Annotated in this window: 44 protein-coding genes and 20 pseudogenes (2 of these 64 only partly in view); 27 read left to right on the plus strand and 37 right to left on the minus strand. The window is 39.9% G+C overall.

Annotation, left to right across the window (positions count from 1 at the left end; all coding sequences use genetic code 11):
- Together KA717_27250 and KA717_27255 are read left to right on the plus strand one after the other, a co-directional pair.
- On the plus strand, positions 1-454 hold the 3' portion of the coding sequence (locus KA717_27250; protein UXE59476.1) for an IS4 family transposase. The gene continues 722 nt to the left of window position 1, outside the view; only the last 454 of its 1,176 coding nucleotides appear in the window; the start codon falls outside the window, past its left edge; the stop codon is at positions 452-454.
- 4 nt (positions 455-458) lie between these two features.
- A pseudogene (locus tag KA717_27255) lies at positions 459-1,427 on the plus strand (ISAs1 family transposase).
- Between the two features lie 118 nt (positions 1,428-1,545).
- Here KA717_27255 and KA717_27260 read toward each other — a convergent pair.
- On the minus strand, positions 1,546-2,391 hold the full coding sequence (locus tag KA717_27260; protein UXE59477.1) for a hypothetical protein: 846 nt from the start codon (positions 2,389-2,391) through the stop codon (positions 1,546-1,548).
- Between the two features lie 154 nt (positions 2,392-2,545).
- On the opposite strand from KA717_27260, the pseudogene KA717_27265 reads away from it, so the two are divergent.
- Positions 2,546-3,827: pseudogene (locus KA717_27265) on the plus strand (ISKra4 family transposase).
- A gap of 136 nt (positions 3,828-3,963) precedes the next feature.
- On the opposite strand, the pseudogene KA717_27270 reads toward KA717_27265, so the two are convergent.
- From KA717_27270 to KA717_27280, 3 pseudogenes are all read right to left on the minus strand, one after another.
- A pseudogene (locus tag KA717_27270) lies at positions 3,964-5,245 on the minus strand (ISKra4 family transposase).
- A 59-nt stretch (positions 5,246-5,304) separates the two neighbouring features.
- A pseudogene (locus KA717_27275) lies at positions 5,305-5,694 on the minus strand (transposase).
- 135 nt (positions 5,695-5,829) lie between these two features.
- Positions 5,830-6,898 (minus strand): annotated as a pseudogene (locus KA717_27280) (IS4 family transposase).
- A gap of 28 nt (positions 6,899-6,926) precedes the next feature.
- On the opposite strand from KA717_27280, the pseudogene KA717_27285 reads away from it, so the two are divergent.
- Positions 6,927-7,687 (plus strand): annotated as a pseudogene (locus KA717_27285) (transposase).
- 31 nt (positions 7,688-7,718) lie between these two features.
- On the opposite strand, the gene KA717_27290 reads toward KA717_27285, so the two are convergent.
- Positions 7,719-8,873 (minus strand): ISL3 family transposase, encoded by a 1,155-nt coding sequence (locus KA717_27290; GenBank protein UXE59478.1) that lies wholly within the window; start codon positions 8,871-8,873, stop codon positions 7,719-7,721.
- 64 nt (positions 8,874-8,937) lie between these two features.
- Here KA717_27290 and KA717_27295 point away from each other — a divergent pair.
- Positions 8,938-9,582 (plus strand): annotated as a pseudogene (locus KA717_27295) (transposase).
- 335 nt (positions 9,583-9,917) lie between these two features.
- Positions 9,918-11,255 (plus strand): annotated as a pseudogene (locus tag KA717_27300) (IS5 family transposase).
- Between the two features lie 216 nt (positions 11,256-11,471).
- On the opposite strand, the gene KA717_27305 reads toward KA717_27300, so the two are convergent.
- The 3 genes from KA717_27305 to KA717_27315 all read right to left on the minus strand — a co-directional run bounded on the left by KA717_27305 (position 11,472) and on the right by KA717_27315 (position 13,693).
- Entirely contained in the window at positions 11,472-11,774 is a 303-nt protein-coding gene (locus KA717_27305; protein UXE59479.1) for an ISAs1 family transposase, read from the minus strand.
- Positions 11,775-11,835: 61 nt separating this feature from the next.
- Entirely contained in the window at positions 11,836-12,879 is a 1,044-nt protein-coding gene (locus KA717_27310; protein ID UXE59480.1) for an IS630 family transposase, read from the minus strand.
- A complete protein-coding gene (locus KA717_27315) occupies positions 12,872-13,693 on the minus strand; it encodes an ISAs1 family transposase (GenBank protein ID UXE59481.1) in 822 nt (273 codons plus the stop codon). Before KA717_27315 ends, KA717_27310 begins: the two co-directional genes overlap by 8 nt.
- A 706-nt stretch (positions 13,694-14,399) precedes the next feature.
- On the opposite strand from KA717_27315, the gene KA717_27320 reads away from it, so the two are divergent.
- Complete coding sequence (locus tag KA717_27320; GenBank protein UXE59482.1) at positions 14,400-14,600, plus strand: hypothetical protein; 201 nt, start codon at positions 14,400-14,402, stop codon at positions 14,598-14,600.
- Between the two features lie 3 nt (positions 14,601-14,603).
- On the opposite strand, the gene KA717_27325 is transcribed toward KA717_27320, so the two are convergent.
- Together KA717_27325 and KA717_27330 are read right to left on the minus strand one after the other, a co-directional pair.
- The gene (locus KA717_27325; GenBank protein UXE59483.1) at positions 14,604-15,746 is read right to left on the minus strand and encodes a transposase; all 1,143 of its coding nucleotides are present in this window, start codon (positions 15,744-15,746) and stop codon (positions 14,604-14,606) included.
- A 129-nt stretch (positions 15,747-15,875) separates the two neighbouring features.
- A complete protein-coding gene (locus KA717_27330) occupies positions 15,876-16,031 on the minus strand; it encodes a hypothetical protein (GenBank protein ID UXE59484.1) in 156 nt (51 codons plus the stop codon).
- A 75-nt stretch (positions 16,032-16,106) separates the two neighbouring features.
- Here KA717_27330 and KA717_27335 point away from each other — a divergent pair, with 75 nt between their 5' ends.
- Together KA717_27335 and KA717_27340 are read left to right on the plus strand one after the other, a co-directional pair.
- Complete coding sequence (locus tag KA717_27335; GenBank protein UXE59485.1) at positions 16,107-16,283, plus strand: hypothetical protein; 177 nt, start codon at positions 16,107-16,109, stop codon at positions 16,281-16,283.
- 98 nt (positions 16,284-16,381) lie between these two features.
- Positions 16,382-17,707, plus strand: a pseudogene (locus tag KA717_27340) (IS4 family transposase).
- Here KA717_27340 and KA717_27345 read toward each other — a convergent pair.
- From KA717_27345 to KA717_27360, 4 genes and pseudogenes are all read right to left on the minus strand, one after another.
- A complete protein-coding gene (locus KA717_27345) occupies positions 17,674-18,174 on the minus strand; it encodes a helix-turn-helix domain-containing protein (GenBank protein ID UXE59486.1) in 501 nt (166 codons plus the stop codon). The pseudogene KA717_27340 and the gene KA717_27345 overlap by 34 nt on opposite strands.
- 44 nt (positions 18,175-18,218) lie before the next feature.
- A complete protein-coding gene (locus KA717_27350; GenBank protein UXE59487.1) occupies positions 18,219-18,752 on the minus strand; it encodes a hypothetical protein in 534 nt (177 codons plus the stop codon).
- An 83-nt stretch (positions 18,753-18,835) separates the two neighbouring features.
- Positions 18,836-18,985: a hypothetical protein gene (locus KA717_27355; protein ID UXE59488.1), complete on the minus strand. Its 150-nt coding sequence runs from the start codon at positions 18,983-18,985 to the stop codon at positions 18,836-18,838.
- A 230-nt stretch (positions 18,986-19,215) separates the two neighbouring features.
- Positions 19,216-19,689 (minus strand): annotated as a pseudogene (locus KA717_27360) (ISAs1 family transposase).
- A 458-nt stretch (positions 19,690-20,147) separates the two neighbouring features.
- On the opposite strand from KA717_27360, the pseudogene KA717_27365 reads away from it, so the two are divergent.
- A pseudogene (locus KA717_27365) lies at positions 20,148-20,594 on the plus strand (IS701 family transposase).
- A 327-nt stretch (positions 20,595-20,921) separates the two neighbouring features.
- On the opposite strand, the pseudogene KA717_27370 reads toward KA717_27365, so the two are convergent.
- Both KA717_27370 and KA717_27375 read right to left on the minus strand, forming a co-directional pair.
- Positions 20,922-21,116, minus strand: a pseudogene (locus KA717_27370) (IS1 family transposase).
- 41 nt (positions 21,117-21,157) lie between these two features.
- Positions 21,158-21,985 carry a hypothetical protein gene (locus tag KA717_27375; protein ID UXE59489.1) on the minus strand — a complete coding sequence of 276 codons (828 nt, stop codon included), beginning with the start codon at positions 21,983-21,985 and terminating at the stop codon, positions 21,158-21,160.
- 348 nt (positions 21,986-22,333) lie between these two features.
- Between KA717_27375 and KA717_27380 the strand changes: the two genes are divergently transcribed.
- The 6 genes and pseudogenes from KA717_27380 to KA717_27405 all read left to right on the plus strand — a co-directional run bounded on the left by KA717_27380 (position 22,334) and on the right by KA717_27405 (position 27,537).
- On the plus strand, positions 22,334-22,531 hold the full coding sequence (locus KA717_27380) for a hypothetical protein (GenBank protein ID UXE59490.1): 198 nt from the start codon (positions 22,334-22,336) through the stop codon (positions 22,529-22,531).
- A 39-nt stretch (positions 22,532-22,570) separates the two neighbouring features.
- Positions 22,571-22,813, plus strand: coding sequence for a hypothetical protein (locus KA717_27385; protein UXE59491.1), 243 nt, complete (start codon positions 22,571-22,573; stop codon positions 22,811-22,813).
- Positions 22,801-23,679, plus strand: coding sequence for an ISKra4 family transposase (locus KA717_27390; GenBank protein ID UXE64795.1), 879 nt, complete (start codon positions 22,801-22,803; stop codon positions 23,677-23,679). The genes KA717_27385 and KA717_27390 overlap by 13 nt, the downstream gene beginning before the upstream one ends.
- A gap of 46 nt (positions 23,680-23,725) precedes the next feature.
- Positions 23,726-24,876 (plus strand): annotated as a pseudogene (locus tag KA717_27395) (IS5 family transposase).
- 160 nt (positions 24,877-25,036) lie between these two features.
- Positions 25,037-26,097, plus strand: a protein-coding gene (locus tag KA717_27400) for an ISKra4 family transposase (GenBank protein ID UXE64796.1) whose coding sequence is annotated in 2 segments (ribosomal slippage) — positions 25,037-25,193 and positions 25,193-26,097 — 1,062 coding nt in all. Because the reading frame shifts where the segments join, the coding sequence is not laid out codon by codon here.
- A 102-nt stretch (positions 26,098-26,199) separates the two neighbouring features.
- Positions 26,200-27,537, plus strand: a pseudogene (locus KA717_27405) (IS5 family transposase).
- 333 nt (positions 27,538-27,870) lie between these two features.
- Here the strand turns inward: KA717_27405 and KA717_27410 are convergent.
- Positions 27,871-28,356 carry a hypothetical protein gene (locus KA717_27410; GenBank protein ID UXE59492.1) on the minus strand — a complete coding sequence of 162 codons (486 nt, stop codon included), beginning with the start codon at positions 28,354-28,356 and terminating at the stop codon, positions 27,871-27,873.
- 624 nt (positions 28,357-28,980) lie between these two features.
- Complete coding sequence (locus KA717_27415; protein ID UXE59493.1) at positions 28,981-30,594, minus strand: IS1634 family transposase; 1,614 nt, start codon at positions 30,592-30,594, stop codon at positions 28,981-28,983.
- A 99-nt stretch (positions 30,595-30,693) separates the two neighbouring features.
- On the opposite strand from KA717_27415, the gene KA717_27420 reads away from it, so the two are divergent.
- On the plus strand, positions 30,694-30,981 hold the full coding sequence (locus tag KA717_27420) for an SH3 domain-containing protein (protein UXE59494.1): 288 nt from the start codon (positions 30,694-30,696) through the stop codon (positions 30,979-30,981).
- A gap of 220 nt (positions 30,982-31,201) precedes the next feature.
- Here the strand turns inward: KA717_27420 and KA717_27425 are convergent, their stop codons facing one another.
- From KA717_27425 to KA717_27465, 9 genes and pseudogenes are all read right to left on the minus strand, one after another.
- A complete protein-coding gene (locus KA717_27425) occupies positions 31,202-32,812 on the minus strand; it encodes an IS1634 family transposase (GenBank protein ID UXE59495.1) in 1,611 nt (536 codons plus the stop codon).
- Between the two features lie 266 nt (positions 32,813-33,078).
- A complete protein-coding gene (gene hpsO, locus KA717_27430) occupies positions 33,079-34,266 on the minus strand; it encodes a hormogonium polysaccharide biosynthesis glycosyltransferase HpsO (GenBank protein UXE59496.1) in 1,188 nt (395 codons plus the stop codon).
- The gene (gene hpsN / locus KA717_27435; GenBank protein ID UXE59497.1) at positions 34,263-35,285 is read right to left on the minus strand and encodes a hormogonium polysaccharide biosynthesis glycosyltransferase HpsN; all 1,023 of its coding nucleotides are present in this window, start codon (positions 35,283-35,285) and stop codon (positions 34,263-34,265) included. Before hpsN ends, hpsO begins: the two co-directional genes overlap by 4 nt.
- 28 nt (positions 35,286-35,313) lie before the next feature.
- Complete coding sequence (gene hpsL, locus KA717_27440) at positions 35,314-37,056, minus strand: hormogonium polysaccharide biosynthesis protein HpsL (protein UXE59498.1); 1,743 nt, start codon at positions 37,054-37,056, stop codon at positions 35,314-35,316.
- Between the two features lie 12 nt (positions 37,057-37,068).
- Positions 37,069-38,526: a phosphoglucosamine mutase gene (glmM, locus tag KA717_27445; GenBank protein ID UXE59499.1), complete on the minus strand. Its 1,458-nt coding sequence runs from the start codon at positions 38,524-38,526 to the stop codon at positions 37,069-37,071.
- Positions 38,527-38,646: 120 nt separating this feature from the next.
- The gene (locus KA717_27450; GenBank protein ID UXE59500.1) at positions 38,647-38,841 is read right to left on the minus strand and encodes a hypothetical protein; all 195 of its coding nucleotides are present in this window, start codon (positions 38,839-38,841) and stop codon (positions 38,647-38,649) included.
- 107 nt (positions 38,842-38,948) lie between these two features.
- Positions 38,949-39,542, minus strand: coding sequence for a DUF3177 family protein (locus tag KA717_27455; protein ID UXE59501.1), 594 nt, complete (start codon positions 39,540-39,542; stop codon positions 38,949-38,951).
- A gap of 164 nt (positions 39,543-39,706) precedes the next feature.
- Positions 39,707-39,931 carry a Calvin cycle protein CP12 gene (locus tag KA717_27460; protein UXE59502.1) on the minus strand — a complete coding sequence of 75 codons (225 nt, stop codon included), beginning with the start codon at positions 39,929-39,931 and terminating at the stop codon, positions 39,707-39,709.
- Between the two features lie 229 nt (positions 39,932-40,160).
- A pseudogene (locus KA717_27465) lies at positions 40,161-40,352 on the minus strand (ISKra4 family transposase).
- Between the two features lie 141 nt (positions 40,353-40,493).
- Here KA717_27465 and KA717_27470 point away from each other — a divergent pair.
- Positions 40,494-41,831 (plus strand): annotated as a pseudogene (locus KA717_27470) (IS5 family transposase).
- Between the two features lie 155 nt (positions 41,832-41,986).
- On the opposite strand, the gene KA717_27475 reads toward KA717_27470, so the two are convergent.
- Both KA717_27475 and KA717_27480 read right to left on the minus strand, forming a co-directional pair.
- The gene (locus KA717_27475) at positions 41,987-42,769 is read right to left on the minus strand and encodes a hypothetical protein (GenBank protein ID UXE59503.1); all 783 of its coding nucleotides are present in this window, start codon (positions 42,767-42,769) and stop codon (positions 41,987-41,989) included.
- Positions 42,735-43,163: a hypothetical protein gene (locus KA717_27480; protein ID UXE59504.1), complete on the minus strand. Its 429-nt coding sequence runs from the start codon at positions 43,161-43,163 to the stop codon at positions 42,735-42,737. The genes KA717_27475 and KA717_27480 overlap by 35 nt, the downstream gene beginning before the upstream one ends.
- 175 nt (positions 43,164-43,338) lie before the next feature.
- Between KA717_27480 and KA717_27485 the strand changes: the two genes are divergently transcribed.
- Positions 43,339-43,824: a hypothetical protein gene (locus tag KA717_27485; protein ID UXE59505.1), complete on the plus strand. Its 486-nt coding sequence runs from the start codon at positions 43,339-43,341 to the stop codon at positions 43,822-43,824.
- Positions 43,825-43,848: 24 nt separating this feature from the next.
- Entirely contained in the window at positions 43,849-44,007 is a 159-nt protein-coding gene (locus KA717_27490; GenBank protein ID UXE59506.1) for a hypothetical protein, read from the plus strand.
- 9 nt (positions 44,008-44,016) lie between these two features.
- Here KA717_27490 and KA717_27495 read toward each other — a convergent pair whose 3' ends face one another.
- The 3 genes and pseudogenes from KA717_27495 to KA717_27505 all read right to left on the minus strand — a co-directional run bounded on the left by KA717_27495 (position 44,017) and on the right by KA717_27505 (position 47,566).
- Positions 44,017-45,630, minus strand: coding sequence for an IS1634 family transposase (locus KA717_27495; GenBank protein ID UXE59507.1), 1,614 nt, complete (start codon positions 45,628-45,630; stop codon positions 44,017-44,019).
- Positions 45,631-45,932: 302 nt separating this feature from the next.
- Complete coding sequence (locus KA717_27500) at positions 45,933-47,123, minus strand: ISAs1 family transposase (GenBank protein ID UXE59508.1); 1,191 nt, start codon at positions 47,121-47,123, stop codon at positions 45,933-45,935.
- Between the two features lie 8 nt (positions 47,124-47,131).
- Positions 47,132-47,566: pseudogene (locus KA717_27505) on the minus strand (ISAs1 family transposase).
- Between the two features lie 61 nt (positions 47,567-47,627).
- Here KA717_27505 and KA717_27510 point away from each other — a divergent pair.
- Positions 47,628-48,782 carry an ISL3 family transposase gene (locus tag KA717_27510; protein ID UXE59509.1) on the plus strand — a complete coding sequence of 385 codons (1,155 nt, stop codon included), beginning with the start codon at positions 47,628-47,630 and terminating at the stop codon, positions 48,780-48,782.
- A 42-nt stretch (positions 48,783-48,824) separates the two neighbouring features.
- On the opposite strand, the pseudogene KA717_27515 reads toward KA717_27510, so the two are convergent.
- Positions 48,825-49,061 (minus strand): annotated as a pseudogene (locus KA717_27515) (ISAs1 family transposase).
- Positions 49,062-49,111: 50 nt separating this feature from the next.
- Positions 49,112-49,705, minus strand: a complete 594-nt coding sequence (locus tag KA717_27520) for a hypothetical protein (GenBank protein UXE59510.1) — start codon at positions 49,703-49,705, stop codon at positions 49,112-49,114.
- 211 nt (positions 49,706-49,916) lie between these two features.
- Here KA717_27520 and KA717_27525 point away from each other — a divergent pair.
- Positions 49,917-51,254: pseudogene (locus tag KA717_27525) on the plus strand (IS5 family transposase).
- Positions 51,255-51,409: 155 nt separating this feature from the next.
- Here KA717_27525 and KA717_27530 read toward each other — a convergent pair.
- Entirely contained in the window at positions 51,410-51,886 is a 477-nt protein-coding gene (locus KA717_27530) for a hypothetical protein (protein UXE59511.1), read from the minus strand.
- Positions 51,887-52,144: 258 nt separating this feature from the next.
- Here KA717_27530 and KA717_27535 point away from each other — a divergent pair, with 258 nt between their 5' ends.
- From KA717_27535 to lpxB, 3 genes are all read left to right on the plus strand, one after another.
- Positions 52,145-52,864, plus strand: coding sequence for an IS1634 family transposase (locus tag KA717_27535; protein UXE59512.1), 720 nt, complete (start codon positions 52,145-52,147; stop codon positions 52,862-52,864).
- A gap of 366 nt (positions 52,865-53,230) precedes the next feature.
- Entirely contained in the window at positions 53,231-53,632 is a 402-nt protein-coding gene (locus tag KA717_27540; GenBank protein ID UXE59513.1) for a hypothetical protein, read from the plus strand.
- Positions 53,633-53,934: 302 nt separating this feature from the next.
- Positions 53,935-55,116: a lipid-A-disaccharide synthase gene (lpxB, locus tag KA717_27545; protein ID UXE59514.1), complete on the plus strand. Its 1,182-nt coding sequence runs from the start codon at positions 53,935-53,937 to the stop codon at positions 55,114-55,116.
- Between the two features lie 36 nt (positions 55,117-55,152).
- Here lpxB and KA717_27550 read toward each other — a convergent pair whose 3' ends face one another.
- Positions 55,153-55,452: a 2Fe-2S iron-sulfur cluster-binding protein gene (locus KA717_27550; protein ID UXE59515.1), complete on the minus strand. Its 300-nt coding sequence runs from the start codon at positions 55,450-55,452 to the stop codon at positions 55,153-55,155.
- A 619-nt stretch (positions 55,453-56,071) separates the two neighbouring features.
- Here KA717_27550 and KA717_27555 point away from each other — a divergent pair.
- Both KA717_27555 and KA717_27560 read left to right on the plus strand, forming a co-directional pair.
- Positions 56,072-57,100 (plus strand): Gfo/Idh/MocA family oxidoreductase, encoded by a 1,029-nt coding sequence (locus KA717_27555; GenBank protein ID UXE59516.1) that lies wholly within the window; start codon positions 56,072-56,074, stop codon positions 57,098-57,100.
- 95 nt (positions 57,101-57,195) lie between these two features.
- The gene (locus KA717_27560) at positions 57,196-57,396 is read left to right on the plus strand and encodes a hypothetical protein (protein UXE59517.1); all 201 of its coding nucleotides are present in this window, start codon (positions 57,196-57,198) and stop codon (positions 57,394-57,396) included.
- 191 nt (positions 57,397-57,587) lie between these two features.
- Here the strand turns inward: KA717_27560 and KA717_27565 are convergent.
- Positions 57,588-57,671 (minus strand): annotated as a pseudogene (locus KA717_27565) (transposase); it runs 225 nt beyond the window's last position.

The following is a 57,671-nucleotide window of genomic DNA, read 5'->3' on the forward strand; positions in this document are numbered from 1 at the left end:
TCTGACTACAGAAGTTGTTGAGACTATTGAGATGGCTGTCACTATTCTTCGTTGGTACACCTACCGATGGCGGGTTGAAGAATTTCATAAAGTCCTTAAGTCTGGTTGTCAGAGTGAGCGTTATCGACTTGCCTCTGATGGAATGAAAACTCTTTTGGGTTTTTTAAGTGTCATTGCTGTTGAACTTTTACACGTTACTTATCTTCATCGTACCCAGCCCGATGCTCTCGCGATTGAAATTCTTAATCCTCTTCAACTTCAGGTGTTAAAAGCAGCCGCCTCTCAAAAACTTCCCCCTATTTTGACTGTTGCTTGGGCTGTCGAGTCTGTTGCTTTTCTTGGTGGTTATCTTGAACATCGTCGTAAAACTCCTCTCGGTATCCAAGTCCTTTGGCGCGGTTGGTTGAAGTTGCATGACCTTTGCCAAGGCTGGCAGCTTGCAATCCGCACTTAACGGGAAAAGTCAGAAACATCAATGGCTAAAAAAAATTTTGGAATTGCCGAATGGCATCCCCTCCGACGATACGTTTGCGCGTGTATTTGCTAGTCTGAATCCAGAGCAATTTCAAGACTGTTTTCTGCATTGGGTCAAAAGTATAGCGGAGGTAAGTGAAGGAGAAGTGATAGCGATTGACGGCAAAACCCTTCGCCACTCCTATGACAATGCCAACGGAAAGGGCGCAATTCAGATGGTAAGTGCATGGGCAACAGCAAATCGTCTAGTACTAGGACAGTGCAAGGTGGAAAGCAAATCGAATGAAATCACGGCGATTCCTAAACTCCTGAAAATGCTAGAGGTCAAAGGTTGTATCGTAACGATTGATGCCATGGGAACTCAGACAAAGATTGCCCAACAGATAGTAGGGCGAGGGGGAGATTATGTTTTGGCATTGAAAGGCAATCAAGGTAATTTATGTGAGGATGTTGAACAATTATTTGCTCATGCTCAATCGGTTAATTTTGTGGGAATTAAGCATGATTTTCATCAAACAATAGACAAGGGACATGGACGGATTGAAATTCGCCGTTGCTGGACGATGGAACAAACAGAATTTTTGCTGGGTGGGGAGAAATGGGCAAAGTTGACGAGCATCTGTATGATTAAAGCGGAGAGACGATTGAAAGACAAAACAGAGTATGAGACTCGCTACTATATCAGTAGCCTGCCGAGTAATGCTCAAAAATTATCCCAATCTGTTCGTAGTCATTGGTTGATAGAAAACTCTTTACATTGGGTTCTAGACTTGGCCTTCAACGAGGATGCTTGTCGCATTCGTAAGGATTTTGCTCCTGAGAATTTAGCCGTCTTACGCCATATCGCTCTTAACTTGCTCACAAAGGAAAATACTCTGAAACTTGGTATCAAGAATAAACGGCTACGCGCTGGTTGGGACGAGGACTATCTCCTTAAGGTTTTACTCGGATAAGATGCGTTTGCCCTGGACCTCAGAACAGCAATTCCAAATTCAGAATGTAGTCAAAGATACAAAAGGCTCGATGTATTTACTGGCAAGGGTTTTGCTATGAAAATTGCCAATTAATCAACTAGGAAGAATTCGAGACAGCGAGAGAAACTGAGTCATCAAGCATAAAATCTAAAAGATGATGCCAGCTTTCAAAGAACAGATATTTGGTCAAAGAGAGAATATCTTGAAAGAATCCCTTACGAGTGCCGCGTTGGACGCGAATTCTCTGGTAACGTTCATCAACCAAACCTAAAACCGTGTGCAAGAGAAAAGCCAGCAAATTCAGGGTAAGCAAAACAGAGGCGAGGTGTTGTTTACCATGCCCAAAATTATGCTCTAAGTGATAGCCTCGATTTTTGAGAATATTGTGATTCTCGTTCTCAGTACGCCAACGAGTCCGTCCAGCACGACAGACATCAAGAACGATGTAAGGGGTGAGAAAATGATTGGTAATCCAACTATTGTGATAAAGAAGTTGAGCATCGGATTCGCGGTGGATTTTTAGCTCACACCAGTTAACCAACAAAGCAGGCTGTTGGTCTCGCAGGGGAATCTGATTGAGATAACGGCAGTGCCAAATCTCGAAATACTTCCCATTCCAACGTCGGTGTTGAGTGGTTTTGACTTCTCCATTAGCTTCTAAATAGTTTAACCATTCATAGAGTGTGGGATGAGAAGTCGGTAAACAGACGAAGATAAAGTTGAAATCGTGGTCGAGACAGTGCTGACAAGTGGGCTGACGACTGTACAAGTCATCCCCTAGCAGAGTTATCTTCTGTCCCGCAAACAAACTAGCATGGTTACTTATCCAACGTTTCGCCGCATTTTGCTCACAATCTTGCTTTTCAGACCCGTCTTGAGGGGTGATAAATTCAGGGGGTAAGGAAAAAACTGATTCATGGTCTGGGGAAACAATCACGGGCAATAATGCCTGATGGAAGTAGGTGACTTTTCCCTGTTTTGACGTTTTGGTTGAACAGCATGGACAATTTACTTTTTCCGAACGGGTGTGACCTTTAGTTGATGAAGGAAAAGAAAAGTGTTAACATGGGATGAAAAGTGACAAAGAGGAAACAATGATGACAGCAAAACTAATTAATGTAGAGGGTTCAAAGATAAAAATAGAACTAACATTAGAACTCAGTCGTTCAATGTTGGATACAGAAATAAATATTCAAAAAGGCTTAAACGAAGTAGGTTGCATCGCCAGCAAAGAAGCCTTGAAATATTTAGATACAGATGGTTCACCCTTAAAAATCGGTGAAGAAATCTGGAAGAGTAAGGGAGAGCAACCGAAAGAATATCAAACACCTTATGGTGAGGTTATAGTGAATCGTCATGTATATCAGCGTTCACCTTTGAGGAAAAACGTATTGCCCCTTAGAAAGAGAAGCAAGGATAATCATAACATCAACGCCATTATTGGCAAAACAGGTATCCTCAAAAATGTCAGGGATGGCAGGCAAAGAGGTGAAAAATGATTTATTAGAAAATCATGGTAGAAAAGTAGCGCTATCCTATATCCAAAGATTGAGTGAAGCAGTAGGAAGTGTGGTACAGGCAAAAGAAGAAGCGTGGAGTTATGCCCCGCCCAAGGAGGATAGCCAAATTGCAACAGTGGGAATAGGATTAGATGGAACCTGTATGCTGATGTGTGAGGATGGCTACCGTGAAGCAATGGTGGGAACCGTTTCCCTATACGATAGTGAAGGCGAACGTCAACCTACAATCTATCTAGGTGCGGCACCAGAGTATGGAAAAAAGAGTTTTCTAGAAAGATTAGAAAGAGAAATTGAGCGAGCGAAAAACCGTTATCCAGAGGCAACATTGGTCGGGATAGCAGACGGGGCAGAATCAAATTGGAAGTTTTTAGAAAAGCAAACGGAAGAACAGATATTAGATTTCTATCATGCCTCTGGTTACTTAGGTGCCTTGGCAGAAGCGTTGCATCCGAATACCGTGTCAAAACAAAAAGAATGGTTGACTGAAAATTGTCGAGAACTCAAGCATGAAAAAGGAAAAGCAGGAGAACTGCTAAATCTGATGAAAGAAGTCAAAGAAGAAAAAAGTCATTCTAAGAATCTTACCGAGAAACTACAAGCGGCGATTACTTATTACGAGAATCATCAGCATCAAATGGATTATGCTGAATACATAGAGAAAAAGTATCCGATTGGTTCAGGTGTTATGGAAGCAGCTTGTAAGACGTTGGTCAAACAACGATTATGTTGTTCAGGGATGCGATGGAAGGAAAAAGGAGCAGGAATTATTTTGAGCCTACGAGCTTTGGTATTGACCAAGGAACGATGGAGTCAATTTTGGGCAAAACTTGATCAATATGGGTTCCCTGTAGAACCCTGATTACAACAGCTTTTATCAACTAAAGGTCGCACCCTTCCGAACTGTAGTAATTTGTCCCATCCATTGCTATACTTCAAACGTTCATAATCTGAGATTTATCAAGGGTGCGACCTTTAGTTGATAAAAGCTGTTGTAATCAGGGTTCTACAGGGAACCCATATTGATCAAGTTTTGCCCAAAATTGACTCCATCGTTCCTTGGTCAATACCAAAGCTCGTAGGCTCAAAATAATTCCTGCTCCTTTTTCCTTCCATCGCATCCCTGAACAACATAATCGTTGTTTGACCAACGTCTTACAAGCTGCTTCCGTAACACCTGAACCAATCGGATACTTTTTCTCTATGTATTCAGCATAATCCATTTGATGCTGATGATTCTCGTAATAAGTAATCGCCGCTTGTAGTTTCTCGGTAAGATTCTTAGAATGACTTTTTTCTTCTTTGACTTCTTTCATCAGATTTAGCAGTTCTCCTGCTTTTCCTTTTTCATGCTTGAGTTCTCGACAATTTTCAGTCAACCATTCTTTTTGTTTTGACACGGTATTCGGATGCAACGCTTCTGCCAAGGCACCTAAGTAACCAGAGGCATGATAGAAATCTAATATCTGTTCTTCCGTTTGCTTTTCTAAAAACTTCCAATTTGATTCTGCCCCGTCTGCTATCCCGACCAATGTTGCCTCTGGATAACGGTTTTTCGCTCGCTCAATTTCTCTTTCCAATCTTTCTAGAAAACTCTTTTTTCCATACTCTGGTGCCGCACCTAGATAGATTGTATGTTGACGTTCGCCTTCACTATCGTATAGGGAAACGGTTCCCACCATTGCTTCACGGTAGCCATCCTCACACATCAGCATACAGGTTCCATCTAATCCTATTCCCACTGTTGCAATTTGGCTATCCTCCTTGGGCGGGGCATAACTCCACGCTTCTTCTTTTGCTTGTACCACACTTCCTACTGCTTCACTCAATCTTTGGATATAGGATAGCGCTACTTTTCTACCATGATTTTCTAATAAATCATTTTTCACCTCTTTGCCTGCCATCCCTGACATTTTTGAGGATACCTGTTTTGCCAATAATGGCGTTGATGTTATGATTATCCTTGCTTCTCTTTCTAAGGGGCAATACGTTTTTCCTCAAAGGTGAACGCTGATATACATGACGATTCACTATAACCTCACCATAAGGTGTTTGATATTCTTTCGGTTGCTCTCCCTTACTCTTCCAGATTTCTTCACCGATTTTTAAGGGTGAACCATCTGTATCTAAATATTTCAAGGCTTCTTTGCTGGCGATGCAACCTACTTCGTTTAAGCCTTTTTGAATATTTATTTCTGTATCCAACATTGAACGACTGAGTTCTAATGTTAGTTCTATTTTTATCTTTGAACCCTCTACATTAATTAGTTTTGCTGTCATCATTGTTTCCTCTTTGTCACTTTTCATCTCATGTTAACACTTTTCTTTTCCTTCATCAACTAAAGGTCACACCCTTTATCAAAGCGTTGAAATCGTAAGGTGAGCAAAGAATCAAGCTCCTCCTTATATTTTACGTTAGCATCTTCAAGACATCCTGAAATTGCTGCAGAAAACTGCGTAAAATCTTCATAATATTTTGCGTATAAACACTTCTTCTTCACAAACTTCCACAGTCTTTCAATTAAATTCAAGTTAGGAGAATAAGGAGGTAAGTACAGTAACTCTATTCCTAATGATTCTGCCAACTCCTGCACAATTCGGCATTTTTGATAACGAGCATTGTCTAATACCAACGTAATCGGTATTAATAGTCCTAATTCTGCTATCTTTTCTAGGAGTTCACAAACCTGAGTTCCCGTAATATAAGAACTGTTCGTTACCATAATTAGGGCTTGCTGAAAAAAGCTGAAACCTTTACGGAGAAAAATAGTAGGCGAATTAAGAACCGCTAGAATGCACGAAAATAGGGTAGAATGCCTCAAAACCATTGCATTAAGAAGAGAGAAAGCAGATGTACCGAAAGCCTAAGTACAGGACAAAAAATGTAGGGAGTCGAGAAAAAGAGAAAAATTGGGTAGAGAAGGATTAAGAACAAGATGACGAAGATGGTCAAAACCAAGACGAAAAAGACTCTGCGCTAGGCGACCATGTTTCTTGAGGGGAATGGGATGAAGATGATGAATTGCTAGACCAGTTTTGAGAGACCAAGCCAAAGCTAAAGTCAGTAAAGCCAAAAGCTTACGAAGACGCTTGGGGTCAGTAAAGTGAGTAGATTCCAAGCAAAAGCCACGAGTCTTAAAGATGCCAAAAAGGGTTTCAATGCCCCAACGCAGGGCATAATCGTGAATAAGACCTTGGGAATCGGGATGTCCAATGACGATGAGTAGAGAATTATCAGGCAAGCGAAGAGCCTCTACAGAAACAGGATATCCCCAAACCCGACAACTCCCTTGAAGACGTTGAGATTCACTCTTTTGCAAGATGGGCAAAAATGACTTTGGCGGCCAAAAGCTTGCCATTGTGCTCAATCTTGTCCGTAGCCCGAATTCTCAGACAGAAAGCCAGTAGCGGTTCGAGCAGAAGATAGCGAAGCCAAGCCTGACCAATAAACTCACGGTCGCCACATAAACAACGAATCAGGGCGGTGGGAAAAATCTTGAGCATCTCCTCGATAAAACGCATTCGTTCATCACTGTTAGAATTGCCCTTTTTCTTGCTAAGCATCCACCACAAGATGGGAATGGCTACTCCTTCATGGACAATGCCGACAGTGAGGATATTATAACCATGACTGCCAAACTCCCAGGTTGTGCGGTCAATACTTAATACCCAAGGTTGAGGGATATCCAGCCAACTGACTACAATACGGGCAATGTGATGGTAATCCAGCTCAAATCCTGAGAAAAAGCGTTGTAAGCGTTTGTAATGAGAATCCACCAATGCCCGACCTTCAAAACCCAGAGCCAATTCTTTAAGGTTAACCGTTTTCACTTTGAGGAGGGCGAGTAAGAACAAGGCTAGGAAGGAGAGTCTGGCACCATGCCATCCCAAATGGGGTTTTAGGGCTTGTTTCAATGCGTTATATTGGTTCATGGGTTTTCTTACATTACGTTCATCTTCCATGAAACCCCTTTCTCGTATACTTTTCAAGCCTTTTGTCCTGTACTTAGACCGAAAGCAACAGTACTCAATTGAAACACCAGAAAACTTGAAAAATCTGTTCGGCGGGCAGTTAGACGAAGAAAATCGTTGGATAGAAATGTCAAAAATGATTCCCTGGGAAGAATATGAGGAAGAATATGCAAAAAACTTCACAGAAAAAAAAGGAGCCCCAGCCAAATCATTTAGAATGGCATTAGGAGCATTAATTATCAAAGAAATTTCAGGAAAAAGTGACAGAGAAACAGTAGAACAAATAAAAGAGAACCCTTATTTACAGTACTTTATAGGAATGGAAAGCTATAGTAGCAAAGAAGCATTTAATGCGTCAATGATGGTTCATTTTCGTAAAAAAATAGGAATGGAATTAATAAATAAAATTAATAAAGAAATAGAAAAAAAGCGACGGGTGTAGCGTCAGAAAAAAAAGAAAATGAAGGAAAGTTATTGTTAGATGCGACTTGTACACCAGCAGATATAAAATATCCAACGGATATAGGAATATTGAATGATGCCAGAGAAAAAACAGAAAAAATAATAGATAAGCTGTATGAAGAAATAAAAGAGAAAAGGAAAGAAAAGCCGAGGACTTATAGGGAAGTGGCAAGAAAAGAGTACTTAGCCATAGCAAAAAAACGTCGTGTGTCAAAAAAAGAAAGAAGAAAAGGAACAAAAAAACAACTAGGATATATAAAAAGAAACTTGTCTCATATAGAGAAAATGGGCTCTCCCCTTGTCTGTGTGTAATGTTATGTTACGAGTTAAAGCAAGCTAACAATTTAAGCCGTAGATGCTCAAAATTAGCAAATCCATAACTTTTCCTTTTTATTAATTTAATTTTTGTATTCATCCCTTCCGTTAATCCATTAGTTGTATGGTTTTCAAAATAATTGCATATACCTGTCAAATGAGTTTTCAGCATACCCACACTTTTTTTATAGAATAGGCACGCTGTTCTCATCCATTTTTCAAATTTTCTCCTTGCACCATTTGTCGTTCTTGAATGCTCATAAATATCTCTAATCTCTTCCTTCATTTCATACGCTATTCCTAAACAAGGATACATTTTCAATATCTCTTCTAACTCTTCTCTTTTTTCTTTTTTTAACTCTTCTTTATTTTTCCATAATAGGTATGTTAAACCCTTTTTATGGATATTCATTTTCTTTCTCAATTTATTCAATTCTTCATTTATATTTTTCATTACATGAAATCTATCATAGACGATTTTAGCATTTACAAATAACTCCTTTATTGCTGACGTAAATCCCTCCCACATATCCACACTTACTTCCTTTACATTCTCTCTAACCCTTGCTGGCTGCACCTTTAGGGCTTCTATTATCTCTTCTTTTTTGTGTCCTTTTATTACTTCTAACAATTCCTTTTTATTTATATCTATCACTGTTGTAATAAAGTCTTTTTTTCCTTTTCTATTACTAAATTCGTCTAAACTTATCTTTTCTGGTAATTCCCATTCCTTCTTTTCTGCCTGCTTTGCATACTCTTCAAATATTGATTCCAATGTTCCCCAACTTATTTCTTCTTCTTGCCTTACCTCTTCTACATTTTTCTTTTTTACTTGCTCATAAATCTTTTCTTCATAACGAATTGTATAATGTTTTCTTAGCCGCATAAAGTCCAGTCTTTCTGTTATGTATTTCTGACATTTTTCACAATGGAACTGGCGGCGGGGCACTTCCAGATATACTTTCTTTCCCAATAGGGATAAATCCCGAACCAAATTATATTCTATTTGATTTATATCTTCCAATTCTTTATGACAATTTGGACATTCTATTACTTCGTTTTTCATTTTTAATTTTAAGAACAAAGCACCATCTATTTCTCGATAGTTTACGACTGTTACCTTTGGCAATCCTAGTAGCTCATCCAAGTTTATCCACATACTCCACCTCCTACTGTGGTATTACTATTATACACTTTCCACACAGTTGGGGGAAGAGCCAAAAATGATAGAAGAGGGAGCAAAGTTAGAAAAACTAACGAAAAAAGAGCAAGAAGAGCTTGTAACGATAGGAAAAGTGTATGAGCAACAGTTAGAAATGTATGAAAAAAAGACAAATAAAGTAGAAAACAGAATTGTGAGTGTAAGCCAACCTCACGTGCGTCCAATAGTGCGTGGAAAAGCGGGAAAAGCAGTAGAGTTTGGAGCTAAAATATCGGCAAGTAATGTGAATGGCTTTGTCTTCTTAGACAAATTAAGTTGGGATAATTACAACGAATCGGGAGATTTACAAGCGCGAATAGAAGAATATAAAAGGGAAACAGGATGTTATCCGGAATCGGTTCATGTGGATAAAATCTATCGAACAAAAGCGAATCGAGCTTATTGTAAAGAAAGGGATATAAGAATGAGTGGTCCCCGATTGGGAAGACCGCCGAAAGAGGTGAGCAAAGAAAAAAAGAAAGAGGCACGCTCAGATGAAAGAGTGCGTAATGCCATTGAGGGTAAATTCGGACAGGGAAAGAGGAAATTTAGTCTTGGTCGAGTGATGGCCAAACTACCTGAGACCTCGGAAACGGTAATTGCGATGAACTTTTTGGTAATGAATCTTTCTACTCTACTTCAGAAGACAAAAAGTAAAAAGTTGTAGAGTCGTTTCTCTTGTGAAAAATGGTGTTAATTTTCCTCTCTTTTGTGAGGAGTGATTTGTGTTGACCTTTTTAGACAGAAAGGAACAATAGATTAAACAAAATCTGTATTTTGATTTGTTTCCATAAGGATAAGTTATCTATGCTTTTTCAGTCCATACTTCCCTAACCCACATTTCTTTCGTTTTTTGACTTTTTCAGCAAGCCCTAATTAGGGCTTGCTGAAAAAAGCTGAAACCTTTACGGAGAAAAATAGTAGGCGAATTAAGAACCGCTAGAATGCACGAAAATAGGGTAGAATGCCTCAAAACCATTGCATTAAGAAGAGAGAAAGCAGATGTACCGAAAGCAACAGTACTCAATTGAAACACCAGAAAACTTGAAAAATCTGTTCGGCGGGCAGTTAGACGAAGAAAATCGTTGGATAGAAATGTCAAAAATGATTCTTTGGGAAGAATATGAGGAAGAATATGCAAAAAACTTCACAGAAAAAAAAGGAGCCCCAGCCAAATCATTTAGAATGGCATTAGGAGCATTAATTATCAAAGAAATTTCAGGAAAAAGTGACAGAGAAACAGTAGAACAAATAAAAGAGAACCCTTATTTACAGTACTTTATAGGAATGGAAAGCTATAGTAGCAAAGAAGCATTTAATGCGTCAATGATGGTTCATTTTCGTAAAAAAATAGGAATGGAATTAATAAATAAAATTAATAAAGAAATAGAAAAAAAAGCGACGGGTGTAGCGTCAGAAAAAAAAGAAAATGAAGGAAAGTTATTGTTAGATGCGACTTGTACACCAGCAGATATAAAATATCCAACGGATATAGGAATATTGAATGATGCCAGAGAAAAAACAGAAAAAATAATAGATAAGCTGTATGAAGAAATAAAAGAGAAAAGGAAAGAAAAGCCGAGGACTTATAGGGAAGTGGCAAGAAAAGAGTACTTAGCCATAGCAAAAAAACGTCGTGTGTCAAAAAAAGAAAGAAGAAAAGGAACAAAAAAACAACTAGGATATATAAAAAGAAACTTGTCTGATATAGAAAAAATGATAGAAGAGGGAGCAAAGTTAGAAAAACTAACGAAAAAAGAGCAAGAAGAGCTTGTAACGATAGGAAAAGTGTATGAGCAACAGTTAGAAATGTATGAAAAAAAGACAAATAAAGTAGAAAACAGAATTGTGAGTGTAAGCCAACCTCACGTGCGTCCAATAGTGCGTGGAAAAGCGGGAAAAGCAGTAGAGTTTGGAGCTAAAATATCGGCAAGTAATGTGAATGGCTTTGTCTTCTTAGACAAATTAAGTTGGGATAATTACAACGAATCGGGAGATTTACAAGCGCGAATAGAAGAATATAAAAGGGAAACAGGATGTTATCCGGAATCGGTTCATGTGGATAAAATCTATCGAACAAAAGCGAATCGAGCTTATTGTAAAGAAAGGGATATAAGAATGAGTGGTCCCCGATTGGGAAGACCGCCGAAAGAGGTGAGCAAAGAAAAAAAGAAAGAGGCACGCTCAGATGAAAGAGTGCGTAATGCCATTGAGGGTAAATTCGGACAGGGAAAGAGGAAATTTAGTCTTGGTCGAGTGATGGCCAAACTACCTGAGACCTCGGAAACGGTAATTGCGATGAACTTTTTGGTAATGAATCTTTCTACTCTACTTCAGAAGACAAAAAGTAAAAAGTTGTAGAGTCGTTTTTCTTGTGAAAAATGGTGTTAATTTTCCTCTCTTTTGTGAGGAGTGATTTGTGTTGACCTTTTTAGACAGAAAGGAACAATAGATTAAACAAAATCTGTATTTTGATTTGTTTCCATAAGGATAAGTTATCTATGCTTTTTCAGTCCATACTTCCCTAACCCACATTTCTTTCGTTTTTTGACTTTTTCAGCAAGCCCTACTTAAACGACGGAGCAAGCCCAAATTATCAGCCGCATTACCTTGACGCACTCGACTCGCATCCTCATTAAAAGTGACATCTAAAACCCAATGCAGACTATTTTCAATACTCCAGTGAGAACGAATCACATGGCTATGACGTTCGGCATCCGTAGGAAGACTGCTAATATAATAGCGAAACGTCTCTGTTGTTTTATGACCAAATTGAGTTTTACTTTTAACCATCACAACAGTTGCTAAACCGACCCACTGATTTTGGCGATGCAATGCGGAAAGCTGATTGATTGACACTGTCCAGACTTGACGAGTTTCTAAACGGTAATGTCCTTTTTCTGTCTTCTCATGATATACTTCAAACGTTCATAATCTGAGATTTATCAAAGCGTTGAAATCGTAAGGTGAGCAAAGAATCAAGCTCCTCCTTATATTTTACGTTAGCATCCTCAAGACATCCTGAAATTGCTGCAGAAAACTGCGTAAAATCTTCATAATATTTTGCGTATAAACACTTCTTCTTCACAAACTTCCACAGTCTTTCAATTAAATTCAAGTTAGGAGAATAAGGGGGTAAGTACAGTAACTCTATTCCTAATAATTCTGCCAACTCCTGCACAATTCGGCATTTTTGATAACGAGCATTGTCTAATACCAACGTAATCGGTATTAATAGTCCTAATTCTGCTATCTTTTCTAGGAGTTCACAAACCTGAGTTCCCGTAATATAAGAACTGTTCGTTACCATAATTACTTCATGGGTAATTGCATTTAATGCTCCTAACACATTAAAACGTTTTCTCCCTGATGGTGACTTAATAAAAATCCTCTTGAAGCACCATATAAAATTTACAAATGCTCCCATTACAAAATGAGAGGCATCTACAAAGAAAACTGCCCTTTTTCCTGCTTTTGCCTCTTCTAGCCTTGGTTCTAGCTCTTTTTCTCTATAGCTATCCTGAGCTTCTACATCTGCTTTTGATGCAATTGTTCCCACCTTTAGACACCTCATTCCTATTGACTTTAAAAATTTTCTGACTTGCGTTGGACTTCTTTTTATTCCCGTTAATTCTTCTATTCTTTTTACTGCTTCATTTATTGTTGCTGGTGGATTTGACTCAAAATATGCCTCAATTGTCCCTTGATGCTCTGTTAACTCACTTTTCGGGCGATTAAATTTTATTTCTTTTAGTTTTTCTATCCCGCCCTCTTGATAATCACGGATATAGCTTGTCACCGTATTTACTGAAACTCCTGCGAATTGAGCAATTTTTTGATGAGATAATCCCTGACTTTTTAACCATAAAACTTCCATCTTTAGCTGTACTCTAGGATGCGGGTGATTAAACCGACCGTAAGACAACAGTCTTTTGTCTTCTTCCGTAAATTCTAACTTAATCATTTCTCAGCCTCTTGACTACTTTTTCTATTTTTACTATATTATCTCTTATTTTTAAAATTCGCAACTTGTGACCGTGTTCAGTATAACTGTATTCAATTCCTTGCCAGTTCTGAGCGACCGCTTGTTTAAACCAATCCCTAACTTGTTTATTAAGTTTGCCCTGATTTCCTTTGAGAGCCAATACATAGTCACCTTCACCTTGCTTTATTTGTTTTGCGATTTCTGTCTGCGTTCCCATTGCATCTAGGGTTACTACTGCCCCCTTGATGTTAAGTAACTTCAGTAACAAGGGGACTGCTTTTATTTCATTAGATTTACTATCTACTTTCTTTTGCGCTAACATCAGTCCCCGCTCACTACTCCACGCACTTATGCTGTGTAACGCATTTAGTCCTTTTTCCCTATCATAAGAACCTCTTTTCGTTTTTCCATCTATCTGTATCAGCTCTATGTCCATTTTCTCCGTTAGACTGCTTATCCAGCTCAGAAAACTTTTTTCTAGTTCTTCTGTTTCCAACATTCCAAATACTCTTCCAAAGGTATCGTGAGAGGGAATTCCCTTTGGTAACTCTAGAAACATTTCTAGCCATTCTCGTTTGGCTTTGCCATAGGCTTCAATTGCTACGAAGCCATCTGCCCCTGACAATACTGCCAATATTCCTATGGTGACAATTGCTGTTAAGTTATGGTCTTGCCTTCTCCCTGTTCTCGGTTCTTTTAGGCACTGAAAATGTTTCAGTATGCTTCTTTTGATAATTTTGACTTCTTTTTCTTGTTGTGGGGTTAGAACTCTTGCGCCGAAGCCTTTTGCCATCTTTGACCTCACTCACTTACTTTTTTTAAATAATAGCCTTTTCTTCTCTTAGATGACTGCTTCTTTTTTACACTATATTTCTCTCTTTTTGTCTGTATTTTTTGTAACAAATAAGATGCGATTACCCTGGGTAAACCGACCGCCATTCCCACTCTGCTTTGGGTCTTTCAGTCTTTTCTGTTTATCCGTTGGTTAGAGATTGACGGCATTCAAACTATCGTTAATTTGACCTCCAAACACAAACATATTCTTTCCTTTCTTGGCTCTTCATGTCAAAAGTACTACTTTGTCTCTTGACTTACCTGCGGAATGTGGGCTAAAATTGCACTCTCATAGGCTTGGCAGATATCATTCACTTTTTCCCCAAAATTTGGGTCAGGGGGTAGGGCTGATTCATTCTCTGGTTTGATTCCTTTTTTGTCTCTCTTCAATCGCTTATGGGGTAAGCAAAGTAAGGTATTTTTAAAAATTTTCAGATATTTATTCTGAGAAATCGCCTTAAAACCTTGCCAGATAAGGATTTGATTGATTGAGATTTGTTAGAATGAATCAGCCCTAAGGGGGGGGATTCAGCCAGTATCCTGACTGATGGGGTTTAATATCTGCCATTGGTGTCAACTTAAGCCAAAATGCCTACTCACAAAAGATTAGCCTAAAAGCAGGCGGAAGTAAGAGTAGGCTGAAAAAAAGGTTAGTATATAAAAAAGTGAGCAAAAAACAAATGGCAAGACAACATCCTCGGAGAAAAGGAAACCCAGACTTACGTCGTAAGACAAATCAGCCAGGGGTAGAAATCCCTGAAATAACAAAAGAGTTGTTTGAATTACTAGAACCCACAATGTTTACACCATTAAAATATTTACAGGGAACTGGACAGTGGGAAGTTTATGGATGCCAGATAAGGTAATGACTATGCGACGAAAGTAAGCATATCAGGGCTTGGGGAAGAGGCAAGTTTAGCGGTAAGGAATTTAGGCAAAAGCAGACTGGGTGGACTTTGAGGAAAAATCATTTGGGCTTGATGTTGAAGGGCTAGTTGAGCAATCCGTTCACTAGGGTAGCCATGGGATGGTAATGTCCGAAACCATCGAGGAAAATTAGCCCAAATCCCCTGGGGTAACTCTAAGGCGAGAATTTGAAGTAGCCCTAAAGCAATGGCATTAAGGTTAACAAAACGCTCAAAGGCTTCTACCTTGTTTAAAATCTGAGTCTGAACAGCTTGTGGATAGTCACTGAGGATAAGATTGCTGGGCCAGGTAGGTAAAGTAGGAAGACTCTTAAGCCAAAAACGATAGGCAAAGCTGCCCAAAAGATGGACTAATTGACGAAAAGTGACTTCAATCTTAAATCGGAGACCGTAAGCGGCAATAATCTCAGGTCCAGTCAAACAGAGATCAGTAGAAAGCAGAATCAGTCGTCGTCCGTTAGGCAATTGGGTCAGAACAAACTTGACGAGCTGATGGGGACTATCCCAGTGGAACTCAAAGCACTGATAAGAAACCGTGACTTGTTGACCATAGAGCCAGACTTTAGCTGTCGGAAAGTCCGCCGCCAGAGCGAACAGCTTTTCTAGTTTTATCGAACTCCCCCAAATCCGTGGTCGTCCTCTCCCCGTCAGCGTCGGCACGGAACAAAAGGGGGCATAGGCGACGGTGGAGCAACGCACTCTTGTGATTAGATGCAAGGCGTTCTGGCGAAAACTTTTGAGCACTGGTTCGCAAGCAAAATAAGCATCCAAAATTACATAACTCCCTGCCTCTGCGTAAGTAACACAAAGGTCAGCCATTTTTGTCACCAGGCTCGTCTTCACCTTTTTTTTGCCTTTTCCCTCCCCCTTCTCGGTTGCTTTGGACTTGATGCCATCGTCTAGCCGCAACACTAAGGGCAAGGCAAAGCAGGCTTTCCCTACTCCCACCAAAATACTCAAGGCATTGAAGTAATGACCCCTTATCCACTCTGGCTTGGACACATCTTCCGATTCTTGGTGTAGTCGTTTTACACCTGGCATCTTGCGTCCTTCTTTCCCCACTTTGATGCCATCACCCACATACACCCGTTTCCCTTTAATTCTGTATAGACTTTCATGCTGACTTAGCCACTTTGACCATTGTAAAGTTAGTCCTTCGACGCTAAACGCCTTGGAATCAAACCAATGTAGAGCCTGATTGTAGTAGCTCTCTGTTCAGCCAATGGCATTGACATAGCTAGTTATTGCGCTGGGTTGGCTGTTGAGCACTACTCCCCAGACTAACAGGATAAACCATTGGAACGTTGCTTCTCGGCTAAAGGCTGGACGGAGATTATTGAGGATTTGCTCTAGTCGCTGACATAGTTGCATAATTGATAGATAGCACTGGCTATCGATTTTCTTATATCAGCCAGTTTCGGACATAACGGCACTCTTTTGTATCGGATGTCCGATTTTCTTTTCTCCACTTACACGCCTCGAGAACTTCCCACTGTCCAGTTACAGGGAACTCATGAGAAAATGATGAGAGATAGGGTGCTAAATTTACCAGTAATGGTGGCATTAGTGTTAAGTATAGTGTATCGTCAAATAGTGGGTATAAGTGCATTGGTGTCAACTTAAGCCAAAATGCCTACTCACAAAAGATTAGCCTAAAAGCAGGCGGAAGTAAGAGTAGGCTGAAAAAAAGGTTAGTATATAAAAAAGTGAGCAAAAAACAAATGGCAAGACAACATCCTCGGAGAAAAGGAAACCCAGACTTACGTCGTAAGACAAATCAGCCAGGGGTAGAAATCCCTGAAATAACAAAAGAGTTGTTTGAATTACTAGAACCCACAATGTTTACACCATTAAAATATTTACAGGGAACTCATGAGAAAATGATGAGAGATAGGGTGCTAAATTTACCAGTAATGGTGGCATTAGTGTTAAGTATAGTGTATCGTCAAATAGCGGGTATAAGTGAAGCGGTAAGACTGTTAGAGGAAGAGGGATTGCTATGGGTAGCATCATTAAAAGTAAGCAAACAGGCAGTATCAAAAAGAATGATGAATGTGCCAGCCGAAATATTTGCAATATTACTAAAAGGAGTGTTAGAAAAAGCAGCCGAAAAAGGGAAGAAGCTCCAAGTAGGAGAAAAATGGGAAAAAATAAGAGAAAAGTTTAGTGCAGTGTGGATAGCAGATGGCTAAACGCTAGAGCAGATAAGGAAAAATATGAAAATAAGTAAAGAAGAAAAGAGTAAATTGGGGGGTAAAATAATGATGGTAGTGGAAGCCTTTACCCAAAGACCCGTTACTTTATGGTACACAGAAAATGATAAATCAAATGATAAAATATGGTGTGAAGAATTGGCAGCTAAATTACCAGAAAATGGTTTAATTCTCGTAGATATGGGATTTTTTAGCTTTGTGTGGTTTGATTTGTTAACAGAAGCTAAAAAGTTTTTTCTAACCAGATTTAGAGCGGGTACATCTTACAAAACCAAACAAGTATTGTCTCAAGGTAGTCATTACAGAGATGAGATTATCATTATGGGAAATTACCGTTCTAATCCTTGCAAGCATCCGGTGAGATTAGTCTCAGTATTATAGGGAACAATCTGGTATCAGTATTTAACAAATGTGTTGTCTCCCGAACAACTGTCCGCCGAAGAGGTCTGTGATTTATATCGAAGACGATGGACAATCGAAGAAGCCTTTTTATTAACGAAAAGACTTTTAGGACTAGCCTATTTATGGGTAGGGAATAAGAATGGTGTCCAAATCCAGATTATTTGCACTTTGATTTTCTATACGGTCTTAAATCAATTGGTAGGGGAAGTGGCGATTGCTCTAAATCAACCGAAAGAAAAAATCTCAGTAGAGATGGTGTTTCGGAGTCTATATTATGTAGCGAAGGCTATTGCTAGAGGAGAAAAGCCTGATACAGTAACCTATCTGGCTGAACATGCTAAGTTATTTGGTTTGGTCAAAGCTGAGAGAAAGCGACATCGAGAAAAGGCCGCTCTCAATCAACAAATTTGGGAACCCATTCCTTTAAGTTGACACGGATGAATATCTGCTTCTTCCCATAATCTTCCTACCTGTCGAGGAGATATACTTTCCACTATTCCTTGCTTTACTAATTCCTCGGCTAATTCTCGTCCTGTCCAGTGACTTATCGGACGCTCATAATTCTTTGGGTCATCACAGGCTAATTTGAACAACTTCAAGATTTGTTCGCGTTTAAACTTGGCGGGTGCTCCACTACGTTCAGCATCTTTGATTCTTTCTGTTATTTCTATTTCACTTTTCTGTCCTGCTATCCATCTTTCTCTCCATTGACTTGCCATTTTTCGGCTAATTTTTAATTTTCTAGCAATTTCTCGATTATTTTCTCCCTCATCTGCCAGAAGCACTATTTTTGCCCTTAAGGCAATTTGCTGCTCTGTTGTATGACGATTTATCAGTTTTTCTAGATGTTCTCGTTCTTTTGCTTCCAACTTTAACTCTTTGGGGGCTAATCGGGGCATGACTTTTTCTCCTATATACCTATATTTATCTTTTTATCGGTTGCCTAATAATAGTATCTTAACTTACGCCTTGGACTACTAGCCCTGTCCATGAGAACGATTGTCCACCCCTCAGAGGCACTTGCTTCTTTATTTTTTCCAACTTTTGTGTATAGTTCATCCCCTTCTATTACTAATTTAACAAATTCATTCACTAAGGCGTATAAAAATAATGTCTCTTGTAATCCTGATAATTTCTTTTCCCAATTCAATATTGTTGTTTTCGCGTAGCCAAATACTCGGGCTGCTGCATTCAATCCTATTCCTTCCATTCTGGCTTTTAATACTTTTACAATTTCACTTAATGGGGTTTCTAAGCCAGCGATTACGCTACCATAAGTCTCAGCAAAACAAGAACTACATTCTTGACAAATGAACATTTTACGTTCCCCGTTACCTTTCGTTTGATAATGAGAATGTATTTTTACTTTTTCACTATAGCAATGAGGACAGTTTTTCTTGAATAAGGCATCCTCTTTCTCTTGGCACAAGCCAACATCATTCAGGATTTCCATAGAGCTTTTCTTTACTATTGACATTGTTTTCTGTTTCCTTCTTCTTTGATATAATGACAATAATAATATAATAAAAACGGGCCGATGTCTAGTCTTAAACTATTTTTCTATTTTCTCAAAGCCTTACACCATAACTTTTTCCAACTTTGATCAGACGATACCAGTCCCCCCCCCCCTCGCCCTACTATCTGTTGGGCAATCTTTGTCTGAGTTCCCATGGCATCAATCGTTACGATACAACCTTTGACCTCTAGCATTTTCAGGAGTTTCGGTATCGCCGTGCAGCAATTCTCAGTTTTAGATACAGCAAGCCTTTTAGGGATTTAAAGAACATTTCAAAGGGGGTTTTTGGGGCAATTCTATGTGTACTACCATGTCTGAAAGCCTGAAGACTCGTAAAATGAACTTGTTAATCCCGTTGAATTTTACCCCGTATTACGCGAACTAAAACCTGAAACCCTTGCTACAGGGCAAATTTAGAATTGCTGATCGCCGTGATTTCATTCGATTTGCTTTCCACCTTGCACTGTCCTAGTACTAGACGATTTGCTGTTGCCCATGCACTTACCATCTGAATTGCGCCCTTTCCGTTGGCATTGTCATAGGAGTGGCGAAGGGTTTTGCCGTCAATCGCTATCACTTCTCCCTCACTTACCTCCGCTATACTTTTGACCCAATGCAGAAAACAGTCTTGAAATTGCTCTGGATTCAGACTAGCAAATACACGCGCAAACGTATCGTGGGAGGGGATGCCATTCGGCAATTCCAAAATTTTTTTTAGCCATTGATGTTTAGCCTTGCCGAAACTTTCCATGGCTACCCAACCTTCTGCTCCACAAATGACGGCTAAGATGGCAATCGTTAGAATATCAATGAGTTTATGCCGTTTTGTTCGTTCGATGCGAGGGTCATCTATTTCGGCAAAGTGTTCTACCAGTCTATATTTGGGTCGGAGTTTCATCGCTTTTGTTTTCTATGCACTTTCCCTTATTTTCCCTTATCCATCCCTCTATAATGTTCTTGTATCTGTATCATTTTTAGATGCGTTCGCCCTGATTGATGACACGCTCTAAGACAAGACTTCATTTTAGAACTTTATTGACATTTTTTATCCTTGCCCGAAATCAATGCACAAGTACCGATACTAGTGCGCGTGAACTAGTGCTCCTCTTCGACAACCTGCGGAATGTGGGCTGTAAATTCTAACTTAATCATTTCTCAGCCTCTTGACTAATTTTTCTATTTTTATTGTGTTATCTCTTATTTTTAAAATTCGCAACTTGTGACCGTGTTTAGTATAGAACTCAAACTTACCGTGTAATGTTTTTATCCTTACATCTTGCAGCAGAACAAAAGAACGACTGGCGGAAAGGATCAAGAAAGTGGAAAAAGGAGTAGAAGTGAAAAAACAGCAAAACAATGGAAACCATTCTTATACAAGCCCAGACCCTAGTTTATACATTGCTAGGTTTGATGCCGACCTCCTATCAACGCGATAGTTTGCAGGCAATGTTGGGGCTATTCCTAGAAGCTCAAGGTCATCCTCTACCCCAACATAGTCAAACAAAATCACCCTCGGCCTTAAGCCGATTTTTGAATCAGTATGATTGGGGTACTCGCCAAATTATCCGAGCAGTGCGAAAAGCAATTCTCAAAGAACGACTTGGCTATGCTCCAAGAGGAAGACGACCTTGGTTGCAGGTGATTGTGGACTTAACGGCACTGGAGAAATGCGGAAAATTTAAGGCTTTTGAGCATTTAATTCATGTTCTTCACGGGAAGAGGGGTTTACATCTTTTGGTGATTTATCTGGTGATAGGAGAATTTCGAGTCCTTTGGGGATTTCGAGTTTGGAGAGGTAAAGAAATAAGCTGCTGGGGCGACAAGAGAGCTAGAAGACAGACATAGCAAGCGACCTAGCCCTCTGACCTCGAATGTAATCCCTCAACCGATGACGACTAATTTGCATTAGCTCTTGAATTATTTTTTCATACATCTGCCGTAGTCCCAGCCACAAATGGAGGTGTTGACCTACATAAAAGCTACTGTGACGACGTTTACTCGTTCTTTTCGATTCTGGTCTGACCACATATTTTTGAATTCCTTTTTCCTTGACCATTTGACCTTGTAGAATTGCACTCGTATGGGCAATCGCTGCCACAATTAATAGCTTTGATAGTCAGCAATTCCAAATTCCGCTACCGTCATCATTGCTTCTAGAAATAATTTCTGCTCTTTTCGACCACATTTTAAATGCCAAATAAAGCGGCTAGCCCTGTCCATGAGCACGATTGTCCACCCCTCAGAGGCACTTGCTTCTTTATTTTTTCCAACTTTTGTGTATAGTTCATCCCCTTCTATTACTAATTTAACAAATTCATTCACTAACTGGACAGTGGGAAGTTTATGGATGCCAGATAAGGTAATGACTATGCGACGAAAGTAAGCATATCAGGGCTTGGGGAAGAGGCAAGTTTAGCGGTAAGGAATTTAGGCAAAAGCAGACTGGGTGGACTTTGAGGAAAAATCATTTGGGCTTGATGTTGAAGGGCTAGTTGAGCAATCCGTTCACTAGGGTAGCCATGGGATGGTAATGTCCGAAACCATCGAGGAAAATTAGCCCAAATCCCCTGGGGTAACTCTAAGGCGAGAATTTGAAGTAGCCCTAAAGCAATGGCATTAAGGTTAACAAAACGCTCAAAGGCTTCTACCTTGTTTAAAATCTGAGTCTGAACAGCTTGTGGATAGTCACTGAGGATAAGATTGCTGGGCCAGGTAGGTAAAGTAGGAAGACTCTTAAGCCAAAAACGATAGGCAAAGCTGCCCAAAAGATGGACTAATTGACGAAAAGTGACTTCAATCTTAAATCGGAGACCGTAAGCGGCAATAATCTCAGGTCCAGTCAAACAGAGATCAGTAGAAAGCAGAATCAGTCGTCGTCCGTTAGGCAATTGGGTCAGAACAAACTTGACGAGCTGATGGGGACTATCCCAGTGGAACTCAAAGCACTGATAAGAAACCGTGACTTGTTGACCATAGAGCCAGACTTTAGCTGTCGGAAAGTCCGCCGCCAGAGCGAACAGCTTTTCTAGTTTTATCGAACTCCCCCAAATCCGTGGTCGTCCTCTCCCCGTCAGCGTCGGCACGGAACAAAAGGGGGCATAGGCGACGGTGGAGCAACGCACTCTTGTGATTAGATGCAAGGCGTTCTGGCGAAAACTTTTGAGCACTGGTTCGCAAGCAAAATAAGCATCCAAAATTACATAGGGCTTGCTGAATAAGTATAGAACCCTTGCCAGATAATGCTTTCAAGCATTTTAAAAACGATCAGGTGCAAGGTTATGGCCTTTGGAGGCTCAAAGCCCATGCACGTCGTTGGAAAACTGGGGGTTGAAATTGGAAACTACTCTCTGAAGTCACCATTTTTCGCCTCCTGTGGCATCTAGGTTCGTTTTGTGGACTTTTTCAGCAGACCCTACATAGAGCTTGCTGAAAAAAGCTGAAACCTTTACGGAGAAAAATAGTAGGCGAATTAAGAACCGCTAGAATGCACGAAAATAGGGTAGAATGCCTCAAAACCATTGCATTAAGAAGAGAGAAAGCAGATGTACCGAAAGCAACAGTACTCAATTGAAACACCAGAAAACTTGAAAAATCTGTTCGGCGGGCAGTTAGACGAAGAAAATCGTTGGATAGAAATGTCAAAAATGATTCTTTGGGAAGAATATGAGGAAGAATATGCAAAAAACTTCACAGAAAAAAAAGGAGCCCCAGCCAAATCATTTAGGGTACATCCCGGATAAAGTAGTACATAGAATCTGGGGTAAAATGGAAAAAAACTGATGAGCGAAAAAAGTATGTTACCGATTCCCCCAGAAGAAAAAGCACTGTTAAAACAGCATCTCACCGAATCAGCCCGTATCCTGCGCAAATATACGGAACCAGAGAAACAGAAGGACTTTGGAAGCATCGAAGTAGAAGTCAGAACCCAGATGTTAGAAATTGTGGGGCCAACAATGGGGGAGTTTTTTTTTCAGAAGGGGGAAAAAAACGGTCTGGAAACAAGCGAAAAATCAAAACCCTAGTCGGAGAAGTGGAAATAAGCCAAAAACAAGCCAGAAAACTAAAGGTGTCGCCAAAAATCGTCTTAAGTCCAGGTTTAGAGAAATGCTGTCTAAGAGCCAGTGCGAAAACATCCTACCAACAAGCAGAAGAAGATATAGAGGAGTTGATGGGGATAAAAGTAGGACATAGCAGTTTACATCGCTTGGTAGAACGGACAGAACTGCCCTTAGCTCAAGCTCAGTCAGAGAGTGCGGGGGTCAGTATAGATGGGGGAAAGATTTGTCTGCGGGGCGAGGAGAAGGAAGGGGGACAGTGGCGAGATTATAAACTGGTGAGTCTTCATGGCAATGTCTGTGAAGCCTTTTTCCAAGACCCAGAGGGCTTAAAGAATTGGAGCAATGTTCAACCTTTGTCCCCAATAGTGACCTTTTTGGGAGATGGTCATCCCGGAATCTGGAATGCGGTAGAGAGTTTCGCCACTCAATCGTGGCTGATACGACGAGAGGTGTTGGATTGGTATCATCTCAAGGAGAATCTGTTCAAAGTGGGTGGCTCTCTCAAACGGCTAGAAGCAGTGGAGCATTTACTGTGGCGGGGTTTTGTGAACAAGGCAATAGATGCGTTTGATGGAGTCAAAAGCAAGAGGGCAAAGAATTTTCAAGCCTATTTGACGAAGCATTATCAGCGTATCCCTGATTACCAATACTATCAACAGCTTGGTATTGTGATTGGTTCTGGTGATGTGGAGTCTAAGATTAAACAGGTGGGAGCTAGGGTTAAATTGTCGGGAGCACGTTGGCATCTTCATAATGTTTCTCGTATTCTTCGGCTACGATGTGCTTATCTCAATCACTCTCCTCTTTTGAGTGTCAATGTATTATCTTAAGTCTCCTCTTTTGAGTGTCAATGTATTATCTTAAGTGGGATGCACCCAATCATTTAGAATGGCATTAGGAGCATTAATTATCAAAGAAATTTCAGGAAAAAGTGACAGAGAAACAGTAGAACAAATAAAAGAGAACCCTTATTTACAGTACTTTATAGGAATGGAAAGCTATAGTAGCAAAGAAGCATTTAATGCGTCAATGATGGTTCATTTTCGTAAAAAAATAGGAATGGAATTAATAAATAAAATTAATAAAGAAATAGAAAAAAAGCGACGGGTGTAGCGTCAGAAAAAAAAGAAAATGAAGGAAAGTTATTGTTAGATGCGACTTGTACACCAGCAGATATAAAATATCCAACGGATATAGGAATATTGAATGATGCCAGAGAAAAAACAGAAAAAATAATAGATAAGCTGTATGAAGAAATAAAAGAGAAAAGGAAAGAAAAGCCGAGGACTTATAGGGAAGTGGCAAGAAAAGAGTACTTAGCCATAGCAAAAAAACGTCGTGTGTCAAAAAAAGAAAGAAGAAAAGGAACAAAAAAACAACTAGGATATATAAAAAGAAACTTGTCTGATATAGAAAAAATGATAGAAGAGGGAGCAAAGTTAGAAAAACTAACGAAAAAAGAGCAAGAAGAGCTTGTAACGATAGGAAAAGTGTATGAGCAACAGTTAGAAATGTATGAAAAAAAGACAAATAAAGTAGAAAACAGAATTGTGAGTGTAAGCCAACCTCACGTGCGTCCAATAGTGCGTGGAAAAGCGGGAAAAGCAGTAGAGTTTGGAGCTAAAATATCGGCAAGTAATGTGAATGGCTTTGTCTTCTTAGACAAATTAAGTTGGGATAATTACAACGAATCGGGAGATTTACAAGCGCGAATAGAAGAATATAAAAGGGAAACAGGATGTTATCCGGAATCGGTTCATGTGGATAAAATCTATCGAACAAAAGCGAATCGAGCTTATTGTAAAGAAAGGGATATAAGAATGAGTGGTCCCCGATTGGGAAGACCGCCGAAAGAGGTGAGCAAAGAAAAAAAGAAAGAGGCACGCTCAGATGAAAGAGTGCGTAATGCCATTAAGGGTAAATTCGGACAGGGAAAGGGGAAATTTAGTCTTGGTCGAGTGATGGCCAAACTACCTGAGACCTCGGAAACGGTAATTGCGATGAACTTTTTGGTAATGAATCTTTCTACTGGGAGCATCTCACTTATGCCATAAGTATTAATACTTATGGGCAGAAAAATAAGACTTTGAACTTTATCGAACTTTATCAAAAAAAGAAATGAGAGTATAATAGTCGAGACCCACTTTCCAAAATCTATCCCAATTGAGGAACAATCTCATGTTATCAGTGTTATCAGAAAATGAAAAAAGGATTCAAGAGTTATGTCAAGAGTTGGGAGAATGTCTCTATCAACAATCTCAAGTTAAAACATTTAATAATTTGGGAGAAATAGAGGAGACTGTCAGAGACTTAATGATTCAGTATGTCAACCCAGAAATAGGTATTTTTTTGTCAAAACAAGTACAGAGGAAACCACAGGTCGGATACGAACAGTAAAAAGTATTTTGGGGGAATTGCCCATTACAGAAAAACAAGCGAAGAAATTAGAACTAAAGCCTCGAACTCAGATGAGTCCAATGTTAGAGAAGAACTGTTTGCTACTGAGTGGCGATGAGTCTTATGAAAAAGCAGCTAAGAAAATCCAATCATTGACGGGAATTGCTGTTTCTCACAGTACGCAACAACGCCTTGTACATCGCTATCATTTTGAAGAATTACCCTCTAACACAGAAGTCGAAGAAATTAGCATAGATGGTGGGAAGGTACGACTCAGAACTCCCAAGGGAGAACCCTTAATTTGGCGTGATTATAAAGGAGTCAGTTTTCATCAATTGGGGGTAGCTGCCTTTTTTCAAGATAACTCGGCTTTATTAGATTTGGTTAATTCTCAAATTTTGGCTAAGCCTTTAATTTGTTTGGGAGATGGACATGATGGTATCTGGAACTTATTTCGTGAGATAGGACAGAAACATGAGCGAATTGAAATTTTGGACTGGTATCACTTAATTGAAAACCTCTATAAAGTTGGGGGGTCATTCCAGCGAATTGAGGAGGTCAAGTCTTTTCTTTGGACGGGTGAAGTGGATGCCGCTATCTCCTGTTTTGAGGGATGGTCAGAGCCTCAAGCTGAGAATTTTATCATTTATTTAAACAAGCATAAACATCGGATTGTCAATTATGGTTATTTGCAGGCAGAGGGCATTTCCATTGGCTCTGGCTCTGTCGAATCTCAAGTTAAACAAATTGGTCATCGTCTTAAAATTACTGGTGCGAGTTGGAATTCTGACAATGTACCACAAGTCCTTCGTCATCGCTGTTCCTATTTAGGGCTTGCTGAAAAAAGCTGAAACCTTTACGGAGAAAAATAGTAGGCGAATTAAGAACCGCTAGAATGCACGAAAATAGGGTAGAATGCCTCAAAACCATTGCATTAAGAAGAGAGAAAGCAGATGTACCGAAAGCAACAGTACTCAATTGAAACACCAGAAAACTTGAAAAATCTGTTCGGCGGGCAGTTAGACGAAGAAAATCGTTGGATAGAAATGTCAAAAATGATTCCCTGGGAAGAATATGAGGAAGAATATGCAAAAAACTTCACAGAAAAAAAAGGAGCCCCAGCCAAATCATTTAGAATGGCATTAGGAGCATTAATTATCAAAGAAATTTCAGGAAAAAGTGACAGAGAAACAGTAGAACAAATAAAAGAGAACCCTTATTTACAGTACTTTATAGGAATGGAAAGCTATAGTAGCAAAGAAGCATTTAATGCGTCAATGATGGTTCATTTTCGTAAAAAAATAGGAATGGAATTAATAAATAAAATTAATAAAAAAATAGAAAAAAAAGCGACGGGTGTAGCGTCAGAAAAAAAAGAAAATGAAGGAAAGTTATTGTTAGATGCGACTTGTACACCAGCAGATATAAAATATCCAACGGATATAGGAATATTGAATGATGCCAGAGAAAAAACAGAAAAAATAATAGATAAGCTGTATGAAGAAATAAAAGAGAAAAGGAAAGAAAAGCCGAGGACTTATAGGGAAGTGGCAAGAAAAGAGTACTTAGCCATAGCAAAAAAACGTCGTGTGTCAAAAAAAGAAAGAAGAAAAGGAACAAAAAAACAACTAGGATATATAAAAAGAAACTTGTCTGATATAGAAAAAATGATAGAAGAGGGAGCAAAGTTAGAAAAACTAACGAAAAAAGAGCAAGAAGAGCTTGTAACGATAGGAAAAGTGTATGAGCAACAGTTAGAAATGTATGAAAAAAAGACAAATAAAGTAGAAAACAGAATTGTGAGTGTAAGCCAACCTCACGTGCGTCCAATAGTGCGTGGAAAAGCGGGAAAAGCAGTAGAGTTTGGAGCTAAAATATCGGCAAGTAATGTGAATGGCTTTGTCTTCTTAGACAAATTAAGTTGGGATAATTACAACGAATCGGGAGATTTACAAGCGCGAATAGAAGAATATAAAAGGGAAACAGGATGTTATCCGGAATCGGTTCATGTGGATAAAATCTATCGAACAAAAGCGAATCGAGCTTATTGTAAAGAAAGGGATATAAGAATGAGTGGTCCCCGATTGGGAAGACCGCCGAAAGAGGTGAGCAAAGAAAAAAAGAAAGAGGCACGCTCAGATGAAAGAGTGCGTAATGCCATTGAGGGTAAATTCGGACAGGGAAAGAGGAAATTTAGTCTTGGTCGAGTGATGGCCAAACTACCTGAGACCTCGGAAACGGTAATTGCGATGAACTTTTTGGTAATGAATCTTTCTACTCTACTTCAGAAGACAAAAAGTAAAAAGTTGTAGAGTCGTTTTTCTTGTGAAAAATGGTGTTAATTTTCCTCTCTTTTGTGAGGAGTGATTTGTGTTGACCTTTTTAGACAGAAAGGAACAATAGATTAAACAAAATCTGTATTTTGATTTGTTTCCATAAGGATAAGTTATCTATGCTTTTTCAGTCCATACTTCCCTAACCCACATTTCTTTCGTTTTTTGACTTTTTCAGCAAGCCCTATTTAAATGATTACCTTTTTTGACTCTTTCATTTACCTCGTTAAGTATTTCTACTTATTGCAAAGGTGAGATGCTCCCGATAGATAGCACTGGCTATCGATTTTCTTATATCAGCCAGTTTCGGACATAACGGCACTCTTTTGTATCGGATGTCCGATTTTCTTTTCTCCACTTACACGCCTCGAGAACTTCCCACTGTCCAGTCACTAAGGCGTATAAAAATAATGTCTCTTGTAATCCTGATAATTTCTTTTCCCAATTCAATATTGTTGTTTTCGCGTAGCCGAATACTCGGGCTGCTGCATTTAATCCTATTCCTTCCATTCTGGCTTTTAATACTTTTACAATTTCACTTAATGGGGTTTCTAAGCCAGCGATTACGCTACCATAAGTCTCAGCAAAACAAGAACTACATTCTTGACAAATGAACATTTTACGTTCCCCGTTACCTTTCGTTTGATAATGAGAATGTATTTTTACTTTTTCACTATAGCAATGAGGACAGTTTTTCTTGAATAAGGCATCCTCTTTCTCTTGGCACAAGCCAACATCATTCAGGATTTCCATAGAGCTTTTCTTTACTATTGACATTGTTTTCTGTTTCCTTCTTCTTTGATATAATGACAATAATAATAATAGTATAATAATAACGGGCCGATGTCTAGTCTTAAACTATTTTTCTATTTTCTCAAAGCCTTACACCATAACTTTTTCCAACTTTGATCAGACGATACCAGTTCCACTGGATTAGCGATCGCCCTCGCCTTAACTGCCTTGCCCGTCAGCAATTCTAAATTTGCGCTGTAGCAAGGGTTTCAGGTTTTAGTTCGCGTAATACGGGGGAAAATTCAACGGGATTAACAAGTTCATTTTACGAGTCTTCAAGCTTTTAGGCGCAATAGTACATCTAGGATTGCCCCAAAAACCCCTTTAAAATGTTCTTTAAATCCCTAAAAGGCTTGCTGTGTCTAAAACTGAGAATTGCTGCTTGCCCGTTCTTGCTCATGGGATTTCAGCAATTCTAAATTTGCGCTGTAGCAAGGGTTTCAGGTTTTAGTTCGCGTAATATGGGGTAAAATTCAACGGGATTAACAAGTTCATTTTACGAGTCTTCAGGCTTTTGGGCATAATAGTACACCTAGGATTGCCCCAAAAACCCTCTTTTAAACCCACATTCCGTACATAAAAAAAGAACAAAGAAAATAAGAAAAGTCATTATGACAAAAGATAATACTGACAAGTAGTAGCCCCAAAAAAGCGCAAAATCCTCTCTCGCTCAAGCGTTAGATTGATAATTTGCTGACAATTATCCAGTACAACCCAATGAACTCCTTTCAACATCTGAAAAATCCAACGCAGTGTCGGACGCTGAGTCGGCTTTCCCAACTGATTAGGCACAGTCTCCTCCTGCTCTGCCAGAGCCAGTCTCAGTTGACGTTGTCCCAAGCTGTACACCAGTAAACACAACACCATGATGAAACTCAATGCCATAATCCGCTCAGGGGTTTTGAGAAACACACTGGACGCAAAAAATAGCGGGTCTTTAAGGAAGCGAAAACCTCGCTCTACTCCTTGCTGTTGCTTGTATTGGACAAGCAGTTGCTCATCACTCCATAAGTCTGTGTCTAACTGATTCGTCGCCAAGACAAAACGTCCTGCTGCCCGCTCCGCAAGTTCAACTTTTGCCATATTGAGACTTAAAGTGGCTTGAGCATGGTAGCTACGACGAATCGGCTGTTCATGGAGTCGGGGCTTACCTCGATGACCGTAATGACATTTTTCCACTACGCTTAGGTCTTCAAGATGATGTAATTCTAAACTCTTCTCCCATCGGCTCAGGGCGGTTAAAGCATCCTCGCGACAAGCAAATTCCTGACGCTGTAATTGTTCTAATTGTCTTTGAGCTTGAGCGGTTGCTTTCTCTGTCTTCTTCGTCAGTTGTTTGAGGTCTAAAGCTTTTTTTTGCTCGCTATCTACCACTATCCAACGTTGTTTGACTCCCCCATATTCACTTTCTAAGGAGGTAAGACGATAGCCCTCTAAATCCGTTGTGATGAATTGCTCCGAGGCTAATTGACTGACCGCATCTTGCACTTCTCTAATCGTTTTCGGCACAGAACATAACCAGTATATGCCGGTTAACTTTTGCAAGTTATCGGCACTGTATAAGGCTGAATCTGCTATATACAAACCCTCAAATTGCCACTGCTCATTGAACTTTTTCAAGAGTTTAGCAAACTCTTTTTTATCACTTTGATTGCCATCTCCTAATTCGAGAAAAGCGGGAATGTCGCCATCCCCCCAACAGACTAGATTCAATACAAATTGTTTCAAGTCTGGTCGCTTATCCTTTGAATAGCCATGAGTGATATGGATTATTTGGCTTTCTTTATCTTCTCTCTCCACCGATAATTTATATTCCCCTTGTACCGATAATGAACTGGAGTCTAAATGGGAACTTTTCATCACTATTTTGAAGATTTCTACGGCTTTTAGACAAATTCCGAGAAACAAACGGCTGATGCCGGCCATAAAGATTAAATCTAAGACTCTCCCTAAACGGTCATCATTCAGGTCGCTGGCTTTTATTCCTTTTCCTAAAAGATGTTCTACTGGTTTATCTTCAAAAAAACGACTGAACAAATATAAAGGAGAGTTGATAAAGCCTAAGCCATTGAGAATCATCGCTTTCACTACCAGACCCGCACTGATTTTAGCACGGTCATTTTCTCCTAGTTGTTCATTGATATAATCCACTAGACCTAGTTCATCAACTATCGCCGCGATTATTCCTAAATGGTCGAGATTTTTAACGTTTAATTGGGTCATTTTCTCTTGGGTTTATTAGCTTTTTTATTTTAACTATTCTGTAGCCATTTTTGAATCTATTTTTATTTTTTCAAGACTAGTACGGAATACGGGTTTTAAATGTTCTTTAAATCCCTAAAAGGCTTGCTGTGTCTAAAACTGAGAATTGCTGATGGGATTTCGACCTTAAGTGGTAGTGGACGCATTTATGTACGGACTAAACCTACTATTAAATCGACGGCTCCCCAATACGGACTAGCGGGTGACAAGGTTAAAGTGATGAACTGCGTCCCCGACAAAGATCAATCTGGCAGCGATCTTAATTGGTGTAAAGTCCAGTTTACCAAGTCCAAAGCAGTGGGATGGGTTCGTAGTGATCACATTATTTTTGCCGATGGTGGGGAATAAAACAGCAACGATTTTTTCATAAGGGGGATTAGTTCTACTTAAAAAACTTTTTAAGTTATTTTCTGTTAGCAAAAACTTGTTCCCTTCTTTAACTGGACAGTGCGAAGTTCTAGGAAAATCAACGAGTTTACTAGGGTTTCAGCCCCCAACGTCCTTCACCCCTCTTCCAGACTCACAATCGCTGAAAGGCTTTCAATGCAACCCACATTCCGCAGGTAAGTCAAGAGACAAAGTAGTACTTTTGACATGAAGAGCCAAGAAAGGAAAGAATATGTTTGTGTTTGGAGGTCAAATTAACGATAGTTTGAATGCCGTCAATCTCTAACCAACGGATAAACAGAAAAGACTGAAAGACCCAAAGCAGAGTGGGAATGGCGGTCGGTTTACCCTTTTGATTAGGAATAGTCTGATGGGCAAGAGCCAAAGCCTGTCGTAGGCGACGTTGTGCCAAAGTATAAACCAATAAAGAGACAACCATAATCATCATCAAAGCCATAATGCGTTGAGGATTCTTGAGAAAAAGAGCAGAGGCAAAAAAGAAAGGGTCTTTGAGAAAGCGAAAGCCGCGCTCGGTGTTTTGTTGAGCCTTATATTCAGCCAACATCTGGTCGGGACTCAAAACCTGAGAATCAAGAACATTAGTAGCTAAAATAAAACGTCCAGCCCGTTTAGATGCGGCTTCCAAGCAAGAGGAATCAAGGCTTAATTGCCCAGTTAAGCGGTAATGAAAACCGAGAGGGGTAGCCCCTTGTTTCGGTCTTCCTCCCTTGGCATAGTAAGGAATAGTCTGAACCTCAACTTGACTGAGTTGATGATAAGTCAAGGTTTTTGGCCAGAGTTGAGCCTCAGTAAGAGCATCGGCCTCACAAGCAAAATTCTGTCCACAAAGTTTCTGCCATTCTTTTTTGACAACTTTATCGGCTTTCTCAATTTTTTGACTTATAGCTTTATTATCGGACTGGAGACGTTGAGCACTTTCGACCACAAGCCATCGTTGCTGTTCACCTCCATATTCCGAAGCCCTCACTTGCCAACGATAACCGTCCTGTTCACCCTGCTGCCATTGGTCTTCTGATATATTTGCCAAAGTCTCAGTGGCTTCTTTCAGAGGGACACGACTTAACCATTGAATTGACCTCGCCATGCCCACATTTTCCGCCGTATAAAAAGCTCCATCAATCACCGATAAACCTTCCATATTCAACGTTTCTTGACAGTCTTTGATTATCTGGGGAAACACCTTTTTATCCGATTCATTGCCATCTCCTAATTGCATAAAGAGAGGGACACCACCATCTCCACTACATATCATATTTAACATAAACTGTTTTAGGTCTGGTCGTTTATCTCTGGAATAACCAAATTTTATTTTTATGGCTTTTGTCTGCTCGTCTTCCTCATCTTCTATCCTTTCCTTATACTTCCCTTGTACAGACATTGAGGTTGAGTCTAAATGCTTTGACTTTTGTTCTATTCCAAAGATTGCTGCCGCTTTTAGGACTATTTTCGTGAACCGGTTTTTTACCCCCACTCCAAATACCTTATCCAATGACCTTCCTAGCTTGTCATCATTTAAATCTTCTGCTTTTATTCCTTCTCCTAATAGATGTTCTAATGCTTTTCCTTTAAAAAACTCACTCAACAAATATAACGGAGCATTAATACATCCTAAGCAGTTTAATATCATTGCTTTTACTATTGTACCTACACTGAGCTTTTCTTGAGGATGAGTTCCCACTTCCTCATCGATAATTTCTACTAAACCCATTTCATCTATAATTCCCGCTACGATTCCTAAGTGGTCGAGGTCTTTAATATTTAGGTTATTCATTTTTACTGTTGATTCTATCTAAGACAAGACTCCATTTTAGAACTTTATTGACATTTTTTATCCTTGCCCGAAATCAATGCACAAGTACCGATACTAGCTCGCGTGAACTAGTGCTCCTCTTCGACAACCTGCGGAATGTGGGATGCAAGGCTTTTGGGCATTTTGTCAAAATGTCTGACAGAGAACTTCGCACTCTCCAGTTCTTTAATCTTTTTTAGTTTATTCTGAACGAATGTTAGTAATCGAAAAAAATAATCAAAAAATCACTATTTTTCCACCATATTTTCTATCAAAATATTCTTATAAAAATCAAGTAATTTTTGAGCAAGAGCCTGATTTGTATATTCTTTAACCACTCGCTCATAGCCTTTTTGAGCTAAAATGTCTCGCCAATGAACTTGTTCTATCATTTTTTTTAAACAAATCGTTAATTCATGGCTTTGACCTTCAGGAAAAATCAAACCAGCTTCCCCAATCACATTAGGAATTTCTCCAGAATCAGAACCGATAACAGGAATTTTGCAAGCCATTGCCTCAATTAAGACGTGGCCAAATTGTTCTTTCCAACCTTTGGCCGTTAAACTGGTTTGAGCATGACTGGTTTCTGAGGGTAGAACTAAAACTTGCATTACATTCACATAATCAACAACTTGATCATGGGCAACATTTTCGACCCAAATTAGGCGATCGCTGATTCCCTGTTGATTAGCTGCCTGTTGAAGTACAGTTTTAAACTCACCGCGACCCACTAATAACAATTTCCATGTCAGATTCGTTAGTGAGGCCAGGGAATCCAATAATGTTAATAATCCCTTTTCGCGGACAAAACGACCAATGTAGCCAATTACAAAATCCTCTTTATTTAGCCCTAGACTTTGTCTTAAGACAGATTGATCTTGAGCGTAAAATAAAGTTTCATCTACTCCTAATTGAGGCATAACCATTGCTTTTTGCTGATAACCATGCGATCGCAAAATATTGACCGCATCTTGATTACCGCCAATTAAACCATCTGTATGATGTAAGTTATAGGATTCTAGCCAAGCCAAGGGAAATTTGAGTTGATAGGGAATATTCCACCAGGTAAAAAGGATATTTTTAGCTCCAAGTTTCAGGAATTGATTGAGCGTAATCAATTGAGCATAGGCCAAAGATTTTACCCCCTGTTCGACCTGAATAATATCTGGTTTAAAAGACTGTAATAACGCTACAATTGGCCAACCAAAGGTTAGTAAACCCTGATTATTTTGACTCCAATTAGGAACCGGAATAACGCGAAAATTATTTTCTTGATAAAACTCTGTTGTAACTTGGCGATTTTGGACTCCGCCCGGCTGCCAGGTTTGGGGTACAACAATGATCACTTCTAGATCCGGTTCTAGATAACTCAATAATCTCAATTTTTCTCGATTGAGAGGAACAATATAAGTATGACTGACAACTAAAATTCTCATGATTTTGAGGCTAGTCTATTTAATTGAGTAGCTGGATTTTGTCTCGTATAAACTTGGCCATCATTCCAAATAGATGTGATTTGAGTAATGGCAGCCTTGAGAAAACCTAAAGCGTAAAATAAGCCACGCACTAGAACTTTTAAGAGAGAAGTATCCTTGTCACAAGGAGGATGTCCTAACACATGACAATCAAATAATTTCTGATAAAGTCGCCATTGTTCTGACCAGGTTAGATTTTTAAAAGCCATTAAAAAGTGGTTATGGTAAAAAGTAAATTGATATTCTAGAGAACGGGTACTTATTTCATGACAACCGCCCGTTTCTTCTCCTAAATGAATTAGGAAAGCGTTAGGATCGTACCAAATATGGAAACCAGTTTTTCGCAACTGTAAACAAAAATCGGCTTCTTCTCGTACCGCACTGCCACGAAATCGTTCATCAAACCTCAATCCCCATTGACTAAAAATTTCCCGCCGAAAGGACATATTACATCCTCTAGCAGAAATAACCTGTTGAGGTTGAGTGGTATGAACAAAATCTAGATAATACCAAGCAATCCCTGGATCTTGAGCTTCCGGGGGCAAGAAGTCAAGGCTATAGGAATCATTTTGATAAATTTGTTGAGCTTCCTGTAATTTCATGCGATCAAAAACCCTGCCGGCTACTGCACCAATAGCAGAATCGCGTTGATAATTAATGGCATGATTGGCAACAAATTCAGGGGTTAATTTTACGTCATCATCAATAAAAATCAGAATTTCTCCTTTTGCCTGACTCACACCATAATTTCTAGCCCCTGGCAAATTGGCCCAACTAACTCGTAACCATTGAATTTTCTTCTGTTCATGAAGGTTTGTCAGGAAGGTCGTTGTTTCTGGTTGGTGTTGGGGGGTTTGATCAATAACAATAATTTCTATCGGTTGATAATTTTGTCCCAGAATATCTTGAAGAGAAGCAACTAGAATCTCCTCCCGACCATAGGTTGGTACAATCACAGAGATAAGGGGTTTGAAACTCATAAGTTTAGGTAAAAATTTAGATAGAAACTTAGGTAGATAGAGATTTTTCCTGACGGGAACGGATCAATTTTTTACGAGGTGTAAATATTTTTACGTCTGAATTTTCTATTTGCATCTTCTCTAAATCGGGTAACTTAAAAATGATACCGGCAAAAAACCAATAGTAAACAGCCACGGGATCAGTATCTAGGGGATACCAGTAGGGAAAATAACCGATAATTAAGATGAATACCCAAAAACTTGATCCCCAACTCCGCAAATTTTTGTCTTTGAGCGATCGATAACTTTTAAAGGTTAAGATGGTTAAGTGGGTGATAAAAATCATAAATAAAAATAAGCCACCAAAACCAAGCTCGAAGAGTAGTTTGGGATGATAAGTCTCTAGAAAAAAGACAGGTCCAAAAGTACGGGTTGAATTAGTAGCAGTTCCCAATCCCTGTCCCAAAATTCCTTTGCTTTTAGCGAGAGTAAAGCTAAACTGCTGTTGGATAAAAACGTAGGGAGGAGCTTGATTCCAGCGATCCACAAAACTGTTAATGCGTTCCTGAATAAAGCTAGGGTTAAAGAATGAGAAGCCAATGAATAAGACTAAGGGTAAAACAATAATCAAGGGTAAAAAGCGTTTAAAGTTGGCAAATTGACCCGTTAAAATTAAAAGGACAAAAATTAGAGTGGGAACTAAGGCAAGGGCTAATCGTTGGCCACAAATAACGGCATTAATGAAAACTAGGGCCATGCCTAATAACCCCATAAGCCGCCAAAATCGACTTTGTTCACAGAAAGTAACGATAAAACTAATGGCCGCATTACCGACCAGGAACCAGGCCCAGTGCCAAGGAGAAACAAAAGTTCCAGGTAAACGGATCTGTCCCTGCTCAGGACTGTAAAGGAGAGACCCTCCCACTAAACATTTCGCCTCTAAGCTTGCTTGATAAAGCTCGACTCCACTCATTCCTCTCGTTCCCACACAATGACCTGTTTTTAGTAACCAATATTGGGCAATTCCTAGACTACAGGTGACCAGGGTAATCAAAATCAATAAACGCCCTAACCTATTTAATTTTTGCCGATCTTCAATGAGGTAATAAGCACAAAAAATAAGTGGAACATAGCCAATTAAGACTTTTAATCCGAGTAAACCTTGAATAATGGGAATGCCGCTTTTACAGGCTCCAGTAATAAGATCACCTTGGGTATCAATGAGATAGTCACCATTAGCGTTGTGTAGTGCCTGTCCCGATGGATTGCCGAGATCACAGTCTGGAATCAGCCATTGTTGCTGTCCATTAATTAAGATCAGGGTTAAAAGGCTAAAACCAATTAATATTAGAAAAGTGGGCATAAGGGCTGGAACCACCCAAATCGGCTGTTTCTTTTGCCAACAGCGTTGCATTAATCCTCCTAGGGCAGGAAGATATAAAGCGTCTTTACTTAATTGAAAGAGAGCATTGCCATTACCAATCCAATAGGTGACAGTGCCACTAAAGGGCATATAGATCAAAAATAACCATAGGGCTGTCAGGGGATAGCAATAACTGAGCCAAATGACAGGAATCGCTAAAGCAGCGATCGCCGCCAATAAGACACTTTTGAAAGCAGCCAAGGGAAAAGCAATGATCAATCCTACGACTAAGGCAGGAATCAGATTTTTAAAAAATTTCTGACGATTTTCTCGCTTTATTTTTTTCTGCTGTAATTGCGCCTTTAAGTTCAAAGCTGAACCTGTTTCCAAGGGGCTAGATTTGGCTTGATTGACTAAGGATTTGGGCATGAAAACAGGGCCTCAATTGGCTAAATGAGACTGAGTAACTTGAATTAGCTGCTCTGTCCAATGCTCTGCGGTTTTTAAGCAGTTAGCTTCTACCATAACTCGGATAAGTGGTTCTGTTCCCGATGCCCGTACCAATACCCGTCCCTGATGACCCATTGCAGCCTCGGCCGTGGCGATCGCCTGTTGGAGGGGATCACAGCTTTGCCAATGAAGACGACGTTCCCGATTTTCCACCCGCACATTGCGAAGAATTTGGGGATAGGGATGGAAACTTTCTTCTAATAAATCAGCTAATGCCAATCCTGACTGCTTTACTAAAGAGGTTAAGTGTAATGCAGCTTGTATGCCATCGCCGGAATAACTATGATGGTGGCAAATAATATGACCCGATTGTTCTCCACCCAACATCGCCCCTGTCTCCCACATAGAGGCTTGAACATGCTGATCCCCAACGGCTGTTCTGAGTAGGGTTCCTCCTAGATTTTCCCAGGCTCGCTCAAAGGCTAAATTGGCCATGACTGTACCAATAATCAAGTTATCAGGTAATTCCTGACTTTGCTTGAGAGTTTTGCCCCAAAGATAGAGAATATAATCGCCATCCACAATTTTTCCTTTCCCGTCGATCGCCATCACCCGATCCGCATCGCCATCAAAGGCAAAGCCTAGATCAGCCTGATATTCTTTTACTGCCTGGATTAATCCTTCTAGGTGAGTAGAGCCACAGTTCACGTTAATGCGATCTCCGTTAGCAAACTCATTTAAACAGATTACCTCGGCTCCTAATGCCCGAAAAACCTCTGGCCCCACGCCCACCGAGGCACCCCAGGCAAGATCCAATACCACCCGTAAACCCGTAAAATTCACCTGAGTGGGCAAGCTATTAATTAGAAATTCTACGTAGTGGTTGACTAAATAGGGAGCATGTAGCGTTTTTCCCCAATGACTATGGGCATCAGTCGCCAGGGCATGATGGCCTCTTAAAGCCGATTCGATTTCCTGGGAGGCAGTTTTCCCCAGTTTCAGTCCATCTTTGCTAAAAAACTTAATGCCATTGTCCTCTGGGGGATTATGGCTGGCGGAGATCATGATTCCACCGATCGCATCCGTTTCCCTCGCTAGATAGGCAACACAGGGAGTAGGACAAAGTCCCAATTGCCAAACTTCTAACCCAGCCGAAGTCAGACCTGCTGCGATCGCCATGGCCAACATATCACTAGAATTTCGAGAATCTTGACCAATAATGACTGGGCCTAACCCCTTCGCCTTCTGCTTGAGAATTTGACCGGCCCAAAAGCCCAAATTTAAAGCCAAAGGAGCCGTCAGTAACTCGCCCGCCTTGCCACGAATGCCATCTGTCCCGAATAAAGGCGTTTTCGGTAAAACAAATCCTTGACAGCCCCATTCTGGAAAACCCAGGGAGGATGCCCCCAATCCCAATTCATTTTCTGGCTTGACCAAAGAAATGCTCATAAACCACCATTCCTCACACGATACACTCTAAGACTATAGCTTGATTGTTCAAATTGCAGACGTTTTAGTAACGACTTAAGTGTCTCTGCTCATCCATCTTTTTCCGAATATTAGCCTAATCTACAAACCCAAATCATTCAAACGGCGGGCCATCTCTTCCCAGGCAATATTTTGTTCTAGATATTCCGGGCGATCGGGTTGGTAAGGACTAGCCAAACGATCAACCTTGAGAATCCGATCCTCAGCAGACACTAAAGGAATCTCTGGATCAAAATGGGTCGGAGAAACTAAAGAACTTGAAAAACCCTTAAACACCAAAAGGCAATCCTCGCCGTCCTCTCGTTCTACTAGTAGTAGTAAAACTTCCCCAGGATGACGCAGGGTATATTGTTCCAAACGATTAATAGCTAAAGGTAACTGATTCACTGTTCGAGGGCCGAGCGTCCTTGTTTACCTAGACGAAAAACGAGAAAATAGAGAAAATATAAAACATACGTTATCAATCCCAGCACCCCTAAAAAGCCTAAGAAGCCTGGGGAAGCATTGGCGTGCATCAATTCTTTATAACGCCAGGGAGCTTGAAACCACACTTCACAAAAGGACTTATCTAGAGCTTGAGAACCAAAAGCACAGGCTAAAAAGGGCATAATCATCACAACCCCGATTCCACAGTAAATGGTCATAGCCCAACGCCAGGTCGTGGTGACAAACTTTAAAAAAGTGGGGGGTAAATCCTTAATCTCATCATTGAGATCTACCCAAAACCATAGAGAAAGGGGAATTAAAATCTTGGCAGCAAAACCGGTCACAAAGGCGATCGGCCAACTAGGGATCATAAAATAGATCGTAATCATTAAGAGGCTGGCAACTCGCCAATAAATAATGAGTAACCGTTCGATCGCCTCCGAACTTTTAGCGAGAGACCAAATAATTAAAATAGTGGGTATAATAACCGCAAAGAGAACCGCCAGTCGGTAATCCAGCCAGACTAAAGGACGGAACCAGAGTTTATCCATAAAATAAGAAAATATATAATTTAAAAGTGGAGAAAGATAGACAAAAAACTGACGAGTGTTTTCAAATAGCCTCAAAAAGCAGTGGAAATTTTAAAATAATCTGCACTGCTTTAGAAAAGAGGACAATGACAAAGATTGCTCAACCAGGTTAAACAACCGTAAGTTTAATCTTCATAGAGACGACATTCCGCCGCATCTGGGTTATCGGCACAATATTTCTCAAGGGAGTTTTGCTCAGGATGACTTACTCGTTGGTGAGCAGCTTCGGCTTGTAATTCTTCGACGATATCCCAGGCGGTCGCACATTCTGCCGCATTCGATCCGTCTGTACTGCAAACCTCTCTGGCGTGTTTCAATTCTTGCTCGATTTTTTCTTGGAGATTGCTCATGATGATAATAACTGTCTAAATTTCCTAAACAGCATAAGGCTAATATATCCTAGCGGATTTAATCCTCTTTGGGTAGCAGCAATTCCAAATTCAGAATGTAGTCCAAGATACAAAAGCCTTGAAGTGCTTACGGTCAAGGGGTTTTGTATCAATATGTAGAATCAGCGTAATGCTCTATTTAGTGATTGATCAAGGGGGTGCGACCTTTAGTTGATAAAAGCTGTTGTAATCAGGGTTCTACAGGGAACCCATATTGATCAAGTTTTGCCCAAAATTGACTCCATCGTTCCTTGGTCAATACCAAAGCTCGTAGGCTCAAAATAATTCCTGCTCCTTTTTCCTTCCATCGCATCCCTGAACAACATAATCGTTGTTTGACCAACGTCTTACAAGCTGCTTCCGTAACACCTGAACCAATCGGATACTTTTTCTCTAAGTAGGGCTTGCTGAAAAAAGCTGAAACCTTTACGGAGAAAAATAGTAGGCGAATTAAGAACCGCTAGAATGCACGAAAATAGGGTAGAATGCCTCAAAACCATTGCATTAAGAAGAGAGAAAGCAGATGTACCGAAAGCAACAGTACTCAATTGAAACACCAGAAAACTTGAAAAATCTGTTCGGCGGGCAGTTAGACGAAGAAAATCGTTGGATAGAAATGTCAAAAATGATTCTTTGGGAAGAATATGAGGAAGAATATGCAAAAAACTTCACAGAAAAAAAAGGAGCCCCAGCCAAATCATTTAGAATGGCATTAGGAGCATTAATTATCAAAGAAATTTCAGGAAAAAGTGACAGAGAAACAGTAGAACAAATAAAAGAGAACCCTTATTTACAGTACTTTATAGGAATGGAAAGCTATAGTAGCAAAGAAGCATTTAATGCGTCAATGATGGTTCATTTTCGTAAAAAAATAGGAATGGAATTAATAAATAAAATTAATAAAGAAATAGAAAAAAAAGCGACGGGTGTAGCGTCAGAAAAAAAAGAAAATGAAGGAAAGTTATTGTTAGATGCGACTTGTACACCAGCAGATATAAAATATCCAACGGATATAGGAATATTGAATGATGCCAGAGAAAAAACAGAAAAAATAATAGATAAGCTGTATGAAGAAATAAAAGAGAAAAGGAAAGAAAAGCCGAGGACTTATAGGGAAGTGGCAAGAAAAGAGTACTTAGCCATAGCAAAAAAACGTCGTGTGTCAAAAAAAGAAAGAAGAAAAGGAACAAAAAAACAACTAGGATATATAAAAAGAAACTTGTCTGATATAGAAAAAATGATAGAAGAGGGAGCAAAGTTAGAAAAACTAACGAAAAAAGAGCAAGAAGAGCTTGTAACGATAGGAAAAGTGTATGAGCAACAGTTAGAAATGTATGAAAAAAAGACAAATAAAGTAGAAAACAGAATTGTGAGTGTAAGCCAACCTCACGTGCGTCCAATAGTGCGTGGAAAAGCGGGAAAAGCAGTAGAGTTTGGAGCTAAAATATCGGCAAGTAATGTGAATGGCTTTGTCTTCTTAGACAAATTAAGTTGGGATAATTACAACGAATCGGGAGATTTACAAGCGCGAATAGAAGAATATAAAAGGGAAACAGGATGTTATCCGGAATCGGTTCATGTGGATAAAATCTATCGAACAAAAGCGAATCGAGCTTATTGTAAAGAAAGGGATATAAGAATGAGTGGTCCCCGATTGGGAAGACCGCCGAAAGAGGTGAGCAAAGAAAAAAAGAAAGAGGCACGCTCAGATGAAAGAGTGCGTAATGCCATTGAGGGTAAATTCGGACAGGGAAAGAGGAAATTTAGTCTTGGTCGAGTGATGGCCAAACTACCTGAGACCTCGGAAACGGTAATTGCGATGAACTTTTTGGTAATGAATCTTTCTACTCTACTTCAGAAGACAAAAAGTAAAAAGTTGTAGAGTCGTTTTTCTTGTGAAAAATGGTGTTAATTTTCCTCTCTTTTGTGAGGAGTGATTTGTGTTGACCTTTTTAGACAGAAAGGAACAATAGATTAAACAAAATCTGTATTTTGATTTGTTTCCATAAGGATAAGTTATCTATGCTTTTTCAGTCCATACTTCCCTAACCCACATTTCTTTCGTTTTTTGACTTTTTCAGCAAGCCCTAAGTATTCAGCATAATCCATTTGATGCTGATGATTCTCGTAATAAGTAATCGCTGCTTGTAGTTTCTCGGTAAGATTCTTAGAATGACTTTTTTCTTCTTTGACTTCTTTCATCAGATTTAGCAGTTCTCCTGCTTTTCCTTTTTCATGCTTGAGTTCTCGACAATTTTCAGTCAACCATTCTTTTTGTTTTGACACGGTATTCGGATGCAACGCTTCTGCCAAGGCACCTAAGTAACCAGAGGCATGATAGAAATCTAATATCTGTTCTTCCGTTTGCTTTTCTAAAAACTTCCAATTTGATTCTGCCCCGTCTGCTATCCCGACCAATGTTGCCTCTGGATAACGGTTTTTCGCTCGCTCAATTTCTCTTTCTAATCTTTCTAGAAAACTCTTTTTTCCATACTCTGGTGCCGCACCTAGATAGATTGTATGTTGACGTTCGCCTTCACTATCGTATAGGGAAACGGTTCCCACCATTGCTTCACGGTAGCCATCCTCACACATCAGCATACAGGTTCCATCTAATCCTATTCCCACTGTTGCAATTTGGCTATCCTCCTTGGGCGGGGCATAACTCCACGCTTCTTCTTTTGCCTGTACCACACTTCCTACTGCTTCACTCAATCTTTGGATATAGGATAGCGCTACTTTTCTACCATGATTTTCTAATAAATCATTTTTCACCTCTTTGCCTGCCATCCCTGACATTTTTGAGGATACCTGTTTTGCCAATAATGGCGTTGATGTTATGATTATCCTTGCTTCTCTTTCTAAGGGGCAATACGTTTTTCCTCAAAGGTGAACGCTGATATACATGACGATTCACTATAACCTCACCATAAGGTGTTTGATATTCTTTCGGTTGCTCTCCCTTACTCTTCCAGATTTCTTCACCGATTTTTAAGGGTGAACCATCTGTATCTAAATATTTCAAGGCTTCTTTGCTGGCGATGCAACCTACTTCGTTTAAGCCTTTTTGAATATTTATTTCTGTATCCAACATTGAACGACTGAGTTCTAATGTTAGTTCTATTTTTATCTTTGAACCCTCTACATTAATTAGTTTTGCTGTCATCATTGTTTCCTCTTTGTCACTTTTCATCTCATGTTAACACTTTTCTTTTCCTTCATCAACTAAAGGTCACACCCTGATCAAGTTTGTTTGCAGGTTGCTGACCATTGGTGTCAACTTAAGCCAAAATGCCTACTCACAAAAGATTAGCCTAAAAGCAGGCGGAAGTAAGAGTAGGCTGAAAAAAAGGTTAGTATATAAAAAAGTGAGCAAAAAACAAATGGCAAGACAACATCCTCGGAGAAAAGGAAACCCAGACTTACGTCGTAAGACAAATCAGCCAGGGGTAGAAATCCCTGAAATAACAAAAGAGTTGTTTGAATTACTAGAACCCACAATGTTTACACCATTAAAATATTTACAGGGAACTCATGAGAAAATGATGAGAGATAGGGTGTTAAATTTACCAGTAATGGTGGCATTAGTGTTAAGTATAGTGTATCGTCAAATAGCGGGTATAAGTGAAGCGGTAAGACTGTTAGAGGAAGAGGGATTGCTATGGGTAGCATCATTAAAAGTAAGCAAACAGGCAGTATCAAAAAGAATGATGAATGTGCCAGCCGAAATATTTGCAATATTACTAAAAGGAGTGTTAGAAAAAGCAGCCGAAAAAGGGAAGAAGCTCCAAGTAGGAGAAAAATGGGAAAAAATAAGAGAAAAGTTTAGTGCAGTGTGGATAGCAGATGGCTAAACGCTAGAGCAGATAGGGAAAAATATGAAAATAAGTAAAGAAGAAAAGAGTAAATTGGGGGGTAAAATAATGATGGTAGTGGAAGCCTTTACCCAAAGACCCGTTACTTTATGGTACACAGAAAATGATAAATCAAATGATAAAACCCACATTCCGTACATAAAAAAAGAACAAAGAAAATAAGAAAAGTCATTATGACAAAAGATAATACTGACAAGTAGTAGCCCCAAAAAAGCGCAAAATCCTCTCTCGCTCAAGCGTTAGATTGATTATTTGGGGACAATTATCCAGTACAACCCAATGAACTCCTCTCAACATCTGAAAAATCCAACGCAGTGTCGGACGCTGAGTCGGCTTTCCCAACTGATTAGGCACAGTCTCCTCCTGCTCTGCCAGAGCCAGTCTCAGTTTACGTTGTCCCAAGCTGTACACCAGTAAACACAACACCATGATGAAACTCAATGCCATAATCCGCTCAGGGGTTTTGAGAAAAACACTGGACGCCAAAAACAGAGGGTCTTTAAGGAAGCGAAAACCTCGCTCTACCCCTTGCTGTTGCTTGTAGTGGACAAGCAGTTGCTCATCGCTCAAAGAGTCTCCATCTAGCTGATTCGTCGCCAAGACAAAACGTCCTGCTGCCCGCTCTGAAGCTTGAACTTTCGCACTATTGAGGCTGAAAGTGGCTTGGGCATGATAGCTACGACGAATGGGCTGTTCATGGGGACGGGGTTTACCTCGATGACCGTAATGACATTTTTCGACGACAGTTAGGTCTTGAAGAAGATGCCATTCTAAACTCTTCTCCCATCGGCTCAGGGCGGTTAAAGCATCCTCCCGACAAGCAAATTCCTGACGCTGTAATTGTTCTAATTGTCTTTGAGCTTGAGCCGTTGCTTTCTCTGTCTTCTTCGTCAGTTGTTTGAGGTCTAAAGCTTTTTTTTGCTCGCTATCTACCACTATCCAACGTTGTTTGACTCCCCCATATTCACTTTCTAAGGAGGTAAGACGATAGCCCTCTAAATCAGTTGTGATGAATTGCTCCGAGGCTAATTGACTGACCGCATCCTGCACTTCTCTAATCGTTTTCGGCACAGAACATAACCAGTATATGCCGGTTAACTTTTGCAAGTTATCGGCACTGTATAAGGCTGAATCTGCTATATACAAACCATCGAATTGCCACTGCTCATTGAACTTTTTCAAGAGTTTAGCAAACTCTTTTTTATCACTTTGATTGCCATCTCCTAATTCGAGAAAAGCGGGAATGTCGCCATCCCCCCAACAGACTAGATTCAAGACAAATTGTTTCAAGTCTGGTCGCTTATCCTTTGAATAGCCATGAGTGATATGGATTATTTGGCTTTCTTTGTCTTCTCTCTCCACCGATAATTTATATTCCCCTTGTACCGATAATGAACTGGAGTCTAAATGGGAACTTTTCATCACTATTTTGAAGATTTCTACGGCTTTTAGACAAATTCCGAGAAACAAACGGCTGATGCCGGCCATAAAGATTAAATCTAAGACTCTCCCTAAACGGTCATCATTCAGGTCGCTGGCTTTTATTCCTTTTCCTAAAAGATGTTCTACTGGTTTATCTTCAAAAAAACGACTGAACAAATATAAAGGAGAGTTGATAAAGCCTAAGCCATTGAGAATCATCGCTTTCACTACCAGACCCGCACTGATTTTAGCACGGTCATTTTCTCCTAGTTGTTCATTGATATAATCCACTAGACCTAGTTCATCAACTATCGCCGCGATTATTCCTAAATGGTCGAGATTTTTAACGTTTAATTGGGTCATTTTCTCTTGGGTTTATTAGCTTTTTTATTTTAACTATTCTGTAGCCATTTTTGAATCTATTTTTATTTTTTCAAAACTAGTACGGAATACGGGCTAGACAATACTTTCAGGCATTTTACAAACGATCAGATGCAAGGTTATGGCATTTGGAGGCTCAAAATCCATGCACTTTGCTGGAAAAATGTGAGGTAAAACTGGAAACTGAGCTCTGAAGTCACCATTTTTCGCGCCCTGTGGCATCTAGGTTCGTTTTGTGGACTTTTTCAGCAAGCCCTATTTGAAGCTAAATATACTCATGAATATCACTCCCGTGAACTAGCTGCTAAAACCTGTAGAAGAAAATTGTTGTCCATCGCCGCCAAATAACGCTTCATCTTCAAGCTTTTTTGAGATGGCTCATGTTTAAGCAAATTAATACTTAAACGACGGAGCAAGCCCAAATTATCAGCCGCATTACCTTGACGCACTCGACTCGCATCCTCATTAAAAGTGACATCTAAAACCCAATGCAGACTATTTTCAATACTCCAGTGAGAACGAATCACATGGCTATGACGTTCGGCATCCGTAGGAAGACTGCTAATATAATAGCGAAACGTCTCTGTTGTTTTATGACCGAATTGAGTTTTACTTTTAACCATCACAACAGTTGCTAAACCGACCCACTGATTTTGGCGATGCAATGCGGAAAGCTGATTGATTGACACTGTCCAGACTTGACGAGTTTCTAAACGGTAATGTCCTTTTTCTGTCTTCTCATGATAACTGTATTCAATTCCTTGCCAGTTCTGAGCGACCGCTTGTTTAAACCAATCCCTAACTTGTTTATTAAGTTTGCCCTGATTTCCTTTGAGAGCCAATACATAGTCACCTTCACCTTGCTTTATTTGTTTTGCGATTTCTGTCTGCGTTCCCATTGCATCTAGGGTTACTACTGCCCCCTTGATGTTAAGTAACTTCAGTAACAAGGGGACTGCTTTTATTTCATTAGATTTACTATCTACTTTCTTTTGCGCTAACATCAGTCCCCGCTCACTACTCCACGCACTTATGCTGTGTAACGCATTTAGTCCTTTTTCCCTATCATAAGAACCTCTTTTCGTTTTTCCATCTATCTGTATCAGCTCTATGTCCATTTTCTCCGTTAGACTGCTTATCCAGCTCAGAAAACTTTTTTCTAGTTCTTCTGTTTCCAACATTCCAAATACTCTTCCAAAGGTATCGTGAGAGGGAATTCCCTTTGGTAACTCTAGAAACATTTCTAGCCATTCTCGTTTGGCTTTGCCATAGGCTTCAATTGCTACGAAGCCATCTGCCCCTGACAATACTGCCAATATTCCTATGGTGACAATTGCTGTTAAGTTATGGTCTTGCCTTCTCCCTGTTCTCGGTTCTTTTAGGCACTGAAAATGTTTCAGTATGCTTCTTTTGATAATTTTGACTTCTTTTTCTTGTTGTGGGGTTAGAACTCTTGCGCCGAAGCCTTTTGCCATCTTTGACCTCACTCACTTACTTTTTTTAAATAATAGCCTTTTCTTCTCTTAGATGACTGCTTCTTTTTTACACTATATTTCTCTCTTTTTGTCTGTATTTTTTGTAACAAATAAGATGCGATTACCCTGCCCCCTCGCCCTACTATCTGTTGGGCAATCTTTGTCTGAGTTCCCATGGCATCAATCGTTACGATACAACCTTTGACCTCTAGCATTTTCAGGAGTTTGGGTATCGCCGTGATTTCATTCGATTTGCTTTCCACCTTGCACTGTCCTAGTACTAGACGATTTGCTGTTGCCCATGCACTTACCATCTGAATTGCGCCCTTTCCGTTGGCATTATCATAGGAGTGGCGAAGGGTTTTGCCGTCAATCGCTATCACTTCCCCTTCACTTACCTCCGCTATACTTTTGACCCAATGCAGAAAACAGTCTTGAAATTGGGTTCTTCTGGCTTTGCGGTAGAAGATGTATAATAAGATACACTATATGAGGATGGCATCAATGTTATTTTTTCTAGAAAATCTGGTAGATTTGCCAAAGGTAAACATAAGAAATGTGATTCAAGAGGGAAAACAAGCGTTTTTAATACTGAGTTGTCAAGAGGAAGAAGTCAAATGTAATTATTGTGGTAGCTTAACGGATGAATTACATCAGACGAACAGTGTATTAGTAAGGGACTTGTCTATCTCTGGTCAAATGGTATATCTGAAAGTCCCTCGTCGTAAATTTTACTGTAAAGATTGTCAAAGGTTTTTTACAGAAAATCTAGAATTTATGGAAGCCCGTAGGAAATACACAGTGAGGTATGAAGAATATATTTATGGACGAGTAAATGTGAGCAGTGTGGAACAAGTAGGTAGAGAGGAATCTCTATCATGGGATCAAGTGAATGGAATTTACCAACGTCAATGTGAAGCTAAAAAAAAAGATTGGCAAGGAGTAAAACACCTCGGGATGGATGAAATAGCGAAACGAAAAGGTCATCAGAATTTTGTAACAGTGTTAGGAGATATAGAGAAAGGAGAATTAATAGAAGTGATAGATAGTCATCAACAAGATAAAATCATCGAAGTGCTGATGGAGAAAGAATTAGAGGTGAGGGAAGGAGTAGAACAAGTGAGTGTAGATATGTGGGGAGGATTTCCTAAAGTAATAGAAAAAGTATTTCCGAATGCAGTAATTGTAACAGATAGATTTCATGTAATGAAGGCGTTGAATGAAGAATTGAATAAAATCCGTAAACAGACAAAATTGAATGTAAAAATCAAGGGAGAAAAGTGGCTATTATTAAAAAATAAAGAAGACCTAAAAGAGGAAGAGTTAGAAAAACTAGAATTGGTGTTAAAGCAATCTGCTCGTTTGCGTAAAGCGTATGAATATAAAGAGTCATTTAGAGAGATATATGAAAAAGTAAATGATAAGGAAGAAGGAAGATTAAAATTTACAGAATGGTTAGAGAATGCAAAGAGCATTTATACAGATGTAATTAGCACAATTCGTAGGAATTTGGACTCTATTTGTAACTACTTTTTGAGTCGAACGACGAATGGGGCAATGGAAGGCATCAATAATCGTCTTAAACTAATCAAGCGTCAAGCTTATGGATTTATGAACTTTGATAATATGCGAAATCGTTTTTTAGCTTGCTTTTCATGATAAGCTTTAATTATCACTCTTTGTTCAGGAGAACCGAAATTGCTCTGGATTCAGACTAGCAAATACACGCGCAAACGTATCGTGGGAGGGGATGCCATTCGGCAATTCCAAAATTTTTTTTAGCCATTGATGTTTAGCCTTGCCGAAACTTTCCATGGCTACCCAACCTTCTGCTCCACAAATAACGGCTAAGATGGCAATCGTTAGAATATCAATGAGTTTATGCCGTTTTGTTCGTTCGATGCGAGGGTCATCTATTTCGGCAAAGTGTTCTACCAGGGCACTGGTATCGTCTAGCTAGAAGCTACAAACGTTGCAATACGAGAGGTTCAAGAAATCAGGCGAATTTGGAGTAAGTCCTCCCAAGTTAACCCTTTTTCAATTATACCGAGAGCTACAGCAGGAACTTCTCTAGTCGTAAAATGGCTGCGAACAAAGTTATGAACCATCCAGAAAATATCTAGGACTCGCTGTAATCCCACAACCGATTTAGCATAAGTATTTGTACGACGACGAAAGGCAGATAAATAGCGTCGGATAGCACTATTAAATGCCTCAACGTGGTTGGCATGGACGTCCTTTTCTTCTGGTTTTTCTGTTGTCTCAGGATGTTCTGGTTTCGGAGTTTCTACTTTCTTGAGTTTACCCTCAGAATCTCGACGTTTACTACTCTTATTTTTTAGTCTTACCACCATACCCTTCGGTAATACTTTGGTGGGACGACCTCGCTTTCCAGTCCTTAATACTTCGTGACAAATATCAAATAGCAGTTGACTATATCGCTTTTCTCCATCTGTAAATAACTGGAGAGATTCTGCACTCCTTTCAAATAATTCCGCTACCGTCATCATTGCTTCTAGAAATAATTTCTGCTCTTTTCGACCACATTTTAAATGCCAAATAAAGCGGCTTGCCCTGTCCATGAGAACGATTGTCCACCCCTCAGAGGCACTTGCTTCTTTATTTTTTCCAACTTTTGTGTATAGTTCATCCCCTTCTATTACTAATTTAGGGCTTGCTGAAAAAAGCTGAAACCTTTACGGAGAAAAATAGTAGGCGAATTAAGAACCGCTAGAATGCACGAAAATAGGGTAGAATGCCTCAAAACCATTGCATTAAGAAGAGAGAAAGCAGATGTACCGAAAGCAACAGTACTCAATTGAAACACCAGAAAACTTGAAAAATCTGTTCGGCGGGCAGTTAGACGAAGAAAATCGTTGGATAGAAATGTCAAAAATGATTCTTTGGGAAGAATATGAGGAAGAATATGCAAAAAACTTCACAGAAAAAAAAGGAGCCCCAGCCAAATCATTTAGAATGGCATTAGGAGCATTAATTATCAAAGAAATTTCAGGAAAAAGTGACAGAGAAACAGTAGAACAAATAAAAGAGAACCCTTATTTACAGTACTTTATAGGAATGGAAAGCTATAGTAGCAAAGAAGCATTTAATGCGTCAATGATGGTTCATTTTCGTAAAAAAATAGGAATGGAATTAATAAATAAAATTAATAAAGAAATAGAAAAAAAAGCGACGGGTGTAGCGTCAGAAAAAAAAGAAAATGAAGGAAAGTTATTGTTAGATGCGACTTGTACACCAGCAGATATAAAATATCCAACGGATATAGGAATATTGAATGATGCCAGAGAAAAAACAGAAAAAATAATAGATAAGCTGTATGAAGAAATAAAAGAGAAAAGGAAAGAAAAGCCGAGGACTTATAGGGAAGTGGCAAGAAAAGAGTACTTAGCCATAGCAAAAAAACGTCGTGTGTCAAAAAAAGAAAGAAGAAAAGGAACAAAAAAACAACTAGGATATATAAAAAGAAACTTGTCTGATATAGAAAAAATGATAGAAGAGGGAGCAAAGTTAGAAAAACTAACGAAAAAAGAGCAAGAAGAGCTTGTAACGATAGGAAAAGTGTATGAGCAACAGTTAGAAATGTATGAAAAAAAGACAAATAAAGTAGAAAACAGAATTGTGAGTGTAAGCCAACCTCACGTGCGTCCAATAGTGCGTGGAAAAGCGGGAAAAGCAGTAGAGTTTGGAGCTAAAATATCGGCAAGTAATGTGAATGGCTTTGTCTTCTTAGACAAATTAAGTTGGGATAATTACAACGAATCGGGAGATTTACAAGCGCGAATAGAAGAATATAAAAGGGAAACAGGATGTTATCCGGAATCGGTTCATGTGGATAAAATCTATCGAACAAAAGCGAATCGAGCTTATTGTAAAGAAAGGGATATAAGAATGAGTGGTCCCCGATTGGGAAGACCGCCGAAAGAGGTGAGCAAAGAAAAAAAGAAAGAGGCACGCTCAGATGAAAGAGTGCGTAATGCCATTGAGGGTAAATTCGGACAGGGAAAGAGGAAATTTAGTCTTGGTCGAGTGATGGCCAAACTACCTGAGACCTCGGAAACGGTAATTGCGATGAACTTTTTGGTAATGAATCTTTCTACTCTACTTCAGAAGACAAAAAGTAAAAAGTTGTAGAGTCGTTTTTCTTGTGAAAAATGGTGTTAATTTTCCTCTCTTTTGTGAGGAGTGATTTGTGTTGACCTTTTTAGACAGAAAGGAACAATAGATTAAACAAAATCTGTATTTTGATTTGTTTCCATAAGGATAAGTTATCTATGCTTTTTCAGTCCATACTTCCCTAACCCACATTTCTTTCGTTTTTTGACTTTTTCAGCAAGCCCTAATTTAACAAATTCATTCACTAAGGCGTATAAAAATAATGTCTCTTGTAATCCTGATAATTTCTTTTCCCAATTCAATATTGTTGTTTTCGCGTAGCCGAATGCTCGGGCTGCTGCATTTAATCCTATTCCTTCCATTCTGGCTTTTAATACTTTTACAATTTCACTTAATGGGGTTTCTAAGCCAGCGATTACGCTACCATAAGTCTCAGCAAAACAAGAACTACATTCTTGACAAATGAACATTTTACGTTCCCCGTTACCTTTCGTTTGATAATGAGAATGTATTTTTACGTTTTCACTATAGCAATGAGGACAGTTTTTCTTGAATAAGGCATCCTCTTTCTCTTGGCACAAGCCAACATCATTCAGGATTTTCATAGAGCTTTTCTTTAATATTGACATTGTTTTCTGTTTCCTTCTTCTTTGATATAATGACAATAATAATAGTATAATAAAAACGGGCCGATGTCTAGTCTTAAACTATTTTTCTATTTTCTCAAAGCCTTACACCATAACTTTTTCCAACTTTGATCAGACGATACCAGTTCCCTACCAGTCTATATTTGGGTCGGAGTTTCATCGCTTTTGTTTTTTATGCACTTTTCCTTATTTTCCCTTATCCATCCCTCTATAATGTTCTTGTATCTGTATCATTTTTAGATGCGTTCGCCCTGGAAAGCCGATAAAGTTGTCAAAAAAGAATGGCAGAAACTTTGTGGACAGAATTTTGCTTGTGAGGCCGATGCTCTTACTGAGGCTCAACTCTGGCCAAAAACCTTGACTTATCATCAACTCAGTCAAGTTGAGGTTCAGACTATTCCTTACTATGCCAAGGGAGGAAGACCGAAACAAGGGGCTACCCCTCTCGGTTTTCATTACCGCTTAACTGGGCAATTAAGCCTTGATTCCTCTTGCTTGGAAGCCGCATCTAAACGGGCTGGACGCTTTATTTTAGCTACTAATGTTCTTGATTCTCAGGTTTTGAGTCCCGACCAGATGTTGGCTGAATATAAGGCTCAACAAAACACCGAGCGCGGCTTTCGCTTTCTCAAAGACCCTTTCTTTTTTGCCTCTGCTCTTTTTCTCAAGAATCCTCAACGCATTATGGCTTTGATGATGATTATGGTTGTCTCTTTATTGGTTTATACTTTGGCACAACGTCGCCTACGACAGGCTTTGGCTCTTGCCCATCAGACTATTCCTAATCAAAAGGGTAAACCGACCGCCATTCCCACTCTGCTTTGGGTCTTTCAGTCTTTTCTGTTTATCCGTTGGTTAGAGATTGACGGCATTCAAACTATCGTTAATTTGACCTCCAAACACAAACATATTCTTTCCTTTCTTGGCTCTTCATGTCAAAAGTACTACTTTGTCTCTTGACTTACCTGCGGAATGTGGGTTTAAGAGATTATTTTGGCTTGATTTTCGATGAGTTGTTCACCGTTTTTGACAGTCGAGGCGAATTTTCTAGATTAAATGTATTTTTCATATCAACCGTTAAAAAACTTTTGCAAGAGGTCTCATACTTCCCTAACCCACATTTCCTTCGTTTTTTGACTTTTTCAGCAAGCCCTATTTGAAGGTATCACCCTGATTCTCTGTTTTCTCCATGAAGTCCTCAAAATCCGCTCTGCCTGTCGCTCTAAACCTCAACAGTGTCAGAGACTGTGCCAAAAACTCTGGGAGGTTTATCAAGGTACAACCAAAAGACAATTCGCTCAACGCCTGAGACGTTTTCTCGAATGGGTGAAAAAGCAAAAACTATCGGAAGTGATTACGGCCAAGGTCAGACGCATTCACCTTAAATCTCATCTTTTCCAAAGTGCCCTCGACTTTCCCGATGCTTACCGTACGAGTAATCAAGTTGACCGACCGATGAATTACTTTGACCGTGTGCTTTATTCTATGCAATATTTTCACGGCAATCTAACATCGGCGAGATTAACTGTTCGCTCTCTTGCCTTATTGTGGAATTTTCGTCCTTACTCTCGTAAAACTCGTGTTCGGAAGCAGGGACAACTTTCTCCCTTTGAGAGTCTTAATGGTTTTCGTTATCATGACCATTGGCTTCGGAATCTCTTGATTGCTTCCTCTCTCAATGGTCGTCGTCCCCTCTCTTCTCATAGACACAAACCCCTGCGGAACTAGCAACATTTTAAAGGGGGTTTTTGGGGCAACTCTGGATGTACTATTATGCCTAAAAGCCTGAAGACTCGTAAAATGAACTTGTTAATCCCGTTGAATTTTACCCCATATTACGCGAACTAAAACCTGAAACCCTTGCTACAGCGCAAATTTAGAATTGCTGAGGATTAGTTGAAAAGGGCGATCGCCCCCTTCTGGTCAAGAAAACCGCGATCGCTGTGCTAATCAAATAACGCGACTATGACAAAAAGATAGAGAATGGAAAATGCTTAGGATCGTCATTGCTGCTAGTTGATTTAAGGATTATGCGAATTTTTGTTAGTACGGGAGAAGTATCGGGAGATTTACAGGGTTCGCTGTTAGTAGAAGCCTTATTTCAACAAGCCACTCATCAAGGAATAGACCTGGAGATTGTGGGACTAGGGGGGGAGCGAATGGCCAAGGCTGGCGTTAAACTCTTGGCCAATACGGCGGCGATCGGCTCGGTGGGGTTACTCGAATCCTTGCGGTTTGTATTACCAACTTGGCAAATTCAACAAAAGGTTAAAGTCTATCTGCAACAGCATCCTGTCGATCTACTTATTCTCATTGACTATATGGGGCCAAATGTGGCGATCGGCAACTATGTTCGCCAGCAATTAGTTTCATTACCGATTCTTTATTACATCGCACCCCAAGCCTGGATCTGGTCACCGACGGCGGGCAATACCCAACAACTGCTCAATATTATCGATCGCCTATTAGCCATCTTTCCTGAAGAGGCAAAATTTTTTGCAGCCAGAGGCATTGATGTGACCTGGGTGGGCCATCCCTTAATTGATCGCATTGCCAAGGCTCCTAGTCGAGAACAGGCCAGGACAGCCCTAGGGATTAGTGCAGAACAATTAGTGGTGACACTTTTACCCGCCTCACGACTCCAGGAACTCAAATATTTACTGCCAGTCATATGCGAAGCGGCCCAACAATTACAGCAAACATTGCCCGATATTCAGTTCTATTTGCCCATTTCCCTAGATGCTTATCGTGATCAGATTGAAACAACCGTTAAAAATTATGGGTTAAACGTCACTCTACTGCAACGATCAACCCTAGAAGCGATCGCCGCCGCCGATTTAGCCATCACCAAATCAGGAACCGTTAATCTAGAAATTGCCCTCTTGAAGGTTCCCCAGGTCGTCCTCTATCGAGTCAGTCCCTTGACTATGTGGGTGGCCCGTAAAATCCTGAAATTTAATATTCCTTTTGTTTCTCCTCCCAATATCGTCATGCAACGGGCGATCGTGCCAGAATTATTGCAAGAAACCGCTACATCGGAACGAATTTGCCAAGAATCCCTCGCTTTTCTTACCCAGCCTGAACGCCGTCAAACCATTTTGGATGACTATCACCAATTACAAAAAGCCCTAGGAGAAACCGGAGTCTGCGATCGCGCCGCCCAGGAAATCCTAGCATTTGCCCAAAATCCGTCCAAAAGCAAAGCAGGGTGATGGCCCTGCCTTAAAATCTCAACAAATGAGAGAAACCTAGTAAAGATCTTCTTCTTTGTGGGTTTCGATTGTACAATCAGAGGTCGGATAGGCCACACAGGTTAAAACATAGCCTGCTTCGATCTGATCATCATCTAAGAAGGATTGGTCAGATTGATCGACACTGCCACTTGTAATCTTGCCAGCACAGGTAGAGCAAGCACCCGCACGACAGGAATAGGGCAGATCTAAACCTGCTTCTTCGGCTGTGTCGAGAATATACTCGTCATCTGGGACTTCAATAGTCTGCTTGAAACCTTCAGCTGCGTTGACTAACGTAACTTTGAATGATGGCATTTAAGGGGTTCCTCTTCTCAAATCAAACGATAGGTAGGACTCTCGGCCAAACATGACTAAAATTCTGATCAGAATTAAAGCATGACGGTGAGAATAAAGTTCACTTCCGATACTACGGGAAAAATCTTCTTACTTTGGCTTGCATTAGCAAAGAGATTCTAAGACCTTTTTGGCATAAATTTTTCTTATCTATACAGGGTCTGCTGAAAAAGTCCACAAAACGAACCTAGATGCCACAGGAGGCGAAAAATGGTGACTTCAGAGAGTAGTTTCCAATTTCAACCCCCAGTTTTCCAACGACGTGCATGGGCTTTGAGCCTCCAAAGGCCATAACCTTGCACCTGATCGTTTTTAAAATGCTTGAAAGCATTATCTGGCAAGGGTTCTATACTTATTCAGCAAGCCCTATATAGACGGACTGTTCTAGGCGATGAGCGACTCTAGACAGAGGCAAATCCCCAGTCATATCAATGGTTTCAATTGCTTTTTCTCCCGTCTATTGATGTAAACTATCAGAATAATGATTGAGATTAATCTTATTGATAAGTATTTCGGAACCCAACTCCAATGCCTCAAAATTTGAGAAACTGAAACGATTATTCTCCATAGGCAATAGCCAATGAACCTAGCCTCAACCTCAGTCTTTACCGATATTCCATGTCCCTTACGGGTAGGAATCGTCGGAACAGGTTTTGCGGCCCAACGACGGGCCGAAGCCATCCAGTCTGATCCCAGAAGCCAGTTAGTTTGGGTCACAGGCAATCGTCCTGAGCAAACTACCCATTTCTGTGAAACCTTTGGCATTGAAGCTTTGGATAGTTGGCAACAATTGGTTAACCAAGCTGATCTGGATTTAATCCTGATTGCAACCATTAATCGAGATCATGGCCTGATCGCTCGTGCTGCCCTGGAAGCGGGAAAACACGTTGTCATTGAATATCCCTTAGCCCTAAATTATGCTGAGGGCAATGCGTTGCAGTTCCTGGCTCAACACCAGAAAAAGTTATTACACGTTGAACATATTGAATTACTGGGTGGCCTACACCAGGCGATTCGTCGTTATTTACCCGCCATTGGAGAGGTCTTTTATGCTCGTTATGCGACGCTGCAATGCCAAAGTCCGGCTCCTCAACGTTGGACTTATCACTGCGAGTATTTTGGGTTTCCTTTAACGGCGGCTCTGTCGCGCTTACATCGTTTTACGGATTTGTTTGGCCCGGTGTTCTCTGTCACCTGTAAATCTCGCTTTTGGGACACTTCCGATCCGGCTTATTTTCGGGCCTGTCTCTGTAATGCTCAACTGCAATTTCAAAATGGTTTGATGGCCGATACTATTTATGGCAAGGGAGAGGTCTTTCATCAAGCCGATCGCTCTTTTGTTTTACATGGCGATCGCGGTACGCTTCACTTTGAGGGAGAAGTGGGAAACCTCGTGCAGGGGGAAGAGATTACACCCCTAGAAGTAGGCAGTCGTCGCGGTTTATTCATGCAGGATACTCAATTGGTTTTGGATCATTTGTTTGAGGACTCCCCCCTTTATGTTCAACTCGAAGCCAGTTTATATGCCCTAAAAGTCGCAGAAGCTTGTTATCAATCAGCCCTTCAAGGCAAAACTGTCTTTTTGGCGGAATTGGATAGGGAATTATAGCAGGGTTTTGTTATCTTTCGTAACAATCATGACGGTTTTCCTAAGAAAAAGCCGTTATCTTGACGGCAGTCGTTTCGCAATAGGAATAAATACTTATGTCGAATCCTACTCTCGAAATTTGTCCCGTCTGTGGTGTCAAGATTGAAAATGGAGCTAAGGTCATTTTCTCGGCTGGCCCATCGGGCACTCGTTCCAGGCTGTGGGCAAGGGTTTGCAACTTTGCGAAAAATCCCGATTGTATTAACCAAGATGAAGCGATCGCGGGCAATATTGTGAGTAATGACTACTACCAATGATCTAGACAATAAATTGTCTTTCCAGCGTTGTTACACCGTCTCAACCATGCTTTCTGTCATTCGTATTTATTTCTCTTCTGTCAGAGAAGGAGAGCTATAATAAAGAAAAAAGGCTGAAAGCAAGACGGTGTATATGACAAAGCCAAGAACAGCGAAGCCAACAGTACAATTCATAGATAGCTAGTGGTCTGTCAATTTTCTATTTGTGGATAAAGACGCTTGAGACGGATACGAGCCTCAGCCGTCGTGAATTGCCAATCTACCGACTTTTGGGA

The organism is Woronichinia naegeliana WA131, from assembly GCA_025370055.1.
In the GTDB taxonomy this organism is placed as follows: Bacteria; Cyanobacteriota; Cyanobacteriia; order Cyanobacteriales; family Microcystaceae; genus Woronichinia; species Woronichinia naegeliana.

What these genes read in the sequence shown, in the direction of transcription:
- KA717_27290 (UXE59478.1), bottom strand. Translation starts at nt 8,873, where the DNA reads ATGTGGATAAACTTGGATGAGCTACTAGGATTGCCAAAGGTAACAGTC.
- KA717_27310 (UXE59480.1), bottom strand. Translation starts at nt 12,879, where the DNA reads ATGATTAAGTTAGAATTTACGGAAGAAGACAAAAGACTGTTGTCTTAC.
- KA717_27315 (UXE59481.1), bottom strand. Translation starts at nt 13,693, where the DNA reads ATGGCAAAAGGCTTCGGCGCAAGAGTTCTAACCCCACAACAAGAAAAA.
- KA717_27330 (UXE59484.1), bottom strand. Translation starts at nt 16,031, where the DNA reads ATGCAACTATGTCAGCGACTAGAGCAAATCCTCAATAATCTCCGTCCA.
- KA717_27335 (UXE59485.1), top strand. Translation starts at nt 16,107, where the DNA reads ATGTCCGATTTTCTTTTCTCCACTTACACGCCTCGAGAACTTCCCACT.
- KA717_27345 (UXE59486.1), bottom strand. Translation starts at nt 18,174, where the DNA reads ATGCCCCGATTAGCCCCCAAAGAGTTAAAGTTGGAAGCAAAAGAACGA.
- KA717_27350 (UXE59487.1), bottom strand. Translation starts at nt 18,752, where the DNA reads ATGTCAATAGTAAAGAAAAGCTCTATGGAAATCCTGAATGATGTTGGC.
- KA717_27355 (UXE59488.1), bottom strand. Translation starts at nt 18,985, where the DNA reads ATGCTAGAGGTCAAAGGTTGTATCGTAACGATTGATGCCATGGGAACT.
- KA717_27380 (UXE59490.1), top strand. Translation starts at nt 22,334, where the DNA reads ATGTACCGAAAGCAACAGTACTCAATTGAAACACCAGAAAACTTGAAA.
- KA717_27385 (UXE59491.1), top strand. Translation starts at nt 22,571, where the DNA reads ATGAGCGAAAAAAGTATGTTACCGATTCCCCCAGAAGAAAAAGCACTG.
- KA717_27410 (UXE59492.1), bottom strand. Translation starts at nt 28,356, where the DNA reads ATGTCAATAGTAAAGAAAAGCTCTATGGAAATCCTGAATGATGTTGGC.
- KA717_27415 (UXE59493.1), bottom strand. Translation starts at nt 30,594, where the DNA reads ATGACCCAATTAAACGTTAAAAATCTCGACCATTTAGGAATAATCGCG.
- KA717_27420 (UXE59494.1), top strand. Translation starts at nt 30,694, where the DNA reads ATGTTCTTTAAATCCCTAAAAGGCTTGCTGTGTCTAAAACTGAGAATT.
- KA717_27425 (UXE59495.1), bottom strand. Translation starts at nt 32,812, where the DNA reads ATGAATAACCTAAATATTAAAGACCTCGACCACTTAGGAATCGTAGCG.
- hpsO (UXE59496.1), bottom strand. Translation starts at nt 34,266, where the DNA reads ATGAGAATTTTAGTTGTCAGTCATACTTATATTGTTCCTCTCAATCGA.
- hpsN (UXE59497.1), bottom strand. Translation starts at nt 35,285, where the DNA reads ATGAGTTTCAAACCCCTTATCTCTGTGATTGTACCAACCTATGGTCGG.
- hpsL (UXE59498.1), bottom strand. Translation starts at nt 37,056, where the DNA reads ATGCCCAAATCCTTAGTCAATCAAGCCAAATCTAGCCCCTTGGAAACA.
- glmM (UXE59499.1), bottom strand. Translation starts at nt 38,526, where the DNA reads ATGAGCATTTCTTTGGTCAAGCCAGAAAATGAATTGGGATTGGGGGCA.
- KA717_27455 (UXE59501.1), bottom strand. Translation starts at nt 39,542, where the DNA reads ATGGATAAACTCTGGTTCCGTCCTTTAGTCTGGCTGGATTACCGACTG.
- KA717_27460 (UXE59502.1), bottom strand. Translation starts at nt 39,931, where the DNA reads ATGAGCAATCTCCAAGAAAAAATCGAGCAAGAATTGAAACACGCCAGA.
- KA717_27475 (UXE59503.1), bottom strand. Translation starts at nt 42,769, where the DNA reads ATGTCAGGGATGGCAGGCAAAGAGGTGAAAAATGATTTATTAGAAAAT.
- KA717_27480 (UXE59504.1), bottom strand. Translation starts at nt 43,163, where the DNA reads ATGAAAAGTGACAAAGAGGAAACAATGATGACAGCAAAACTAATTAAT.
- KA717_27490 (UXE59506.1), top strand. Translation starts at nt 43,849, where the DNA reads ATGAAAATAAGTAAAGAAGAAAAGAGTAAATTGGGGGGTAAAATAATG.
- KA717_27495 (UXE59507.1), bottom strand. Translation starts at nt 45,630, where the DNA reads ATGACCCAATTAAACGTTAAAAATCTCGACCATTTAGGAATAATCGCG.
- KA717_27500 (UXE59508.1), bottom strand. Translation starts at nt 47,123, where the DNA reads ATGGCAAAAGGCTTCGGCGCAAGAGTTCTAACCCCACAACAAGAAAAA.
- KA717_27510 (UXE59509.1), top strand. Translation starts at nt 47,628, where the DNA reads ATGTTATTTTTTCTAGAAAATCTGGTAGATTTGCCAAAGGTAAACATA.
- KA717_27520 (UXE59510.1), bottom strand. Translation starts at nt 49,705, where the DNA reads ATGGACAGGGCAAGCCGCTTTATTTGGCATTTAAAATGTGGTCGAAAA.
- KA717_27530 (UXE59511.1), bottom strand. Translation starts at nt 51,886, where the DNA reads ATGTCAATATTAAAGAAAAGCTCTATGAAAATCCTGAATGATGTTGGC.
- KA717_27535 (UXE59512.1), top strand. Translation starts at nt 52,145, where the DNA reads ATGCGTTCGCCCTGGAAAGCCGATAAAGTTGTCAAAAAAGAATGGCAG.
- lpxB (UXE59514.1), top strand. Translation starts at nt 53,935, where the DNA reads ATGCGAATTTTTGTTAGTACGGGAGAAGTATCGGGAGATTTACAGGGT.
- KA717_27550 (UXE59515.1), bottom strand. Translation starts at nt 55,452, where the DNA reads ATGCCATCATTCAAAGTTACGTTAGTCAACGCAGCTGAAGGTTTCAAG.
- KA717_27555 (UXE59516.1), top strand. Translation starts at nt 56,072, where the DNA reads ATGAACCTAGCCTCAACCTCAGTCTTTACCGATATTCCATGTCCCTTA.
- KA717_27560 (UXE59517.1), top strand. Translation starts at nt 57,196, where the DNA reads ATGTCGAATCCTACTCTCGAAATTTGTCCCGTCTGTGGTGTCAAGATT.